47 protein-coding genes (1 of these 47 cut by a window edge) are annotated in these 57130 nt (G+C 73.5%); 29 read left to right on the top strand and 18 right to left on the bottom strand.

Translation table 11 applies throughout. The annotated features are described in order from the left end of the window. The 8 genes from ACZ4FH_RS35340 to ACZ4FH_RS35305 form a co-directional block, all read left to right on the top strand. A protein-coding gene (locus tag ACZ4FH_RS35340; protein ID WP_467310009.1) for a nicotinamide mononucleotide transporter family protein crosses the window boundary here: on the top strand, positions 1–236 show its 3' portion. The gene continues 409 nt to the left of window position 1, outside the view; only the last 236 of its 645 coding nucleotides appear in the window; its start codon lies off the left edge, out of view; the stop codon is at positions 234–236. Beyond that, positions 233–1531, top strand: a complete 1299-nt coding sequence (locus ACZ4FH_RS35335; protein WP_467310007.1) for a bifunctional 3,4-dihydroxy-2-butanone-4-phosphate synthase/GTP cyclohydrolase II — start codon at positions 233–235, stop codon at positions 1529–1531. Before ACZ4FH_RS35340 ends, ACZ4FH_RS35335 begins: the two co-directional genes overlap by 4 nt. A gap of 37 nt (positions 1532–1568) precedes the next feature. Continuing rightward, entirely contained in the window at positions 1569–2054 is a 486-nt protein-coding gene (ribH, locus tag ACZ4FH_RS35330) for a 6,7-dimethyl-8-ribityllumazine synthase (RefSeq protein WP_360857857.1), read from the top strand. 35 nt (positions 2055–2089) lie between these two features. Continuing rightward, the gene (locus tag ACZ4FH_RS35325) at positions 2090–2362 is read left to right on the top strand and encodes a phosphoribosyl-ATP diphosphatase (protein ID WP_018524273.1); all 273 of its coding nucleotides are present in this window, start codon (positions 2090–2092) and stop codon (positions 2360–2362) included. A gap of 59 nt (positions 2363–2421) precedes the next feature. Further along, positions 2422–3270, top strand: coding sequence for an ATP phosphoribosyltransferase (gene hisG, locus ACZ4FH_RS35320; RefSeq protein WP_383651003.1), 849 nt, complete (start codon positions 2422–2424; stop codon positions 3268–3270). 22 nt (positions 3271–3292) lie between these two features. Next, positions 3293–3745, top strand: coding sequence for a PH domain-containing protein (locus ACZ4FH_RS35315; protein WP_383651002.1), 453 nt, complete (start codon positions 3293–3295; stop codon positions 3743–3745). Between the two features lie 186 nt (positions 3746–3931). Continuing rightward, positions 3932–5296 (top strand): hemolysin family protein, encoded by a 1365-nt coding sequence (locus ACZ4FH_RS35310; RefSeq protein ID WP_383651001.1) that lies wholly within the window; start codon positions 3932–3934, stop codon positions 5294–5296. After that, positions 5293–6390 carry a hemolysin family protein gene (locus tag ACZ4FH_RS35305; protein WP_383651000.1) on the top strand — a complete coding sequence of 366 codons (1098 nt, stop codon included), beginning with the start codon at positions 5293–5295 and terminating at the stop codon, positions 6388–6390. Before ACZ4FH_RS35310 ends, ACZ4FH_RS35305 begins: the two co-directional genes overlap by 4 nt. A 55-nt stretch (positions 6391–6445) precedes the next feature. On the opposite strand, the gene ACZ4FH_RS35300 is transcribed toward ACZ4FH_RS35305, so the two are convergent. Continuing rightward, positions 6446–8359 carry an AAA family ATPase gene (locus tag ACZ4FH_RS35300; protein ID WP_467310000.1) on the bottom strand — a complete coding sequence of 638 codons (1914 nt, stop codon included), beginning with the start codon at positions 8357–8359 and terminating at the stop codon, positions 6446–6448. A gap of 359 nt (positions 8360–8718) precedes the next feature. Beyond that, entirely contained in the window at positions 8719–9348 is a 630-nt protein-coding gene (locus tag ACZ4FH_RS35295; protein WP_467309998.1) for a hypothetical protein, read from the bottom strand. 171 nt (positions 9349–9519) lie between these two features. Between ACZ4FH_RS35295 and ACZ4FH_RS35290 the strand changes: the two genes are divergently transcribed. Beyond that, positions 9520–10881: a peptidase C39 family protein gene (locus tag ACZ4FH_RS35290; RefSeq protein WP_467309997.1), complete on the top strand. Its 1362-nt coding sequence runs from the start codon at positions 9520–9522 to the stop codon at positions 10879–10881. 114 nt (positions 10882–10995) lie between these two features. Beyond that, complete coding sequence (locus ACZ4FH_RS35285; RefSeq protein ID WP_467309995.1) at positions 10996–11148, top strand: SCO1431 family membrane protein; 153 nt, start codon at positions 10996–10998, stop codon at positions 11146–11148. Between the two features lie 69 nt (positions 11149–11217). Here the strand turns inward: ACZ4FH_RS35285 and ACZ4FH_RS35280 are convergent, their stop codons facing one another. Further along, a complete protein-coding gene (locus ACZ4FH_RS35280) occupies positions 11218–12480 on the bottom strand; it encodes a glycoside hydrolase family 18 protein (RefSeq protein WP_467309993.1) in 1263 nt (420 codons plus the stop codon). A 381-nt stretch (positions 12481–12861) separates the two neighbouring features. Here ACZ4FH_RS35280 and ACZ4FH_RS35275 point away from each other — a divergent pair, with 381 nt between their 5' ends. After that, entirely contained in the window at positions 12862–14034 is a 1173-nt protein-coding gene (locus ACZ4FH_RS35275; protein ID WP_467309991.1) for an acyl-CoA dehydrogenase family protein, read from the top strand. A gap of 447 nt (positions 14035–14481) precedes the next feature. Here the strand turns inward: ACZ4FH_RS35275 and ACZ4FH_RS35270 are convergent, their stop codons facing one another. After that, positions 14482–14880 carry a hypothetical protein gene (locus ACZ4FH_RS35270; RefSeq protein WP_383650993.1) on the bottom strand — a complete coding sequence of 133 codons (399 nt, stop codon included), beginning with the start codon at positions 14878–14880 and terminating at the stop codon, positions 14482–14484. 202 nt (positions 14881–15082) lie between these two features. Here ACZ4FH_RS35270 and ACZ4FH_RS35265 point away from each other — a divergent pair, with 202 nt between their 5' ends. The 4 genes from ACZ4FH_RS35265 (at position 15083) to fxsA (ending at position 19173) form a co-directional block, all read left to right on the top strand. Beyond that, positions 15083–15523: an Lrp/AsnC family transcriptional regulator gene (locus ACZ4FH_RS35265; protein WP_383650992.1), complete on the top strand. Its 441-nt coding sequence runs from the start codon at positions 15083–15085 to the stop codon at positions 15521–15523. A gap of 77 nt (positions 15524–15600) precedes the next feature. Beyond that, positions 15601–17241 carry an amidohydrolase gene (locus ACZ4FH_RS35260; protein WP_467309988.1) on the top strand — a complete coding sequence of 547 codons (1641 nt, stop codon included), beginning with the start codon at positions 15601–15603 and terminating at the stop codon, positions 17239–17241. Positions 17242–17767: 526 nt separating this feature from the next. Next, entirely contained in the window at positions 17768–18535 is a 768-nt protein-coding gene (locus ACZ4FH_RS35255) for a polyprenol monophosphomannose synthase (protein ID WP_383650990.1), read from the top strand. A 62-nt stretch (positions 18536–18597) separates the two neighbouring features. After that, positions 18598–19173 carry an FxsA family membrane protein gene (fxsA, locus tag ACZ4FH_RS35250; protein WP_467309985.1) on the top strand — a complete coding sequence of 192 codons (576 nt, stop codon included), beginning with the start codon at positions 18598–18600 and terminating at the stop codon, positions 19171–19173. Positions 19174–19261: 88 nt separating this feature from the next. Here the strand turns inward: fxsA and ACZ4FH_RS35245 are convergent, their stop codons facing one another. The 4 genes from ACZ4FH_RS35245 to yczE all read right to left on the bottom strand — a co-directional run bounded on the left by ACZ4FH_RS35245 (position 19262) and on the right by yczE (position 22763). After that, positions 19262–19636 (bottom strand): RNA polymerase-binding protein RbpA, encoded by a 375-nt coding sequence (locus ACZ4FH_RS35245; RefSeq protein ID WP_003959706.1) that lies wholly within the window; start codon positions 19634–19636, stop codon positions 19262–19264. Between the two features lie 275 nt (positions 19637–19911). After that, positions 19912–21294, bottom strand: a complete 1383-nt coding sequence (locus tag ACZ4FH_RS35240) for an MFS transporter (RefSeq protein ID WP_467309983.1) — start codon at positions 21292–21294, stop codon at positions 19912–19914. 45 nt (positions 21295–21339) lie between these two features. After that, positions 21340–22104 carry a glycerophosphodiester phosphodiesterase family protein gene (locus ACZ4FH_RS35235; RefSeq protein ID WP_467309981.1) on the bottom strand — a complete coding sequence of 255 codons (765 nt, stop codon included), beginning with the start codon at positions 22102–22104 and terminating at the stop codon, positions 21340–21342. Next, the gene (gene yczE, locus ACZ4FH_RS35230; RefSeq protein WP_467309979.1) at positions 22101–22763 is read right to left on the bottom strand and encodes a membrane protein YczE; all 663 of its coding nucleotides are present in this window, start codon (positions 22761–22763) and stop codon (positions 22101–22103) included. The genes ACZ4FH_RS35235 and yczE overlap by 4 nt, the downstream gene beginning before the upstream one ends. Before the next feature lie 100 nt (positions 22764–22863). Between yczE and ACZ4FH_RS35225 the strand changes: the two genes are divergently transcribed. After that, positions 22864–24363, top strand: coding sequence for an SCO1417 family PLP biosynthesis transcription factor (locus ACZ4FH_RS35225; protein WP_383650985.1), 1500 nt, complete (start codon positions 22864–22866; stop codon positions 24361–24363). 62 nt (positions 24364–24425) lie between these two features. Here ACZ4FH_RS35225 and ACZ4FH_RS35220 read toward each other — a convergent pair whose 3' ends face one another. Together ACZ4FH_RS35220 and ACZ4FH_RS35215 are read right to left on the bottom strand one after the other, a co-directional pair. Continuing rightward, positions 24426–26018 carry a hypothetical protein gene (locus ACZ4FH_RS35220; RefSeq protein ID WP_467309976.1) on the bottom strand — a complete coding sequence of 531 codons (1593 nt, stop codon included), beginning with the start codon at positions 26016–26018 and terminating at the stop codon, positions 24426–24428. Positions 26019–26055: 37 nt separating this feature from the next. After that, positions 26056–26250, bottom strand: a complete 195-nt coding sequence (locus tag ACZ4FH_RS35215; RefSeq protein WP_018103962.1) for a hypothetical protein — start codon at positions 26248–26250, stop codon at positions 26056–26058. 298 nt (positions 26251–26548) lie between these two features. Between ACZ4FH_RS35215 and ACZ4FH_RS35210 the strand changes: the two genes are divergently transcribed. From ACZ4FH_RS35210 to ACZ4FH_RS35185, 6 genes are all read left to right on the top strand, one after another. After that, positions 26549–26941, top strand: coding sequence for an ankyrin repeat domain-containing protein (locus tag ACZ4FH_RS35210; protein ID WP_467309974.1), 393 nt, complete (start codon positions 26549–26551; stop codon positions 26939–26941). A gap of 220 nt (positions 26942–27161) precedes the next feature. Next, positions 27162–28583 (top strand): HEAT repeat domain-containing protein, encoded by a 1422-nt coding sequence (locus tag ACZ4FH_RS35205; RefSeq protein WP_467309972.1) that lies wholly within the window; start codon positions 27162–27164, stop codon positions 28581–28583. 150 nt (positions 28584–28733) lie between these two features. Beyond that, a complete protein-coding gene (locus tag ACZ4FH_RS35200) occupies positions 28734–32459 on the top strand; it encodes a hydantoinase B/oxoprolinase family protein (protein WP_467309971.1) in 3726 nt (1241 codons plus the stop codon). A gap of 72 nt (positions 32460–32531) precedes the next feature. Beyond that, positions 32532–34058, top strand: coding sequence for a hypothetical protein (locus tag ACZ4FH_RS35195; RefSeq protein ID WP_467309969.1), 1527 nt, complete (start codon positions 32532–32534; stop codon positions 34056–34058). 85 nt (positions 34059–34143) lie between these two features. Then, positions 34144–35073 (top strand): hypothetical protein, encoded by a 930-nt coding sequence (locus tag ACZ4FH_RS35190; RefSeq protein ID WP_467309967.1) that lies wholly within the window; start codon positions 34144–34146, stop codon positions 35071–35073. A 59-nt stretch (positions 35074–35132) separates the two neighbouring features. Next, the gene (locus ACZ4FH_RS35185) at positions 35133–39872 is read left to right on the top strand and encodes a hypothetical protein (RefSeq protein WP_467309965.1); all 4740 of its coding nucleotides are present in this window, start codon (positions 35133–35135) and stop codon (positions 39870–39872) included. A 33-nt stretch (positions 39873–39905) separates the two neighbouring features. Here the strand turns inward: ACZ4FH_RS35185 and ACZ4FH_RS35180 are convergent, their stop codons facing one another. Continuing rightward, complete coding sequence (locus tag ACZ4FH_RS35180) at positions 39906–40400, bottom strand: hypothetical protein (protein WP_467309964.1); 495 nt, start codon at positions 40398–40400, stop codon at positions 39906–39908. Positions 40401–40801: 401 nt separating this feature from the next. Between ACZ4FH_RS35180 and ACZ4FH_RS35175 the strand changes: the two genes are divergently transcribed. The 4 genes from ACZ4FH_RS35175 to ACZ4FH_RS35160 are packed head-to-tail and all read left to right on the top strand — an operon-like array spanning position 40802 to position 45085. Continuing rightward, entirely contained in the window at positions 40802–43627 is a 2826-nt protein-coding gene (locus ACZ4FH_RS35175) for a nitrate- and nitrite sensing domain-containing protein (protein ID WP_467309962.1), read from the top strand. After that, on the top strand, positions 43624–44067 hold the full coding sequence (locus ACZ4FH_RS35170) for a roadblock/LC7 domain-containing protein (RefSeq protein ID WP_383650975.1): 444 nt from the start codon (positions 43624–43626) through the stop codon (positions 44065–44067). The genes ACZ4FH_RS35175 and ACZ4FH_RS35170 overlap by 4 nt, the downstream gene beginning before the upstream one ends. A gap of 9 nt (positions 44068–44076) precedes the next feature. Further along, the gene (locus tag ACZ4FH_RS35165) at positions 44077–44499 is read left to right on the top strand and encodes a DUF742 domain-containing protein (RefSeq protein ID WP_383650974.1); all 423 of its coding nucleotides are present in this window, start codon (positions 44077–44079) and stop codon (positions 44497–44499) included. Then, complete coding sequence (locus ACZ4FH_RS35160; RefSeq protein ID WP_467309959.1) at positions 44480–45085, top strand: GTP-binding protein; 606 nt, start codon at positions 44480–44482, stop codon at positions 45083–45085. Before ACZ4FH_RS35165 ends, ACZ4FH_RS35160 begins: the two co-directional genes overlap by 20 nt. Before the next feature lie 19 nt (positions 45086–45104). Here ACZ4FH_RS35160 and ACZ4FH_RS35155 read toward each other — a convergent pair whose 3' ends face one another. The 4 genes from ACZ4FH_RS35155 to ACZ4FH_RS35140 all read right to left on the bottom strand — a co-directional run bounded on the left by ACZ4FH_RS35155 (position 45105) and on the right by ACZ4FH_RS35140 (position 48084). Then, positions 45105–46295 (bottom strand): lipid-transfer protein, encoded by a 1191-nt coding sequence (locus ACZ4FH_RS35155; RefSeq protein WP_467309957.1) that lies wholly within the window; start codon positions 46293–46295, stop codon positions 45105–45107. After that, positions 46292–46759, bottom strand: a complete 468-nt coding sequence (locus ACZ4FH_RS35150; RefSeq protein WP_467309955.1) for a Zn-ribbon domain-containing OB-fold protein — start codon at positions 46757–46759, stop codon at positions 46292–46294. The genes ACZ4FH_RS35155 and ACZ4FH_RS35150 overlap by 4 nt, the downstream gene beginning before the upstream one ends. Before the next feature lie 48 nt (positions 46760–46807). Beyond that, a complete protein-coding gene (locus ACZ4FH_RS35145; RefSeq protein WP_467309953.1) occupies positions 46808–47155 on the bottom strand; it encodes an Mpo1-like protein in 348 nt (115 codons plus the stop codon). A 122-nt stretch (positions 47156–47277) separates the two neighbouring features. Next, entirely contained in the window at positions 47278–48084 is an 807-nt protein-coding gene (locus ACZ4FH_RS35140) for a M15 family metallopeptidase (protein ID WP_467309951.1), read from the bottom strand. A gap of 105 nt (positions 48085–48189) precedes the next feature. Between ACZ4FH_RS35140 and ACZ4FH_RS35135 the strand changes: the two genes are divergently transcribed. Further along, the gene (locus ACZ4FH_RS35135) at positions 48190–48699 is read left to right on the top strand and encodes an NUDIX domain-containing protein (RefSeq protein ID WP_467309950.1); all 510 of its coding nucleotides are present in this window, start codon (positions 48190–48192) and stop codon (positions 48697–48699) included. A gap of 129 nt (positions 48700–48828) precedes the next feature. Here the strand turns inward: ACZ4FH_RS35135 and ACZ4FH_RS35130 are convergent, their stop codons facing one another. Beyond that, a complete protein-coding gene (locus ACZ4FH_RS35130) occupies positions 48829–51180 on the bottom strand; it encodes a glycoside hydrolase family 31 protein (RefSeq protein WP_467309948.1) in 2352 nt (783 codons plus the stop codon). A gap of 250 nt (positions 51181–51430) precedes the next feature. Between ACZ4FH_RS35130 and ACZ4FH_RS35125 the strand changes: the two genes are divergently transcribed. Together ACZ4FH_RS35125 and ACZ4FH_RS35120 are read left to right on the top strand one after the other, a co-directional pair. Beyond that, positions 51431–53407 (top strand): acetoacetate--CoA ligase, encoded by a 1977-nt coding sequence (locus tag ACZ4FH_RS35125; RefSeq protein ID WP_467309946.1) that lies wholly within the window; start codon positions 51431–51433, stop codon positions 53405–53407. 67 nt (positions 53408–53474) lie between these two features. Next, complete coding sequence (locus ACZ4FH_RS35120; protein WP_467310029.1) at positions 53475–54395, top strand: hypothetical protein; 921 nt, start codon at positions 53475–53477, stop codon at positions 54393–54395. 85 nt (positions 54396–54480) lie between these two features. On the opposite strand, the gene ptsP is transcribed toward ACZ4FH_RS35120, so the two are convergent. Further along, the gene (gene ptsP / locus ACZ4FH_RS35115) at positions 54481–56151 is read right to left on the bottom strand and encodes a phosphoenolpyruvate--protein phosphotransferase (protein ID WP_467309944.1); all 1671 of its coding nucleotides are present in this window, start codon (positions 56149–56151) and stop codon (positions 54481–54483) included. Positions 56152–56227: 76 nt separating this feature from the next. After that, the gene (locus tag ACZ4FH_RS35110) at positions 56228–56677 is read right to left on the bottom strand and encodes a PTS sugar transporter subunit IIA (protein WP_383650964.1); all 450 of its coding nucleotides are present in this window, start codon (positions 56675–56677) and stop codon (positions 56228–56230) included. Between the last annotated feature and the right edge of the window lie 453 nt (positions 56678–57130).

Raw genomic sequence — 57130 nt, 5'->3', positions numbered from 1 at the left:
CGGACGCGTACATATTCGCCGGAACGCTCGTGGCGATGCTCGCCCAGGCCCGCGGCATGGTCGAGTTCTGGTTCGCCTGGCTCCTGGTCGACCTGGTCGGCGTCCCGCTCAACTTCCACAGCGGGCTCGCCTTCTCCGGACTCATCTACGTGGTCTACGGGGCCCTCGTCCTGTGGGGCATGCGCGACTGGTGGCTGCGTTCGCGGACACCCGCTCTGGAAGGAGCCACGGCATGACTGCCCAGCCCACCTGGCTGCACCGGGAGCACGAGGCACCCGTCGAGGACCTGAGCCTCGACCCCGTCGAGCAGGCGATCCGCGACATCGCGGCCGGCCGGCCCGTCGTCGTCGTCGACGACGAGGACCGGGAGAACGAGGGCGACCTCGTCATCGCGGCCGAGAAGGCCACGCCCGAGATCGTCGCCTTCATGATGAGCGAGTGCCGCGGACTGATCTGCGCGCCCATGGAGAACGACGAGCTGGAGCGGCTCGCCCTGCCGCAGATGGTCGACCACAACACCGAGTCGATGAAGACCGCCTTCACCGTCTCCGTCGACGCCTCCGGCGCCCACGGCGTCACCACCGGCATCTCCGCCGCCGACCGCGCCACCACGCTCCGGCTGCTCGCCGGCGGCACGGCCGGTCCCGGCGACTTCGTCCGGCCCGGCCACGTCTTCCCGCTCCGCGCCCGCAGCGGCGGCGTCCTCGTGCGCAACGGCCACACCGAGGCGGCCGTCGACCTCGCCCGGCTCGCCGGACTGCGCCCCGCCGGGGCGATCGTGGAGATCGCGGGCGAGGACGGCGTCATGCTGCGGCTGCCCCAGCTCGTCCCCTTCGCCCGCAAGCACGGACTGACGATCATCTCCATCGAGGACCTGATCGCCTACCGCCGCAGCTCCGAGCCGACGGTGCGCCGCGAGGCCGAGGTGCGGCTGCCCACCGACTTCGGCTCCTTCACCGCCTACGGCTACCGCTCCACGGTGGACGGCGTCGAGCACGTCGCCCTGGTCCACGGCGACCTCGGGGACGGCGAGGACGTCCTGGTCCGGGTCCACTCCGAGTGCCTGACCGGCGACATCTTCGGCTCCCAGCGCTGCGACTGCGGCCCCCAGCTGCACGCCTCCATGCGCCGGATCACGGAGGAGGGCCGCGGCGTCGTCGTCTATCTGCGCGGGCACGAGGGCCGCGGCATCGGCCTGCTCTCCAAGCTGCGCGCGTACGAGCTCCAGGAGCGCGGCGTCGACACCCTGGACGCCAATCTGGAGCTCGGACTGCCCGCCGACGCGCGGGACTACGCGGCCGGCGCGCAGATCCTCAAGGACCTCGGCGTGCACAGCCTGCGGCTGATGACGAACAACCCCGAGAAGACCGCGGCGATCGTGCGCCACGGACTGACCGTCACCGGCCGCGAGCCGATGCCCGTCCAGGCCGGTGAGCACAACCTCCGCTATCTGCGCACCAAGCGCGACCGCATGGGGCACGACCTGCCCTGGCTCGACGCCGCCACGGCGTCGACCTGCGGCAACCAGTGATCCACCCGCACGCATCAGGAACGGAACCAGGAGAGACATGAGCGGCAAGGGCGCACCCGAACTGTCCGTACGCAACTGCGGTGACCTGCGCGTCGCGGTCGTCGCGGCCCAGTGGCACGAGAAGGTCATGGACGGACTCGTCGACGGCGCGCTGCGCGCCCTGCACGAGCTGGGCATCGACGAGCCGACCCTGCTCCGGGTCCCGGGCAGCTTCGAACTCCCGGTCGTCGCCAAGGTGCTGGCCGGCCGCGGCTACGACGCGATCGTCGCCCTCGGCGTGATCATCCGGGGCGGCACCCCCCACTTCGAGTACGTGTCCCACGGTGTCACCAACGGCCTCACCCAGGTCGCCGTCGACACCGGCGTCCCCGTCGGCTTCGGCGTCCTCACCTGTGACACCGAGGAGCAGGCCCTCGACCGGGCGGGCCTGGAAGGGTCCAATGAGGACAAGGGGCACGAAGCGGTCACGGCCGCCGTCGCCACCGCCGCCACCCTCCGCTCGGTCAGCGAACCCTGGCGCTGAACGGGGGTCCCGGACCCCGTATTCTTGAGGGCATCATGGCGAACAAAACCTTCGAAGAGCTCTTCGCCGAGCTCCAGCTCAAGGCCGCCAACGGCGACCCCTCCACCTCCCGTACCGCCGAACTGGTGGACAAGGGCGTGCATGCCATCGGCAAGAAGGTCGTCGAGGAGGCCGCCGAAGTCTGGATGGCCGCCGAGCACGAGAGCAAGGACGCAGCCGCCGAGGAGATCTCGCAGCTGCTCTACCACGTCCAGGTGATGATGGTGGCGCGCGGGATCAGCCTCGACGACGTCTACGCCCACCTCTGAGCACGACCTCCGCACCCGCCCGACGCCCCAGACCCCCTTCGCAAAGGAAACCCGACCTCATGCTGCGCATCGCCGTCCCCAACAAGGGTGCTATCTCCGGGCCTGCGATGGCGATGCTCCATGAGGCGGGCTACAAGCAGCGCAAGGAGTCCAAGGAACTCGTCCTGGTCGACCCGGAGAACCAGGTCGAGTTCTTCTACCTCCGCCCCCGCGACATCGCGATCTACGTCAGCTCCGGCCGCCTCGACATCGGCATCACCGGCCGCGACCTGCTGCTGGACAGCGGGGCCGACGCCGAGGAGATCCTTCAGCTCGGCTTCGCCCGCTCCACCTTCCGCTACGCCACCAAGCCCGGCACCGCCGCGGGCCCCGCGGACTTCGACGGCATGACGATCGCCACCTCCTACGAGGGCATCGTCGCCAAGCACCTGGCCGAGACGGGGGTCAACGCCTCCGTCGTCCACCTCGACGGCGCGGTCGAGACCGCCATCGAGCTGGGCGTCGCCCAGATCATCGCCGATGTCGTCGAGACCGGCACCAGCCTGCGCAACGCCGGACTGGAGGTCATCGGCGAGCCGATCATGACCTCGGAGGCGGTCGTCATCCGCCGCACCGGCGCCCCCGCGGACGACGCCAAGGTCCAGCAGTTCCTGCGCCGCCTCCAGGGCGTCCTGGTCGCCCGCAGCTACGTGATGATGGACTACGACTGCCGCGTCGAGCACCTGGAGCGCGCGGTCGCCCTCACCCCGGGCCTGGAGTCCCCGACCATCTCCCCGCTGCACCACGAGGGCTGGGTCGCGGTCCGCTCCATGGTCGCCTCGCGCGAGGCCCAGCGGATCATGGACGACCTCTACGACCTCGGCGCCCGCGCCATCCTCACCACGGCCATCCACGCCTGCCGCCTCTGACGGCCGGAGACAGAAGAGAACCATGCCGGCCCCCGCTCTCCCCGCCCTGCCCGTCACCTTCCGGCCCACCCGCACCCGGGTGGTGCTGCTCGGTGTCGGCGTGGTGATGTTCGCCGTGATCACCGCGGTCGCCTTCACCCTCGAACAGCTCAGCGGGGGAGAGCGGGTCAGCTTCGTCTTCACCGCCGCGCTCTTCCTCGGTGTGCTCGCCCTGCTCAGCCGCCCCAAGGTGGTCGCCGAGGACAGCGGGGTGACCGTGGTCAATCTCACCCGCACCCGCCGGCTGTCCTGGCCCGAGATCGTGCGCGTCAACCTGCGGGCCGGCGACCCCTGGGTCTATCTCGACCTCAGCGACGGCACCAGCATGCCGGTCCTCGGCATCCAGCCCGGAATCGCCAAGGAGCAGGCCATCCGCGACGCCCGTACGCTGCGCGCGCTCGCCGAGACCCGCGGCACCGGCACGGACAACGGCTGAGCCCCCTGCCCCACCGGGCCCGTTGTTGACTACTCTGGAGGACGGCGGCGCCCCGGTGCGCCCCGCCCCGCACAGCACGGCCCCCGAGGCCGGCGGGGCTTTCCTTCGACCCGAGGAGTGACTCCTTCCAGCAATGGACGGATCGTCCGGTAGTACCTGCGCCGCCCCATCGACGGAGGCGGCGGCATGACCACCCCCCTGCTGCTTCTCAGTGCGGCATTCCTTCTCATCCTGGCCAACGGGTTCTTCGTGGCGGCCGAGTTCGGTCTCGTCACGGTGGAACGGGCGGACGCCGAGAGCGCCGCCACCCGGGGCGACCGACGGGCCCGCACCGTCGTCGACGCCCTGCGGGAACTCTCCTTCCAGCTCTCCGGCACCCAGCTCGGCATCACCATCACCTCGCTGGTGGTCGGCATGCTCGCCGAACCGGCCCTCGCCCGGCTGCTGGACGGCCCCCTCGCCCTGACCGGTCTCCCGGACGGCGCCGTCTCCGGCGTCAGCGTCGTCATCGGCATGCTGCTGGCGGCCGCCGTCCAGATGGTCATCGGTGAACTCGTCCCGAAGAACTGGGCGGTCTCCCGGCCGCTCCAGGTCGCCCGCTTCGTCGCCGGCCCCCAGCAGGTGTTCACCCGGGTGCTCCGCCCGGTCATCGGCCTGCTGAACACCGTCGCCAACCGGCTGGTGCGCCTCCTCGGCGTCGAACCGGCCGAGGAGCTGGCCTCCGCCCGCACCCCCGGCGAGCTGGTCTCGTTGGCCCGCCACTCGGCCGAGGCCGGCACCCTCGAACAGGACACCGCCGACCTCTTCGTCCGGACCCTGTCGCTGGCCGGGCTCACCGCCCAGCACGTCATGACCCCCCGGGTGAAGGTCAGCGCCCTGCAGTCCTCGGCGACCGCGGCGGACGTCCTCAACCTCACCCGCGCCACCGGCCTCTCCCGCTTCCCCGTCTACCGGGAGCGCATCGACGAGGTCATCGGCATGATCCACCTCAAGGACGCGCTGGCCGTGCCCGCCGAGGACCGGCTGCGGACCACGGCCGGGCGCATCGCCGTACCGCCGCTGCTGGTCCCCGAGACGCTGCCCGTCGAACAGCTGCTCCAGCGGCTGCGCAAGGAGCAGCCGATCGCCGTCGTGGTCGACGAGTACGGCGGCACCGCCGGGGTCGTCACCCTTGAGGACATCATCGAGGAACTCGTCGGCGAGGTCCGCGACGAGCACGACGCCGAGGGCGCCGACCGCCCCGAGCTGGCCCCCGCGGCCCCCGAGGACGGGCGTCCCGCCTGGGACGCCGAGGGCAGCTGCCGGGTGCTCACCCTGCGCCGGATAGGACTCGACGTGCCCGACGGGCCGTACGAGACGGTGGCCGGACTCGTCGCTGATCTGCTCGGCCGGATCCCCGCCCCCGGCGACCGCGCCGAACTGCCCGGCTGGCGGATCTCCGTCCGCCAGGTCGGCCACTACCGGGCCGAGAAGGTGCGCTTCGTCCGTACGGCCGAGGTGCCGTCCGCGGACGACGCGTCGTCCCACGGGGTGCTGGAGGCGGCCCGATGAGCCTCGTCCAACTCCTCTTCGCCGGACTCCTGGTCCTGGCGAACGGCTTCTTCGTCGGCGCGGAGTTCGCCCTCGTCTCCGTGCGCCGCAGCCAGATCGAACCCCTGGCGGCGGAGGGCTCCGGCCGCGCCCGCCAGGTGCTGTCCGGGCTGGAGAACCTGCCGCAGATGATGGCCGCCGCCCAGTTCGGCATCACCGTCTGCTCGCTGACCCTGGGCGCGGTCGCCGAACCCACGGTGGCGCATCTGCTGGAGCCGGTCTTCCACGCGGTCCACCTGCCCGAGGGGCTGGTCCATCCGCTGGGCTATGTGCTGGCCCTCGCCCTGGTCGTCTTCCTCCACCTCGTCATCGGCGAGATGGTCCCGAAGAACCTGGCGATGGCCGCGCCCGAGCGCACCGCGCTCTGGTTCGGCCCCGGCCTGGTCGGCTTCGCCCGGCTCTGCCGCCCGGTCACCTCGGCGCTGGGCGCCTGCGCCCGGCTGGTGCTCCGGCTCTTCGGGGTCGAGCCCAAGGACGAGGTGGAGGCCGTCTTCACCAGTGAGCAGCTCAACCGCCTGGTGGAGGACTCCGGACAGGCCGGGCTGCTGGAGCCGGAGGCGCAGGAACGGCTGGAGGACGCCCTGGAGCTGGGCAGCCGCCCGGTCACCGATGTGCTCCTGCCCCGCCCGAGCCTGGTGACGGTCGACCCGTCGGTCACCCCGCGCGGCATGGAGGAGCTGACCGTACGGACCGGCTTCTCCCGATTCCCGGTCTGCGCCGGGGGCGGCGGCCCGTTCATGGGCTATCTGCACGTCAAGGACGTCCTCGACCTGGAGGACCGGGAGCGGGCCGTTCCGCAGCACGTGTGGCGTCCGATGGCGACCGTACGGGCCGAGCTGCCGCTCGACGACGCGCTGACCGTGATGCGCCGCGCGGCGACGCACCTGGCGCAGGTCGCGGACGCCTCGGGCCGGATCCTCGGCCTGGTCACGATGGAGGACGTGCTGGAGACCCTGGTCGGTGAGGTACGGGACCCGGCGCACCGGGTCGCGGAGCCCCGCCGCACCGAGGAGCGCCCGGCCGGCTCCGACGACCGCCCCGTCCTGGCGGTCTGACCGCCCGGTCAACCCGGCCCCGGCCCCCGCCCGTCCGGCGGGGGCCGGGGCCGTCTCACAGCTCGGGCGGCTCCGTCCGGCCCCGGCCCACCGGGCCCCGGCCCGAGAGCACCTCGCCGTAGGCCTGCATCAGGTCGGGCAGCCGCAGCGTCGCCAGATCGTCGCGGGTCGGGACCGTCGTACAGCCCGAGAGCCGCAGATCGCGGTAGGCGCAGCTCTTCTCGTACAGCGTGCGCAGGAAGCGGCCGTTGCCCAGCTCGTCGAGCCAGCCCTGGTCGACGACGTGGCCGCTGATCGAGCGCAGCTCCTCCAGCGACTCCTCGTCCCAGGCGTCCCCGTTCTCGGCGGCCAGCACCTCGCCGATGGCGGTGAGTTCCAGGGGGCGGTAGCTGGGGAAGTCCACCCGGGTGGTGAACCGGGAGGAGAGCCCGGGGTTGGTGGAGAGCAGCCGGTCCATGCCCTCCGGATACCCCGCCAGGATGACGACGAGATGGTCCCGGTTGTCCTCGGCGCGTTTGAGGAGCACCTGAAGGGCCTCGTCGCCGTACGCGTCGCCCTTGCTGTACCCCGTGTTGGCGAGGCTGTACGCCTCGTCCACGAAGAGCACCCCGCCGAGCGCGGAGTCGATCAGCTCATTGGCCTTGACCGCGGTCTGCCCCAGGAACTCGCCGACGAGGTCGGCCCGTTGGGCCTCCACCAGATGGTCGCCGCCCAGCAGTCCGAGCGCGTAGAAGACCCGGCCGAGGATGCGGGCCACCGTCGTCTTGCCGGTCCCGGACGGCCCGGAGAAGACGAAGTGCCGTTTCGGGGGCTGGACGGGCAGCCCCTGGCCGGCCCGCAGCCGTGCCATGTTCAGCTGCGCGGACAACGCCTTGACCTGCCGTTTCACCGGCTCCAGCCCGACCATCCGCTCCAGCTCCGCCAGGGCCTCGGCGAGCAGGACGGGATCGCTGGGACCGGCGGGGAAGGGCTGCGGGGCGGACTGCCCCGGTACGACGGTCTTCCGCCGCGCGCCGGCCGGTGCGGGCACCCGCCCGAGACCCGGCAGCTCCGGCTCCTCGCCGCCCGGCCGCAGCTCCCGGCCGTCGACCAGATCGGTGCCCAGCGGTCCGTCGGTGTCCGGCTGCGTGCCGGCGAAGGCGCTGTCCGCGCCGGGGCCCATCGGCACGGTGGCCAGGCCCGCCGCCTCGTCCGCCCCCTCCAGCCCGTCGTAGTCCGCAATGGCCGCCAGCCGGGCGGAGGTGTCCATGAACGCGGGGTCGATCCGGTGGACCGCCCGGTAGAGGGGGAGGGCGGCGGCGCTGCGGCCGGTGCCCTCGTGGGCGCGCGCCAGCCAGTAGCGCAGCTCCTTGCGCTGCGGCTGCTCGCTGCGGCAGCGCATCAGCGCGGTGGCGAGCAGCGGCTCCGCCTGTCCGTACATCTCCAGCCGCACCCGGGCCATGCCGCCGAAGAGCCCCGCCTCGATGCCGAGGAGCTGATCGTCGATCAGGGGCTCGGTGTGGCGGACGAGCTGCTCCCAGTCCTTGACCAGGTAGGAGCGACAGGCGTGCAGGAAGCGGACCTGGGGGTCGGTGTCGACCGGGGGAAGTCCGGCGAGCGCGCGGTCCAGCTCGGGGACGTGCCGGCCGTCCAGCCAGTGCGAGGCGTGGGCCAGTAAGAGGTCGCGCGGGCTCTCCAGCACCGGCTGCACCCACCAGCCCAGCCAGTACCAGGAGTTGAGGGTGCGGCGGTGCCGGGCGCGCTGGTCCCCGAAGCGGTCGCGGTGCCGGTACATCTGCAGCAGCGCGGTCGTCGTGTCGACCCGCAGCGCGTGGAGGCCCAGCCAGGCGTCCGCCATGCCGGGATCCATGCGCACCGCCGCCGCGAACTCCTCCTCGGCCTGCGGATAGGCGCCCATGGTGCAGGCGTCCACGCCGCGCAGCCACGCGAGGTCGGCCGGGGCCTGTGCGCCCTGCGTGCCGATGTCCATCAGGCCCCCCACAAGCCGTGCCCCCAGGATGTCCCGCCGCGCGACGGCCCGCGGGGGCGCGCCGAATCACTGTGCAATGGACGGGAATTGACCGCACCGAGAGGCATCGTACCTGCGCAGGGAGTGTGCGACTAAGGGCGCCGCAGGCCGAAGAGGGACCGTGACCCACGGTGAGCGGAGAGCGGTGACGGACGGCGGGAAGGGCCGGCCGGGCACAGGACGAAGCCCCCGATCACGGGGGAACAACCGGGGGCTTCGCGTCTGTGGGGGCTCCGAAAAGCCGCACATTGAGAACGTAAGACCTGTACCGCCCCCGGGTCAAGCGGAGTTGGGGTACTTCCCGAGCGATTTCCGACTGCTCAGTATGTCGGCCCGGGGTGATCACGGTGGGTGACGGAATGGTTCATTCCTGCGTCCATGCCGGTTCTCTCCAGCCACTCGTACCCCACAGGCAACTGCCGTATCAGGGCATCGGCCGAGGGGCGCGAGGGATCTGCCGCGAAGTGGTCCGTTTCGGCCGCCGTCCAGCCGTTCCAGAAGGTGTGCTGCGCCGGTCCGTCCCGCCGTCGGCCGCGCTCCCAGGCCGCGGCGGCCGGCAGATCCATCCACAGCAGCCGGGCGAGCAGCGGGCGCAGCGCCCGGCGGCCCGCGCCCACCCCTTCGACGAGCACCACCGGCGCGGCCGGCAGCGCGCGCGGCGGGCCGAAGACGCGCGCGGTCCAGTCGTACGGGGTGTAGCGGGCGGTCTCGCCCCGGGAGAGCGGCCCGGCCACCTGGTCATGGAACCGGCCGGTCCAGTCGAACAGATGCGCGTGGGAGGCGAGGTCGTCCAGATGCAGGACGGGGGCCCCGCCGAGCGCAGCGGCGAGCCGGGCGGCGAAGGTGGTCTTGCCGGATCCCGCGTGCCCGTCGACGGCGATCAGCCGGACCGGTCCGCAGGACGGCGGCAGGGCACGCAGCCGCGCGGCGTGGCGGGCGAGGTCGTTCATGGCCCCAGCCTACGAGGCGCGCCGAAGCAGCCGCAGGTCACGCCAGTGGTCCAGTCCAATATTGGTTCTTCGACGCGAGACGAATCGCTGGCAGAACCGGGGCCGCAACCGCGATAGTTGGCGCACTGTCGTGCACCGCAGCCCCCTCCGCCGACGACCGGGAGTCCCGCCATGCCCAGTCCGACCTCACGCAGAACCCTGCTCACCGCCGCGATCGCGGCGGCCGCCGGAGCCGGAACGGTCGCGTCCGCCGCCTCCGCCTCGGCGGCCCCGGCCCGGCCCGACGCGTCCCCTGCGGCGGCCTCCCTCGTGGACAACCGTTTCTGGAGCAGCTACACCGACTGGCGCTGCGGCTCCGGCGAGGGCACCCGTGCGGTCGCCGGCCGCCGGGCCGGACTGGTCATCGGCCATCCGCAGGGCCGCACCGAGTACACCGACCCGCACACCGGGACCACCGCCGCCTGGGACTACGCCACCTGGACCTCCCCGGTGCACCGTTCGACCGTCCCCGCCACCGAGGTGATCGCCTCCTGGAACGCGCACACCCCGGCCGGCACCTGGATCCAGGTCGAACTGCGCGGCACCTACTCGGACGGTACGGAGACCCCCTGGTACGTCATGGGCCGCTGGGCCGCCGGCGACGGCGACATCCGCCGCACCTCGGTCGACGACCAGAGCGACGGCAAGAGCTCCGTATGGACCGACACCTTCTCCGTGGACGACGCGGCGAGCGGTCTGCGTCTGCTCTCCTACCGCCTGCGCCTCACGCTCCACCGCACCCCCGGCACCGCGCTGACCCCCACGGTCTGGCGGCTGGGCGCGATGGCCTCGGACGTCCCCGACCGCTTCACCGTGCCCGCCTCGGTGTCCGGCCTCGCCCGGGAACTGCCGGTGCCCCGCTACTCGCAGAACGTGCACGTGGGCCAGTACCCCGAGTACGACAACGGCGGCGAGGCGTGGTGCAGCCCCACCTCCTCCCAGATGATCATCGAGTACTGGGGCCGCACCCCCTCCGCCGAGGACCTGGCCTGGGTCGACCCCGCGCTGCCGGACCCGCAGGTCTGCCACGCCGCGCGGTACACCTACGACTACCAGTACGAGGGCTGCGGCAACTGGCCCTTCAACGCCGCCTACGCCGCCACGTACCGCGACATGAGCGCCGTGGTGACCCGGCTGGGCTCCCTGACCGACGTGGAGACCCTGATCCGCGCGGGCATCCCCGTCATCACCTCGCAGTCCTTCCTCAAGGAGGAACTGACGGGCGCCGGATACGGCACCTCCGGCCATCTGATGACGGTCATCGGCTTCACCGCGAACGGCGACGTGATCGCCAACGACCCGGCCTCCCCGAGCGACGAGGCGGTGCGGCGGGTCTATCTGCGGCACGAGTGGGAGACCGTCTGGCTCCGCACCAAGCGACGCAACGCGAGCGGCACTGTGGTGTCGGGCACAGGCGGCGTCTGCTACGTCTACTTCCCGGCCCACCCCACGCCCGGCCAGCGCCGGGCCCTGGCGGCCGTCGGCATCCGCTGATCCCGCGCGGCGGCCCCGGGGGAGTGACGAGCGTCTCTACCCCGGGGCGCGTCGGGCCGGCACTGTGGATCCGTCCTCGGGGGACACCACCGCAGGCCGACCGAACGAGATGCCATGACCGCGACCGCCGCCGCCCTCACCACCCCCGCCCGTCGCCGTGCGCGCACCGGCGGGCCCGACGACCGCTCGAAGCTGCTGGAGAACGTGCTCGGCTGGATCCTGGTCGTCGCCGTCGCCGTGCTGGTCACCCGCCTCGGGCTGATGTGACCCGCCGGGCACGCCGGAGGCGGGAAGCCGGTCCGGCTCCCCGCCCCTCGTGCCCGTCGGACGACGCGGTCAGTCGATGGCCTTGATCAGCTCACCGTTCGTCGTGTCCCCGCTGAGTTCCCAGAAGAAGGTGCCTCCCAGGCCCTGCTGGTTCTTGTACGCCATCTTGGTGCCGATGGTGGCGGGGGTGTCGTAGCTCCACCAGTTGGTGCCGCAGTGGGCGTACGCGGTGCCGGCGACGGTGCCGGTGGTGGGGCAGCTGTTCTTGAGGACCTTGTAGTCCTCGATGCCCGCCTCGTAGGTGCCGGGGGCGGCGCCGGTGGCGGTGCCGCCGGGCGCGTCCTGGGTGACGCCGGTCCAGCCCCGGCCGTAGAAGCCGATGCCGAGCAGCATCTTCGAGGCCGGGACGCCCTGCGCCTTCAGCTTCTCGATCGCCGCCTCGCTGTTGAAGCCCTCCTTGGGGATGCCCTCGTAGGAGGTGAGCGGGGAGTGCGGGGCCGTCGGGCCCTTCGCGTCCCAGGCGCCGAAGAAGTCGTACGTCATCGGGTTGTACCAGTCGACGTACTGGGACGCGCCCCCGTAGTCGACGGCGTCGAGCTTGCCGCCGTCGGAGCCGTCCGCGCTGATCGCCGAGGTGACCAGGTTGTTCGCGCCGAACTTGCTCCGCAGCGCCGACAGCAGCTCGCCGTAGGCGTCGCGGCCGCTGGTGTCGCAGGTGAGACCGCAGGCGTTCGGGTACTCCCAGTCGATGTCGATGCCGTCGAAGACATCGGCCCAGCGCGGGTCCTCGACCAGGTTGTAGCAGGACTCGGCGAACGCCGCCGGGTTCTTCGCCGCCTCGCCGAAGCCGCCGGACCAGGTCCAGCCGCCGAAGGACCAGATCACCTTGAGATCCGGGTGCAGCTTCTTCAGCTTGCGCAACTGGTTGAAGTTGCCCCGCAGTTCCTGGTCCCAGGTGTCCGCGACGCCGTCGACCGACTGGTCGGCGGTGTACGCCTTCTCGTAGTCGGCGTAGGAGTCGCCGATGGTGCACTTGCCGCCCTGGACGTTGCCGAAGGCGTAGTTGATGTGGGTGAGTTTGTCGGCCGAGCCGGAGGTCTCGATGTTCTTGACGTGGTAATTGCGCTGGTAGACACCCCAGTTGGTGAAGTATCCGACCACTTTGCCACCGGCCGCTGTGGGGGCGGCCGGTGCTGCTGCCGGTGCGGCGGCGGGTGCCGCGCCGGCCTGTCCGGTGCCCGCGACGCCCAGCAGGGCGGCGCCGAGGGCGGCGGTACAGGCGGTGGCGGCGAGTGCCCGGAGACGGGCTCCCGTGCGGTGCGATCCGGTCATGGGTTGCTCCTCGTGGGGGAGGGGACGTGCCGGTGGACGACCGGCCGCGCACGCTCGATTTGGCATGAACGCGCAAAGCCGGTCCGCTCGGAACCGTAGATGGACTAGACCAGTTGGGTCAATGGTGCGGACCAAGTCCGATGATCGACTCGGTCGTCTCCGGGCAGGCCCCGGCGTTTTCGATCACCCGGTGACGGATGCCGTCCGATCGGGCATACTCGACCCGCCACAGCCGCCTGCCGCCTCGTCCCGCAATCCGGGAGGGCACCATCGGCTGGGCCCAGTGTTTTCCGGGCATCGTCCGGAGATCCCCCCGGCGGCGCCCGCGCACACCCCGCGCGCGCGACCGCCGCAACGCCCGACAGGGAGGAGAGCGCCGTCATGTCCGACCGTGCCCCGCAACCGGTGGAACGCCGTCTGCCCACCGAGGAGTCCAGGCAACTCCTCACGCTCGTCCGCGACATCGCCCAGCGCGAGATCGCGCCGAAGGCGGCGGAGGAGGAGGACGCGGGCCGTTTCCCGCGCGAGATCTTCACCCTGCTCTCCGAATCCGGCCTCCTCGGACTGCCCTACGACTCCGCCCACGGCGGCGGTGACCAGCCGTACGAGGTCTACCTCCAGGTCCTCGAAGAGCTGAGCGCCGCCCGGCTCACCGTCGGACTCGGCGTCAGCGTCCACTCCCTCGCCTGCCACGCGCTCGCCGGATACGGCACCAAGGAGCAGCAGGCCGCGCACCTCCAGCCGATGCTCGCGGGCGGCCTGCTGGGCGCCTACTGCCTCTCCGAGCCGGCCTCGGGCTCCGACGCGGCCTCGCTGCGCACCAAGGCCGTGCGCGACGGCGAGGACTGGGTCCTCGACGGGACCAAGGCATGGATCACGCACGGCGGCATCGCCGACTTCTACACCGTCCTGGCCCGCACCGGCGTCGACGGCCCCCGCGGGATCACCGCCTTCCTCGTCCCGGGCGACGCCGAGGGCCTGGGCGCGGCCGTCCCCGAGAAGAAGATGGGCATGAAGGGCTCGCCCACCGCCCAGCTCCACTTCGACGGGGTCCGGGTCCCCGACGCGCGCCGGATCGGCGAGGAGGGCCAGGGCTTCGCGATCGCCCTGTCGGCGCTCGACTCCGGCCGGCTGGGCATCGCCGCCTGCGCCATCGGGGTCGCCCAGGCCGCGATGAACGAGGCCGTCGCCTACGCCACCGGGCGCAAGCAGTTCGGCCGGCCCATCGCGGACTTCCAGGGGCTGCGGTTCATGCTGGCCGACATGGCCACCCAGATCGAGGCGGGCCGCGCGCTCTACCTGGAGGCCGCCCGGCTGCGCGACGCCGGGAGCGCCTTCTCGCGCCAGGCGGCGATGGCCAAACTGTTCTGCACGGACGCGGCGATGCGGGTCACCACCGACGCCGTCCAGGTGCTCGGCGGATACGGCTACACCCTGGACTTCCCGGTCGAGCGGCTGATGCGCGAGGCGAAGGTGCTGCAGATCGTCGAGGGCACCAACCAGATCCAGCGGATGGTCATCGCCCGCCATCTCGCGGGTCCGGAGACACGCTGACCGCAGGCGTCCGGTCCGCCCAGACCGGTGTCGTCATGATCCGGTTCCACTCCTGGTCGTGACGGCCCGGCAGGGTCCTGCCCGTCTTCTCCCAGTGCCGCAGCAGCGAGCGGTAGATGGGCGGGTCGGCCGCGTACGGAGAGGCGCGCCGCTCCGGGCGCCGCGCCTCGGGGGAGGCGGAGGCGGTACGGGTCTGAGGAACCGATTCTTCGTAAGCGGAACCGACGAGCCGACGGCGGCCCGGACCGGCCGTGGAGTGCAGCGGGGTCATACCGGGCCAACGCCGCGGGACGGCGCCGGGTCACTGTCCGGCCGAATCGGGCGCCTGTTCGCCGTGGAGCGGCAAGCGCCGAAGTCCTCCGTGCCGGTGCGACCGCGGTGGCGCGGGGCCCCGGATCAGGTCCGCGCGCCGGCGGCCCGGCCGGCCGCCGGGAGGCCGGGCGGGTCTCAGGCGGCCTCGCGCCGCAGCTGCCGGGGCACCCGGATCGGCCGCGAACCCGCGCCCCCGGCGTGCGAGAACGGCTGCATCCTCCAGTCGAGCCCCTGCGGGAGCGTCAGCAGCTGCGCCGTCTCCGGCTGGGCGCCCGCCGACTCGTCGGCCGGCCGCGCGTCCGACGCGGCCCGGCCCGTACCCGCGCACACGGTCAGCACGAACGGGTTCCACGCGGTCGGGCACAGGGCGTGCTCGGGGAGCACGTCCTCGTCCGCCAGGAGCGCGATGGGCTGCGCGCAGTCCGGGCAGACCACCCGGTAGATCTCGAACGTGTCGTACGCGTCGGGAGCCGTGTCCTCGAACGGATCAACAGGCTCCGGTTCGGTACGTCCGGTGAGCTTCAGGCTCTGCATGGGATGTTCCCCCCTCGGGTGGGCCGACATGGCGCCGCGGCCGCGACCACAGCAAGCACTTCCCGTCGGGAATCTGCCGTAACCGCGAGACGCCCGGCTACTGGTCCGTAAACCTGTGGCGTTCGTCACACGGCTGCCGCAGGTGCCCTTCCCGGCCGCTCATGGCTGTGCCTGGAGGGCCCTGGGCCATAGATTGATCCATATGGAGGAGCTGGACCGTCACATCGTGGAGTTGCTCGTCAAGGACGGGCGGATGAGCTACACCGACCTGGGCAAGGCCACCGGCCTGTCCACCTCGGCCGTTCATCAGCGCGTCCGCAGGCTGGAGCAGCGCGGGGTGATCCGCGGCTACGCCGCGGTCGTCGACCCCGAGGCCGTCGGCCTGCCCCTGACCGCGTTCATCTCGGTGAAGCCCTTCGACCCGAGCGCCCCCGACGACATCGCGGAACGGCTCGCGGGCGTCCCGGAGCTGGAGGCCTGCCACAGCGTCGCCGGTGACGAGAACTACATCCTCAAGGTGCGCGTGGCCAGTCCCCTGGAGCTGGAGAACCTGCTCACCCGGATCCGCTCGCTGGCCGGCGTCTCCACCCGCACCACCGTCGTCCTCTCGACCCCCTACGAGGCGCGGCCGCCGCGGATCTGAGCCCGGCGGGGGACCTGCGGCGGCTCACGAGGGGGTCGCGCACGGCGCGCGCCCCCGCAGGCGGGAGACTGGTGCCCATGACCGAGAGCACCGCCCCCCAGAGCGAACACCGCACCGTGCTGCTGCGCGGTGGAGACGTCCACAGCCCCGCCGACCCCTTCGCCACCGCCATGGTGGTCGAACGCGGCCATGTCGCCTGGGTGGGCTCCGAAGGGGCCGCCGACGCCTTCGCGAGCGGCGTGGACGAGGTGATCGACCTCGAAGGGGCCCTGGTGACCCCGGCGTTCACCGACGCGCACGTCCACACCACCTCGACGGGGCTGGCCCTGACGGGTCTCGACCTCTCCGGCGCCGGCAGCCTGGCCGAGGCGCTGGAGCGCGTCGCGGCCCATGTGGCGGCGCACCCCGCCGACCGGGTCGTCCTCGGCCACGGCTGGGACGCCACGCGCTGGCCGGAGGGGCGCGCCCCCTCCCGCGCCGAGCTGGACGCCGCCGCGCCGGGCCGGCCCGTCTACCTGCCCCGGATCGACGTGCACTCGGCCGTCGTGACCACCGCGCTGCTCGACCTCGTCCCCGGCGTCACCGCGATGACGGGCTACCGGCCCGACGGGCCGCTGACCGGCGCCGCCCACCACGCCGTGCGCGCCGCCGCGCACGCCGCCGTCTCGCCCGCGCAGCGCGCCGCCGCCCAGCGTGCCGCGCTGGACCGCGCGGCGTCCCTGGGCATCGGCTCGGTCCACGAGTGCGGCGGCCCCGACATCTCCGACGAGGAGGACTTCACCGCCCTGCTGCGGCTCGCCGCCGAACGCCCCGGCCCCCGGGTCTTCGGCTACTGGGCCGAGCGGGTCGGCGACGAGAAGGACGCGCGGCGGGTACGGGAGCTGGGCGCCGTGGGCGCGGCCGGCGACCTCTTCGTCGACGGCTCCCTCGGCTCGCACACCGCCTGCCTCCACGCGCCCTACGCGGACGCGCCCGGCACCGGCTCCGCCCATCTGGACGCCGAGCAGATCGCCGCCCACACCGCGGCCTGCACCGAGGCCGGGCTCCAGGCCGGCTTCCACGCCATCGGCGACGCGGCGCTCTCCGCGGTGGTCGAGGGGGTCCGGGCGGCGGCCGGGAAGGTCGGCCTCGCCAGGGTCCGGGCCGCCCGGCACCGCGTCGAGCACGCCGAGATGCTCACCCCCGAGACCGTGGCCGCCTTCGCCGAACTGGGGCTCACCGCCTCCGTCCAGCCGGCCTTCGACGCCGCCTGGGGCGGTACGGACGGGATGTACGCCGCGCGGCTGGGCGCCGAGCGGGCCGCGACCCTCAACCCGTACGCCGCGCTCCTGAGGGCCGGTGTGCCCCTCGCGTTCGGCTCGGACAGTCCGGTGACCCCGCTGGACCCCTGGGGGACCGTACGGGCCGCCGCCTTCCACCGCACGCTCGACCACCGGATCTCCGTACGTGCCGGTTTCACCGCCCACACGCGCGGCGGCTGGCGGGCCCTGGGCCGCGACGACGCCGGGACCCTGGTGCCGGGCGCACCGGCCGACTACGCGGTCTGGAGGACGGACGCGCTGGTGGTGCAGGCGCCGGACGACCGGGTGGCCCGCTGGTCGACCGATCCGAGGTCGGGCACTCCGGGCCTTCCGGACCTGACTCCGGGTGCCGAACTCCCGGTCTGCCTGCGCACGGTTGTCTTCGGACAAACGGTCTACGTACGACCGAACGAGTGACGTCGGGACATTTCGTACCGCCGGCCGAGGGTGCCCCGGCTCTCCCGCGACCTGGGGATCTTCGGGACTGACCAGGGAGTTTCGGTCAATGGTGCAGGTCAGACACCTATTGACAGGATGTGCCCATCGGCCGGTAGGTTCGGCCGAGTCCACCACAGGACGTCCGACCGGTTGGGCCTCCACGCAGTCGTCGAACGCCGCTGGGTCACGGGGTGGTGTGCCGCACCGGCGCACCATCACTGACAGCCAGGTTCAGCGCCCGCGCCTCGGGGGCGAGGGAAGGTTTCAGCCGGACGGAGGTGCGACCCGGGTGGGGCCCGGACGTTCAGTAGACAACGGCTCTAGGTCGACCCGCAGCCAGCGGGTCCCAGGTCGGCCCGAAGGGCGCCGGGCCCCGATCCGCAGTTCTGTCCGTACTTCGGCACTTCTGTCCGCCACCGCTTTCCGCCCCGCCCGACCGGGTCGCCGGGTGACCGCGCCGCGCTCGATATGGTGTGCATCTGCGTACGGACTTAAGGGGCAGTAAGTGAACGACGGCGGTCAGAGGCGATACGGCCCGCTCGGCAGAACCCTGGTGATCATTCCGACCTACAACGAGGCCGAGAACATCAAGCCGATCGTCAGCCGGGTGCGCGCCGCCGTGCCGGAGGCCGACATCCTGGTCGCCGACGACAACAGCCCCGACGGCACCGGCAAGCTCGCCGACGAGATCGCGGCGGCCGACGACCAGGTGCACGTCCTGCACCGCAAGGGCAAGGAAGGCCTGGGCGCGGCCTATCTGGCGGGCTTCCGCTGGGGCATGGAGCACGAGTACGGCGTCCTCGTCGAGATGGACGCCGACGGCTCCCACCAGCCCGAGGAACTGCCCCGGCTGCTGACCGCCCTCAAGGGCGCCGACCTGGTGCTCGGCTCCCGCTGGGTCCCCGGCGGGCGCGTGGTCAACTGGCCGAAGTCCCGCGAGATGATCTCCCGCGGCGGCAGCACCTACTCCCGGCTGCTGCTCGGACTGCGCACCCGGGACGTCACCGGCGGCTACCGGGCCTTCCGCGCGGAGACCCTCAAGGGCATCGGTCTGGACGAGGTCGCCTCGCAGGGCTACTGCTTCCAGGTCGACCTGGCCCGGCGCTCGATCGAGGCCGGCTACCACGTCGTCGAGGTCCCGATCACCTTCGTGGACCGTGAGGTCGGCGACTCCAAGATGAGCCGGGACATCCTCGTCGAGGCGCTCTGGCGCGTGACGGCCTGGGGCGTCACCACCCGCGCCAACAAGGTGCTCGGCCGCCGGCCCTCCTGACCGCCGGGGCCGGCCGCCCTCCCCTTACCGCGTCCGGACACGTGTCCAGGCACACTGGGGGCATGACGACCGGTACCCCGCCCCCGACCGCCCGCAGACGCTCGCGCGTCCGCACCATCGTGCCCCTCGCCGTCGCCGCCTGGGCGGTGCTGGAGATCTGGCTGCTCATCGTGGTGGCCGACGCGGCGGGCGGATTCACCGTGCTGCTGCTCCTGGCCGCCGGGGTGGTGCTGGGCGCGGCGGTGATGAAGCGGGCGGGCCGCCGGGCCTTCCGCAACCTCACCGAGACGCTTCAGCAGATGCCGGGGCAGCCGGGGGTCGACGGCTCCACGGCCGCTCCCACGGGCACCCGGGGCAACGGGTTCCTGATGCTCGGCGGACTGCTGATCATGATTCCGGGGATGATCTCGGACGTGGCCGGGCTGCTGCTCCTGGTACCGCCGGTCCGCTCGGCCCTCAGCCGGTTCGCCGAGCGCTCCCTGGAGCGCCGGATGAACGCGGCCCCCGCCGGCAGCTTCCCCGGCGCCTTCCAGCAGGCCCGGATGCACCGCCCGGACGGCAAGGTCGTCCAGGGCGAGGTCATCCGCGACGAGCCCGCAGGCCCCGAGGACGAGCCCCGGCCGCCGCTCACCCCCTAGGCCCGGTCCCGGGCACGACAAGAGCCGAGGGCCGCGACACGGTGGGTGTCGCGGCCCTCGGCTCTGTTGTCGCGGTGATCCGCCCCGGTCAGGCGGACTTCCTGCTGTCCCGCGGATGCACGGCGATGTTCATGGCGCCGGAGCGCAGGACGGCCAGCCTCTCGGCCAGCACCTCCTCCAGCTCCTCGCGGGTGCGCCGCTCCATGAGCATGTCCCAGTGCGTACGCGCAGGCTTGCCCTTCTTCTCCTCGGGGCCATCCCCGTCCACCAGGAGTGCCTGGGCGCCGCACGCCTTGCACTCCCACTCCGGCGGAATTTCCGCCTCTACCGAGAACGGCATCTCGAATCGATGTCCGTTCTGGCATGCGTACTCCACCGCCTGGCGCGGGGCCAGATCGATGCCGCGGTCCGTCTCGTAGCTGGTAACCACGAGTCGCGTGCCGCGGAGAGCTCGCTCACTCATGAATCGTGCCTCCCGGGCTTGTCGCCCACAGGACAGGTGTCGCTGTCGTCGTCATCCGGTCAACGTCCGGTCGGCGGCAAAGATTCCCGTTGCCGGTCATGCGTCGCCCGTCGTGCCGCTAGCTTTTTCAGGTCTGCGAGTGTTCTCGTACCCGCCCATGCCCGGTTTGTCACCTCTGGCGGAAGTTGTCACCCAGTGTTTCGGGTTCTACCGCTCGCAGTAACGCTCCTCCGGGCAGGCCAAAGGCGTACACTACCGGCCTTTCACTTCAACGTCTAAATCCGTTCGGGTACGGGATTCCCCGCCGCCGCCACGGCCCGCCGTACGGGCACCCTGGCGAGCAGGACCGAACCGACGAGGAAGAAGACCACCAGCGAGATGATCGCGTCCCGGTAACTGCCGGTCAGCTGGTAGGCGAGCCCGAAGACCAGCGGTCCGAGCCAGCTCAGCCCGCGGTCGCTCATCTCGTACGCCGAGAAGTACTCCGCCTCCTTGCCGCGCGGCACCAGATGCGAGAACAGCGAGCGGGAGAGCGCCTGGCTGCCGCCGAGGACCAGGCCGATCGCCGCGGCGAGCACATAGAAGAAGACCGGAGACCGGGCGGGCAGGAAGTATCCGGCGACCAGGATCAGGGTCCAGACGGCCAGCGAGCCGAGAACGGTGTGCTTGGCGCCGTACACCCGGGCCAGCCGGCCCATGCCCAGTGCCCCGGCGACCGCCAGGACCTGGACCAGCAGGACCGCCGTGATCAGCGTCGTCTGGCCGAGGCCCAGCTCCTCGGAACCGAACACGGAGGCCTGTGAGATCACCGTCTGCACCCCGTCGTTGTAGACCAGGTACGCCAGCAGGAACGCCAGGGTGAGCGGATGGCTCCGCATGTCGCGCAGCGTGGCCCTCAGCTGCTTCCAGCCGGAACGGACCTCGCCGGTGCCCGCCGGGCGGCCGCCCGCGGGTCCCGTTTGCCGGTCGCGCAGCCGGCGCAGCGGCACGATCGTGAAGGCGCCCCACCAGACACCGGCCGAGGCCAGACAGATCCGGACCGCCTCCGACTCCGACAGGCCGAACGAGTCGTGGCCGGTGTAGAGGACCAGGTTCAGGACCAGGACCAGCGCCCCCGAGGTGTAGCCGAAGGCCCAGCCCCGGGAGGAGACCGCGTCCCGTTCGTCGGGCTCGGCGATCTGCGGCAGATAGGCGTTGTACAGCACCATCGACACCGAGATCGACGCGTTGGCCACGATCAGCAGCAGCAGGCCCAGCAGATAGCGGTTCCCGTCCAGGAAGAACATCGCGGCGGTCGCCGTGGCGCCCGTGTAGGCCGCCGCCGCGAGCAGCGGCTTCTTGCGTCCGCTGCGGTCGGCGGCCGCGCCCGCGAGCGGCATCAGGATCACCGCGACGACGAGCGAGGCGGAGACCCCGTACGCGAAGACCGAGCCGGCCCGCACCGGGATGCCCAGCGGGTGGACGTATCCGTCGGCGTCGGCGGCGGCCTTGGCGACCGAGGTCAGATAGGGGCCGAGGAACACCGTCAGGACGCTCGTCGAATAGCCGGAGCAGGCGAAGTCGTAGAAGTACCAGCCGCGCTGCTCCCGCTTCCGGTCCTCGGCCGCCACCGTCCCGGTGTCCGCCGTTCCGGCGGTGTCCGCGGTCTCGGCGCTCATCGCCCACCCCTCGTCGCTGCCCGTGGAGACGTCACCGGGCCGGCGTCAGGCCCAGGCCCCCCGCTCGCTCAGCACCGTGCGCAGCGTCTCGATGTGATCGGTCATGATGCCATCCACGCCGAGGTCCAGGAGCGCCGCCATCCGATCCGGTTCGTTCACCGTCCACACGTGCACCTGGAGCCCGCGCGCGTGGGCCGCGCGCACGAAGCGCCGGTCCACCACCCGGACGCCGCCCTGGCTCTCCGGGACCTGCGCGCAGACCGCGCCCGCCCGGACGGCGGCCGGGATCCCGTAGGAGCGCAGCCGCAGCCCGAGGACGCCCCGGACGCCGTAGGAGGTGGCCAGCCGGGGGCCCGCCAGTCGGTGCGCCCTGGCCACCCGCGCCTCGGAGAACGAGCCGACGCACACCCGGTCCCAGCAGTCCGTCCGGCGGATCAGCTCCACCAGGGGTTCGAGGGCGGACTCCGCCTTGAGGTCGACGTTCCACCGGGCGTCGGGGAACTCCTCCAGCAGTTCCTCGAAGAGCGGCAGCGGCTCGCGCCCGGCGATCCGGGCCCGCCGTATCTCGCTCCACGGCAGCTCCGCCAGCCGCCCCCGGGCGTCGGTGACCCGGTCCAGGGTGGTGTTGTGGAAGGCGATCAGCCGGCCGTCCGCCGAGGTGTGCACATCCGTCTCGAAGTAGCGGTACCCGGCGCCGGCCGCGCGGCGGAACGCGGCCGCCGTGTTCTCGATGCCGTCGGCGGCCCCGCCGCGGTGGGCGAACGGCAGCGGGCCCGGGTGGTCCAGATAGGGGTGGCGTACGTCAGTCACCGCGGCAGTATGGCCTGTCCCGGTGTCCGGCCGGCGACCGCGGTGCCACCGCCGTCGGAGATCGCGAAGAACCGCAGGAAGAACTGGGCGAGCGGCCCGATGGCCAGGGCGTAGAGGACGGTGCCCGCGCCCAGCGAGCCGCCGAGCAGGAATCCGGTGGCCACGACCGCGATCTCGATCGCCGTGCGGACCAGCCGGATCGAGCGGCCGGTGCGCCGGTGCAGCCCGGTCATCAGGCCGTCGCGGGGGCCGGGCCCCAGCCGGGCGGCGATGTAGAGGCCCGTCGCCACGCCGTTGAGCACGATCCCGGCGGCCATCACCCCGGTCCGCGTCAGGGCCCCGTGCGCCTCGGGGACCAGCGCGAGGGTGCCGTCCATGGCGAGACCGACGACGAAGACGTTCGAGACGGTGCCGAGGCCCGGCCGCTGCCGGAGCGGTATCCAGAGCAGCAGTACGACGGCCCCGACGGCGATCGAGACGGCCCCGATGCTGATCCCGGTCCGCTCGGCGATGCCCTGGTGCAGCACCCCCCAGGGCTCCAGCCCTAGCCCGGCGACGACCAGCAGCGCCGAACTCACCCCGTACAGGGCCAGCCCGGCGTACAGCTGGCTCAGCCGCCGGACGAGGTGGCGCCCGTGCGGTGCCGCGGAACTGGACATGGTGCCCCCTGGTGTGGTGGTCGTGGACTGCCGCATGTCACTCTGTGGCAGGGGATTGGCTGCCGAATACGGCCAATCCGAGGAAGGTGGACTGATTCTCATGGCGCAGTGGACCTCGGCCGTCGGCGCGGCGCAGCTCGCCCGCCAGCTGCACGCCCAGCAGCCCCGGCCCGCGGGTCCCGGCACCCGCAGGCCGCCCGCCTACCGGGCGCTCGCCGACGGGGTCCGGCTGCTCGTCCTGGAGGGCCGCGTCCCGGTCGCCGCCCGGCTGCCCGCCGAACGCGAGCTGGCCCTCGCGCTCTCCGTCAGCCGGACCACGGTCGCCGCCGCCTACGAGGCGCTGCGCTCCGAGGGCTTCCTGGAGTCGCGGCGCGGCGCCGGCAGCTGGACGGCGGTCCCCGCGGGCAATCCGCTGCCCGCCCGCGGACTGGAACCGCTGCCCCCCGAGGCGCTGGGCTCGATGATCGACCTGGGCTGCGCCTCGCTGCCCGCCCCGGAACCCTGGCTGACCCGGGCCGTCCAGGGCGCCCTGGAGGAGCTGCCCCCGTACGCCCACACCCACGGCGACTACCCCGCCGGGCTCCCCGCGCTGCGGCGGATGATCGCCGACCGGTACACCGAGCGCGGCATCCCGACGATGCCCGAGCAGATCATGGTCACCACCGGGGCGATGGGCGCGATCGACGCGATCTGCCATCTGTTCGCGGGGCGCGGTGAGCGGATCGCGGTGGAGTCCCCGAGCTACGCCAACATCCTCCAGCTGATGCGGGAGGCCGGGGCCCGGCTGGTGCCGGTGGCGATGGAGGAGGGGCTCGGCGGCTGGGACATGAACCGCTGGCGCCAGGTGCTGCGCGACGCCGCCCCGAGGCTGGCGTACGTCGTGGCCGACTTCCACAACCCCACCGGGGCGCTGGCCGACGAGGACCGCCGCCGCGCGCTGGTGGACGCCGCCCGCTCGGCCGGTACGGTCCTGGTCGTCGACGAGACGATGAACGAGCTGTACCTGGACGAGGACGTGGACATGCCCCGCCGGGTCTGCGCCTTCGACCCGGCGGGCAGCACCGTCCTCACGGTGGGCTCGGCCAGCAAGGCGTTCTGGGCGGGCATGCGGATCGGCTGGGTGCGCGCGGCGCCGGACGTGATCCGCAGCCTGGTCGCGGCCCGCGCCTACGCCGACATGGGCACCCCGGTCCTGGAGCAGCTGGCCGTCAACTGGTTGATGCGCACCGGCGGCTGGGAGCAGGCCGTGGGCATGCGCCGGGAGCAGGCGCGAGAGAACCGCGACGCGCTCGTGGCGGCGGTGCGCCGGGAGCTCCCCGACTGGGAGTTCACCGTGCCGCGCGGCGGACTGACGCTCTGGGTCCGCACCGGCGGCCTCTCCGGCTCGCGCCTCGCGGTGGCGGGGGAGAGCGTCGGGGTGCGGGTGCCGTCCGGGCCGCGGTTCGGGGTCGACGGGGCCTTCGAGGGGTATGTCCGGCTGCCGTTCACCGTCGGCGGTCCGGTGGCCGACGAGGCCGCGCAGCGGCTGGCGGCCGCCGCCCGGCTGGTGGGTTCCGGCGCGGGGGCGGGCGCCGAGACGCCCCGTACGTTCGTGGCCTGAGTGCCGGACGCGCGAAGAGGCCCGTGGGCCTTCGGGGCCACGGGCCTCTTCGCGGGGACGGATCAGTCGCTGAGGGCCAGGCCCTCCACGCCGACCGAGGCGGTGACGGCGTCACCGGTGGCCGGGTCGGGCAGGCTCGCCTCGACGGCCGTGCGCCGCTCGGGCAGCAGATCGAGGACGGCCCGGCGCTGCGCCTCGCTCGTCGCGTCGTCGTACGGGTCGGGCGTGGCCGGCACCTGGATGCGCAGCACCGGGCCGGTGCCCAGGCGCGCGTAGCCGCGGCCCGGCGGGACGTCCGGGGGCGGGGTGGTGTGCGGTCCGAGACCGAGGACGGACTCGATCTGGTCCGGGGTGCAGTGGCCGAGCACCACCCGGGCCCTGGTGTGCGAGCGGACGGTGGCGTTCAGCCCGTCGAGGCCGTCGAACTGCTCGGTCATCACCACGGTGACGCCCGCGGCCCGGCCGTGCCGCAGCGGGACCTGGAGCAGCTCCTGCGGGTCGGGGCCGCCGTCGGCCGAGGCGAGGTGGCCGAGCACGCTCGGCCGGTCCAGCAGGATCCAGAGCGGGCGGCGGATGTCCTCGGGGGCGGGCCGGCCGGCCTGGCGGGCCCGGTCGGCCTCGATCAGCCGCCGTTCGGTCTCACTGGCCGCCCACTCCAGCGTGGACAGCGCCCCGGCCAGCCCGGACTCGACGGCCAGGACCCCTTCGCGCCCGGTGAAGCACGCGTACTCGCCGGTGCCGCTGCCCTCGACGATCAGGATGTCGCCGTGCTGGAGCGCCTGGAGGGCGACGGAGCGCAGCAGGGTGCTGGTCCCGCTGCCGGGCTGGCCCACGGCGAGCAGATGCGGCTCGGTGGAGCGCAGACCGGTGCGCCAGACCACCCCGGGGGCGTCCCGGGTGTCCTCGCCGTCGGCGACCGGCACGGTGCGCGGCGCGGCGTCGTCGTCCGTGAAGCCGAGGACGGTCTCGCCGGGGGCGGTGACGAAACGCTGGGCGGTGACCGAGGTCGGCAGGGCGTCGAGCACGCTCATCACGAGGCGGTTGCCCTCCTCGTCCCAGTCGAAGCGGTACTCCCGGCCCCGTCCGGACTTGGCGTGCAGCAACTGCTCGATCCGGGCCCGGGAGGCGGGCTCGCTGTCGGGGAAGTAGGCGGGGTAGGCCACCCGCAGCGCGCTGATCCGGCCGTCGCCGTCGAACGCGTACGCGCTGAAGACCTGCTCCCAGTCGCCGCCGTGGGCGAACAGCGGACCGGGGTCCTCGGGCGTGGAGAAGTACGGGACGAGCGCCTCGTACAGGGCGCGCAGGCGCGCCGTTTCGGCCTCGTCGGGGCCGGTCCTCACGGGGGTGCGCTCCCGGCCCGTCCACGCGGCGGCGCCCATCACCGCGGCCAGGGCGATGAACGGGCCGTACGGGAGCAGTGCGATCACGAGGACGCAGGCCGCGACGAGGAACAGCGTGGGGCCACGCCGGTCCTTGGGCGTCGCGGCCCACTTCTGCCGTCCTGCACCGGCCAGCAGCCGCAGACCACGAGTGATCATGATCAGCGGATGGAGCACGTCGGTGGCGCTGTCGGCGGCCGTGCGCGCGAACTCGCGACCGCGAGTGATCGAAGCGCTGCCGCTGCTCAGAATGCGGGGGAGTGGTCGCCGGGCCACGTCTGTCTCCTGAGGGGGTGGGAACGGGGGCGGAGGGTCAGAACTTGATCCCGCCCAGGAGTCCGGCCAGGCTCGCGCCGCCCGCGGTGATGCTCGGTGCGATGGCGGTTCCGGCCAGGTAGAAGCCGAACAGGGCGGTGACGAGGGCGTGCGAGGCCTTCAGCCCGTCCTTCCTGAAGAACAGGAAGACGATGATGCCGAGGATGACGACGCCTGACATGGAAAGGATCATGAGTGGTTCTCCTGGTCGGGGGGACAGTCACCATGAGTCCTTCCAAGCTCACCGGAAGTATCTATAGGATAAAAGTCGCAATCGGGTGAAAAGTCGGTTTTTTCACTGGAGTGGCGCACAGGGGGACGGTGCCGGCCGGGGTGCGCGGGCGGTGCGCCCGCCGCCGTCACCCGACGTGATCTTTTGCCATGGGCGGGCCGGGGTAGATGAGCTTCCGGGCAGTACCCTGTCGATTCACTCGTCCGGCCCCGCACGGGGTGCGGCACGGCACACCACGGTCCACGGAAGGCGGTCCACGATGAGCGAAGCACCCGATCCCGAGGTGGTCGAACTGGCGGCCAAGGTCTTCGACCTGGCCCGCCGGGGCGACGCCGACGCGCTCGCCGCCTATGTCGACGCCGGCGTGCCGGCCAACCTCAGCAACGACCGGGGCGACTCCCTGCTCATGCTCGCCGCCTACCACGGCCACGCCCCCGCCGTCGCCGCCCTGGCCGGCCGCGGCGCCGACCCCGACCGCGCCAACGACCGCGGGCAGACCCCGCTCGCCGGAGCCGTCTTCAAGGGCGAGGACGAGGTGATCAAGGCCCTGCTCGACGCGGGTGCCGATCCGGCGGCCGGAACGCCCTCCGCCGTGGACACCGCCCGCATGTTCGGCAAGGCCGACCTGCTGGAACTCTTCGGCACGCGCTGAAAGGGGTTCGCCGTAAATGTGGTCGCGGTGGCGAAATGGCTGGGTCATCATGACGTCGCGGGCCCGATCAGGGTCACTCGACGAGAGGCAGAGGAAGATGCTCTACACCAAGCGGAAGACGGCGGTCGGCCGATCATGTTGCTGCGCTGCCTAGTGCCCACCCGGCACGTGGAACTGCACAGTCCCGGTTGCGTCGACAGCTTGATGTGAGGCCTTTCCCATGTTCGATCCGTTCATAGCGCCGAGCGGCACCCTGCTCGGCCTGCTGCAGAGGGGCCGCGGCGACGGCACCCTGCACGCACTCGCCGCACCCCGCCCCGAGGCCCTGGCGGCCCTCAACCACTGCGTCCTGAGCGACCCGCGCCACGACTGGCAGGTCGAGAACCGCTCCCTGTACTACGCCCGCCTCTATCTCGACCTCGACGGCGGGATCGAGGAGATCGACCGGCACCTCTTCGACGCCGACGACCACCTCGACACCGAGGACTCACGGACCGGCCTCGCGCTCTCCGTCCTGGGCCACCTCGCCTCGTACGGCCGCGAGGACGCCCTCGCCCTGCTGCGGCGCTACGCCGCGACCGGCTCCAACTGGGCCTGGGCCCTCGACGAGCTCGCGCTCCGTGACGACGACGCCGGACTGCGCTCGCTCGCCGCACCCGTGCTCGGCCGGTTCCCCGACACCGACGAGGGCCGCGCCGAACTGGCCGCCACCGTCCGCGACGCCTACGAGCCACGTCCCTGGCGGCTGTGGGCCGACGACCCGCGCCCCTTCGTGGGCGCCCGGGTCCGGGCCGCCTCCGAACAGGGCTCCTTCGACCGCTGGCAGCGCCAGATGCGCCCCGGCGGCCCCCGGCCCGGCTGGAGCGTCCGCTCCGTCCTCGACTGGGCCCAGGACGGACTCGACCGGGGAGCCGTGCTCCACGTGCCCGCCGCCCGCTGCCTCTCCGCCGTCGCGGGCCCCGAGGACCGGGCCGCGATCGTCGAGGCCGCCCGCAGCGGATCCGACGGCGCCCGCTGCGCCGCGCTCCACTACCTCGCCGCCGAGGTCCGCGACCCCGCCGTGCTCGATCTGATCGAGACGGCGGCCTCCGGCGCCTCCCACACCGTCGCCGAAGCGGCCGTCGCCGCCTTCGAGCGGATGTGCGGCGAGGCCGCGGTGGAACGGGCCCGCCGCTGGGCCCGCCGCCCCGACGCGCTCGGCGCCTCGGCCGCCGGGGTCCTGGCCGGCCGGGGCACCGCCGCCGACGCCCCGCTCGTCCTCGGCGCCCTGCGCGACGCGGTACGCGGCGAGGGCCCCGACGCGCCCCGGCTGTGGGCGCTCGTCGACGGCGCCGGACGGCTCGGCATCGTCTGCGCCGCACCCGTCCTGCGCCACGTCTACCGGGAGACCTCCTCCTCCCAGCTGCGCGGCCGGGCCGCGTGCGCCCTCGCCGCCACCGACCCCTCCTTCGCCACCGGCTTCGCCGTCGAATGCCTCTGGGACTGCGAGGAGACGACCCGCGAGGTCGCCGCCCGGCACGCGGAGACCGGCGACATCAGGGTGGCCGAAAGGCTGCGCCGACTGGCCGCCGACCCCGCCGAGGAGGCCGAGGTCCAGTCGGCGGTCCGCAGCAGGATCGGACCGGACGCCCCGGCCGTCTGACCGGCCCCGGCACCGGCCGGGCGACCGCACGAGGAGCAGCGCGTCGGGGGCGCGCGGCCCCCTCCGCACCACCCCGAGGCCCGCGACACCCGGGCCGCCGCCCCGCCGCTCCTGCGCCCGGATCGAACCGACGGGCGCCACTATGGAGGAATGACCGGACGCTGGGAGTTCTGGATCGACCGCGGCGGCACGTTCACCGATGTGGTGGGCAAGGACCCCGACGGCCGTCTGGTCACCCGCAAGCTCCTCTCCCACGACCCCGACCGCTACCGCGACGCCGCCGTGGCCGGAATCCGTCTGATGCTCGGCATCGGGCCCGACGAGCCCGTCCCCGCCGACCGGGTCGTCGCCGTCAGGATGGGCACCACCGTCGCCACCAACGCCCTGCTGGAGCGGCGCGGCGAACCCACCGTGCTCGTCATCACCGAGGGCTTCCGCGACGCCCTGCGCATCGCCTACCAGAACCGCCCCCGCCTCTTCGACCGGCGCATCCTCCTCCCGGAGGCCCTGTACGAGCGGGTGATCGAGGTCCCCGAACGGATCGGCGCGCGCGGGGAGACCGTCCGCCCGCTCGACCTTGGCCCGGTCGCCGAGCGGCTGCGGGCCGCCCGCGCCGACGGCATGGCCGCGGCGGCCGTCGTCCTGATGCACGGCTACCGTCACCCGGCCCACGAGAAGGCCGTCGCCGCCGAGGCCCGCGCGGCCGGATTCCCGCAGGTCAGCTGCTCCCACGAGGTCAGCCCGCTGATCAAGCTGGTCCCGCGCGGCGACACCACCGTCGTCGACGCCTACCTCTCGCCGATCCTGCGCCGCTACGTCGACGGGATCGCCGCCGAACTCGACGGCATCCGTCTGATGTTCATGCAGTCCAACGGAGGTCTGCGCGAGGCCGCCCACTTCCGCGGCAAGGACGCGGTGCTCTCGGGACCGGCCGGAGGCGTCGTCGGCATGGCCCGGACCTCCGGCCGGGCCGGCCACGACCGGGTCATCGGCTTCGACATGGGCGGCACCTCCACCGACGTCTCCCACTACGACGGCGCCTTCGAACGCGAACTGGACACCGAGGTCGCGGGCGTCCGGATGCGCGCCCCCATGATGAGCATCCACACCGTCGCCGCGGGCGGCGGCTCCGTGCTCCACTTCGACGGCAGCCGCTTCCGGGTCGGACCCGACTCGGCGGGCGCCGACCCCGGCCCGGCCTGCTACCGCAGGGGCGGACCGCTGACCGTCACCGACGCCCAGGTGATGCTCGGCCGGATCGGGCCCGCCCACTTCCCCGCCGTCTTCGGCCCGGACGGCGACCGCCCGCTGGACGACGGCCTCGTGCGCGAGCGCTTCGAGGACCTGGCCGAGGAGGTCGCCCGCACCACCGGGACCCGACGGTCGGCGGCGGCGACCGCCGCGGGCTTCCTGGAGATCGCCGTCCTCAACACCGCCAACGCGGTCAAACGGATCTCCGTGCAGCGCGGCCACGACATCACCCGCTACGCCCTCACCGGCTTCGGCGGCGCCGGCGGCCAGCTCGTCTGCGCCGTCGCCGACGCCCTCGGCATCGACACCGTCCTCGTCCCCCCGCTGGCCGGGGTGCTCTCCGCGTACGGCATCGGCCTGGCCGACGCCACCGCCATGCGCGAGCAGTCCGTGGAGGCCCTGCTGGACGACGCCGCCCCGGACCGGCTGGCCGCGCTGGACGAGGAGCTGGCCGCCCGCACCCGCGCCGACCTGCGGGCCGACGGCGTACCCGACCGGGACATCACCACCCGGGCCCGCGTCCTGCTGCGCTACGAGGGCACCGACGCGAGCCTGCCCGTCGATCTGGACACCGCGACCGCCATGACCGGGGCGTTCACCGCCGAGCACCGGGCCCGCTACGGCTTCACCATGGACCGCGCGCTCGTCGCCGAGGCCCTCTCCGTCGAGGCGACCGGCGCGACGGGGGAGGGGTCCGCCCCGCGCGCACCGAGCCCCGCAGCCGGCGACGAGCCCCGCCCGCCCGGGACCGCGCGGATGTACGCCGAGGACCGCTGGCAGGACGCCGCGCTGTACCGCCGGACGGACCTGCGGCCCTCGGACACGGTGACGGGCCCCGCCGTCGTCGCCGAACCCGACGCCACCACCGTCGTGGACCCCGGCTGGCAGGCCGTCCCCGCCGCGAGCGGGCATCTCGTCCTCACCCGCGCCGTGCCCCGCCCCGGGCGCCGGGCCGTCGGCACCCGGGTCGACCCGGTGATGCTGGAGGTCTTCAACAACCTCTTCATGTCCATCGCCGAGCAGATGGGCGTACGCCTGAGGAACACCTCCCGCTCCGTCAACATCAAGGAGCGGCTCGACTTCTCCTGCGCCCTGTTCGACGCCGAGGGCCGCCTGATCGCCAACGCCCCGCACATCCCCGTGCACCTCGGCTCCATGGGCGAATCCATCAAGGAGGTGCTGCGGCGCAACGGCGACGGCCTGCGCCCCGGCGACGTCTACGCCATCAACGACCCGTACCACGGCGGCACCCACCTGCCCGACGTCACCGTCGTCACCCCCGTCTTCGACGAGACGGACGGCGCGCCCGTGCTGCGGTTCCTGGTCGCCTCGCGCGGCCACCACGCCGAGATCGGCGGCATCACCCCGGGCTCCATGCCGGCCTTCAGCCGCACCGTCGACGAGGAGGGGGTCCTCTTCGACAACTGGCTCCTGGTCCGCGACGGCGCCTTCCGCGAGGACGAGACCCGGCACCTGCTCACCACCGCCCCGCACCCCTCCCGCGACCCCGGCACCAACCTCGCCGACCTCCGCGCCCAGATCGCCGCCAACGAGAAGGGCATCGCCGAACTGCGCCGGATGACCGACCAGTTCGGCTCCGAGGCGGTCCGCGCCTACATGGGACACGTGCAGGACAACGCCGAGGAGTCCGTACGCCGCATCCTCGCCGGGCTCCACGACGGCCACTGCCGCTACGAGACCGACAACGGCGCCGTCATCGAGGTGACCCTGACCGTCGACCGCGAGGCCCGCAGCGCGGTCGTCGACTTCACCGGCACCTCACCGCAGCAGCCCGGCAACTTCAACGCCCCGAAGTCCGTCGTCACGGCCGCCGTGCTCTACGTGTTCCGGACCCTGGTGGACGACGACATCCCGCTCAACAGTGGCTGCCTCACCCCGCTGGACATCCGGATCCCCGAGGGCTCCATGCTCTCCCCGCTGCCCCCGGCGGCCACCGTCGCCGGGAACGTGGAGACCTCCCAGGCCGTCACCGGAGCCCTCTACGCCGCCCTCGGCATCCAGGCCGAGGGCTCGGGGACCATGAACAACCTCACGTTCGGCAACGATCGCGTGCAGTACTACGAGACCGTGGCCAGCGGCTCCGGCGCCGGAGCCGGGTTCGACGGCACCGACGCCGTGCAGACCCATATGACCAACTCGCGCCTCACCGACCCGGAGATCCTGGAGTGGCGCTACCCGGTCCGGCTGGACTCCTTCGCGGTGCGCGAGGACGGCGGAGGGCGCGGCCGGCACCGGGGCGGCCGCGGCGTGGAGCGCCGGATGCGCTTCCTCGAACCGGTCACCGCCACACTGCTCTCCCAGCACCGCCGCGTCCCGCCCTACGGCATGGCGGGCGGGGAGCCGGGGGCCCTGGGCAGCCAGCACGTCGAACGGGCCGACGGCACCCGCACCCCGCTGGACGGCTGCGACACCGTCGAACTGGCGGCCGGTGACGTCCTGGTCGTCCGCACCCCCGGCGGCGGCGGATACGGGACGCCGCCCGGGGACACGGAGCCCGGGGCGGCGGAGCCCGGCACCCGCGGGACGCGCGACGACGCCGAGGGACCCGGCGGCCCGGCCGGCGGACGGCACGGCCCCGCCGCCGGACCGGGCGACGGCGCCTGACCGACTCCGGGGCAACCGGCCGCATCTGCGCCGTTTCGACCGTTGTCAGTCCGAGGACCTAATCTGTGCAGCGTGACTTCGCCTGCCTACACGGACACCGCTGCGCCCCAGCTCAGCGCGGGACCGCGGCCCGCCCCGGGCCCGGCCGCCGACGAGGGGCTCTCGCGGCGGCTGCGCGCGCTCGCCTGCACGGCGCCGCTGCACGACCTGGACGTGCGCAAGGCGAACCTCGCCGGGGAGTACACGGTCTACGCCATGGCCGAGGTCGCCCTCGCCGCGATCGACCACGTCACGCTCAACATGGACTTCGACACCGGGGCCGACCACGACCAGATAGTGGCCAGACTGCTTCCCCGCGTCGCCGCCCAGGCCCCGGCCCGCCCGGCCGCCGAGCACGAGCGGGTCGCCCGCTGGGTCCTGGAGAACCTGATCAACGTCGGCAGCGTCGACCGGGGCTTCCGCGCGGTCTACGGCACCTTCGGCCCCGACGGCGTCTACGTCCGCCGCGACTACGACTTCAAACTGATCGAGGAGGTCCCCGGCCACGGCGGCAGCGTCTATCTGCGGGCCACCGACGAAGCGGTCAACGTCCTGGTCGGCGCCCTCGACACGGACGTCACCAGCGCCCAGATCGCCGCCGAGGTGAAGCTGGAGGTGCTGATCAGCCGGGGCCGCCTGGCCGACGCCCAGCTCGCCGCCGAGCAGGCCCGCTACCGGACCGTGCAGTACGCGGAAACCCTCCGCAAGACCCTCGACGCCACCCGCCGCAACGTCCGCGCGGTCGACTGGCTCAACGCCGTCCCCGACATGATCGCCGAGGCCCTCGACCACGTGGCCGACCGCTACCGCCACGAGAACGCGATCCTCACCAACATCCGCAAGGCCCGCGACGAGGCCGAGGAGCCCGAGCACAAGCGGCGCGCCGCCGAGCTGGTCGACATCGTCAAGGACTGCATCCGCCGCCACACCCAGCTCCAGTCCCGCCTGCTGGAGGCCGGCCCGCTCTTCCGCGCCGAACAGGACCGCCAGGCCTTCGCCGCCCCCGCCGCCCGCACCGGGCTCGACCTCTACGGACAGCTCCTCGCCCCGCTGCTGCCCCTCCCCGTCGAACAGTCCATCCGCGCCACCGACGCCTTCTTCGCCCACGGCACCGGACTGCGCACCCCGGCCTCCGTCCGCCTCGGCGACCTGGTCGAGCTGCTGCTCACCCCGCCGCTCGAACGCGAACACCTGGGCGCCGAGATGCCCGAGCCGGATCTCATCGCCACCCCGGACGACAGCCGCTTCAGCGAGGAGCAGCTCGCCTCCGCCATGGACCTGCTCGACCTGGAGCACGACGCGCCGCGCCGGCTGTCCGGACTGCTGGCGGAGGCCCGGCGCCGCGACCCCGATCTGCCCTACCTCGTCGCCCTGCTCGCGGTGCACGCCGCGAGCCCCCCGGTCGGCACCGCCTACCGGCAGGGAGAGCGCCGCCTGCTGTTCTCCGTCGACGACGGCACCCCGCTGGAGGACGCCGAGTTCGGCGGCGCCGACCTCATCGTCGGCACGGCCCTGCTGGACGCCGCCGGTATGGCCGCGGACCGGTCCGAGGCGACATGACCACCACCCCGCCCGCCCCCGGCCCGCTCTCCGCCGTGCCCCGCCACCCCGTACCGAAGACGTCCCGCAGCAAGGAGCACGCGTCGTGAGCGACCACCGCGCAGAGCACACCGACGCCTGGAGCGAACCGTCCGCGCACCCGGCCGACCGGACCCCGCCCGGATACGGCACCGAGCGCCCCGCCCCGCCCGCCGCCGTCACCCCGGCCGACGCGGCCGACGCCGCCCGGCTCGTCGCCTTCGGACTCCAGCCCAAACTGCTGCCCGCCCGCGACGCCGAGTACGCCGAACTGCTGCGCCGCTACCGGGACGAGACCGCCTTCGCCCGCCTCGCCGACGCCGTGGCCACCGGGCTCGGACTCGTCGTGCTGGAGGTGTCCACCCGCGCCGGCATGGCCGTGACCGCGGGCGAGGACTCCGTCTTCGCCGTGCGCATGGGCGACTACGCCCGCCGCGCCTCCTCGGACTCCGCCGACCGCTTCCTGCACGGCCTGGCGCATCTGGCCGTCGCCGCGATGGCCTTCCCGCGCCCCGAGGACCTCGCCGACGACGCCTACATCGGCCGGATCACGGTCAACGGCGTCGATGCCTTCGTCCGCCAGGCCTGCCACCGGCTGGAGGAGCGGGCGGACCGGGACGGCGACAACAGCGACCCGGCCAGCGACGCCCCCGGACTGGAGGCCGGCTGGCGGATCTACGCCCGGCGCAGCGCGACCGGCGCCACCAAGGACGCCCGGCGGCTGGCCGGCTCCACCACCGGCATCGTCGGCAAGGCCGTCGCCTTCCTCACCGACTCCGGCTTCCTCCAGCGCACCGGGGACGACGCCGGAGGCGCCTTCCGCACCACCGCCCGCTACCAGCTCCAGGTCCGCGACATGGCCGGCAGCGCCGCCATGGCCGAACTGCTGGAGCTCGGCGTGGTCCCCGTCACCGACGGCTCGGCGACCCTGCTGCCGCCGCCCGACCCCGACGGCATGGAGCTGGCGGCCGGCGCCGGCCTGCCGTTCCACGGCTGACCCGCAGCCCCGCCACCGACGCATTCCTTCCGCCGCCTGAACGACGAGAGTCCGCCGCCATGTACGAGCTGTCCCGGGTCCGCCTCTACTCCATCGGACCGGCCGGCGCCCGCTACGCCGACACCGTGCTCGACCTGCGCGGGGTCGGTGAGCCCGTGCCCCGTCCCGCGCCGGCCCAGGCGGAGTTCTTCGAGGAGGAGCCGGCCGGCCCGCCGCGCCGCCCCGCCCCGGCCGGCGTGCTCTTCCTGGAGAACGGCGGCGGCAAGTCCGTCCTGCTGAAGCTGATCTTCTCGGTGATGCTGCCCGGCCACCGCAACACCCTCGGCGGCGCCAGCTCCGGCGTCCTGCGCAAGTTCCTGCTGGCCGACGACTGCGGCCATGTCGCGCTGGAGTGGCAGCACACCCTGACCGGCGAGTGCGTGGTCGTCGGCAAGGTCAGCGAATGGCGCGGACGCCAGGTCTCCAACGACCCCAGGAAGTTCGCCGAGGCCTGGTACTCCTTCCGGCCCGGCCCGGGACTCAGCCTGGACTCGCTGCCCGTGGCCGAGGCCGGTGCAGTCGGCCGCCCCGCCGAAGGAGCCTCCGGCGCCCGCGGCCGGCGCCGCACCATGAAGGGCTTCCGCGACGCGCTCACCGAGGCCGGGAAGTTCTACCAGCACCTCGACGTGCACTGGGAGGAGATCCACGACCGCTGGAACGAGCACCTGGGCGATCTCGGCCTGGACCCCGAACTCTTCCGCTACCAGCGCGAGATGAACGCCGACGAGGGCGAGGCCGCCGGGCTCTTCGCGGTGAAGAAGGACTCCGACTTCACCGATCTGCTGCTGCGCGCCGTCACCGACACCCGCGACACCGACGGCCTGGCCGACCTCGTCGGCGGCTTCGGCAACAAGCTGGGCCGCCGCGCCGAGCTGACCGCCGAACGGGACTTCACCGCCGGCTCCGTCGATCTGCTCGGCCGCATCGTCGAGGCCGCCCGGACCCGGGCCACCGCCCGGGACATCCACGCGGGCGCCGAACGCCGCACCCGCACCCTGGCCCGCCGGCTCTCCGCCCGCGCCGGCGAGGAACGCGGCCGCACCGCCGCACTCGCCGAGCAGGTCACCGCCGCCGCCCACACGGTCACCGGCGCCGAGGAGACCCGGGGCCAAAGCGCCCTGATCGCCGCCGAACTCGCCTACCGGCACGCCTCCCTGGCTCTGACCGCCGCCGAGAAGAGCGCCGCCGCCCAGCGCCGTGAGCTGGGCGACGCCCGCACCCTGCACTCCGCCTGGCAGGCCGCCGAGGCCGTCCTGCGCCACCGCGCCGCGTCCGACCGCTCCGCCCGCGTCGCCGCCGCCATCCGCGAGGCCGAACGGGACGCCGCCCCGGCCCTCGCCGCCCGTGCCACCGCCGCCGCCGACCTCGTCCGGGCACTGCACACCGCCGCCGAGGCGGGCGAACAGGTGGCCAACGAGGAGGAGGAGCGTTCCGACGCCCTCCAGAGCGCGGGCGAGGCCGCCCACCGGGACGCCACCACCGCGGCCACCGAGGCCCAGCGCGCCCGCAGCGAGGCCGGCCATCTGCGCCAGCGCCTGGCCGAGGTGGAGCAGGAGACCGCCGAGGCCGTCCGCGCGGGCTGGCTCGACGACACCGCCCCCGACGCCGACCCGGCCCGCGCCGCGCTCGCCGCCAACGACGCCGAACAGGCCGCGGTGGCCGCCTGGGACACCGCCCGTGAGGCGGCTTCGGCCGCCGCGGACCGCTCCCGGCAGACGGCCGCCGCCGAGAGCCGGGCCGAGCTGGCCGAGGCCCGCGCCGCCGACGCCGCCCGCGCGGCCGAGCAGGCCTACGAGGCCGAACTGCGGGCGGCCGAGTCCATCGCCGCCGACCAGCGCCTCGCCGACCTCCTGGGCCTGCCCGCCGGGGCCGGAGTGCCCCGGCCCCGGCGCGGCGCCCAGGACGGACCCGACCGAGCGGAGGAGACGGACACCGGGACCGGCCCCGCCGACGCCGGAGCGCCGCTCACCGCCGACGCCTTCGACCGCAACGCCGACGAGCTGCGCGACCTCCTCGACCAGGGCGTGGCCGCCGCCGAGCGCCGCCTGTTCGAACTGCGCACCGCCGCCGCCGACGACGCCCGCATCCTCGGCGCCCTCGGCGACGGAGGACTGCTGCCCCCCGGCCCCGACGTCCTCGCCACCGTCGAGTACCTCGGCGAGCACGGCATTCCGGCCCTGCCCGGCTGGCGCTACCTCGCCCAGGCCGTGGACCCCGCCGACCACGCGGCCGTGCTCGCGGCCCGGCCCGAACTCGTCGACGGCGTCGTCATCACCGACCCCGACGCGCACGCCCGCGCCCGCGAGGTGCTGGGCGCCGCGGCCCTGCTGCCGCGCTCCGCCGTGGCCGTGGGCACCGCCGCCGCCCTGCTCGCCCCCGTCCCGGAGACCGGCACCGGGACCCTCCGGGACACCGAGGGCGTCTTCCTCGTCCCGCCGAACCCGGCCATGCACGACGAGCACGCGGCCGACGAGGAACGGCAGGCGCTGCGCACCCGGGCCGCCGCCCGCGACGAGGACATCCGCACACTGGCCGCCCGCCTGGCCGCCGACCGCGCGCTCGCCGCCCGGATCGCCTCCTGGCGGGCCGACTGCCCGCCCGGCATGCTCGCCGAACTGGCCGGGGCCGCCGGAGCCGCCCGTACCGCCGCGGGGACGGCGACGGCCGTGCTGGCCGAGGCCCGCACCGCACGGGCCGAGGCCGACGAGGCGGCGGCGGACACCGCCCGGGTCCGCGAGGAGCGCCAGGAGGCCGCCCAGCGCGCCCGCCGCGCGGCCGACGCCCTGGCGGGTCTCGCCCACCGGCTGCGCGAGCGGGCCGGCTGGCAGGCGAAGCTGCGCGAACTGGCCGACGAGGCGGCGGAGTCCGAGGCGCGGGCCACCGCCTTCCTGGAGCGGGCCCGCGCGGCCGACGAGGACCGCAGGGCCGCCCAGCGCGCGGCCGACGACGCCCGCCGCACCGCCCGCGCCCTGCGCGCCGAGCGGGCCGAGATCGCCGGCGCCCCCGAGCACCTCCCCGAGCAGGGGACGGACACCCCGCGCCAGGCGCTGCCCGCCCTGCGCGAGGCGTACCGCGCGGCGTCCCAGCTGTACGAGAAGGTCGGCGTCGGCGCCGACCTCCGCGCCGAGCAGGCCCGCGCGGAGAGCGACGAGAGCGCCGCCCTGGCCGAGCTGGACCGGCTGACCAACAAGGTCCGCACCCGGGCCGCCCAGCTCCTGGAGGGAACGGACGGCGCCGACGGCCCGTCCCGGCAGGCCGCCGCCGCCCGCGCCGAGTCCCTGGTGCAGCTCCTGGAGAGCCGCGCCTCCGCGGCCAGCGAGCAGCTGGGCCGGCTGCGCGGCGAGGCCGAGCGGCTCGCCCCGGCCGACGGCGAGAGCCTGCACACCGAGCTGCCCGAGGACCGCGTCCCGGCCGACGCCGAACAGGCCCAGGCACTGCTGAGGACCGCCACGGGCGAGCTGGCCGCCGCCACCGCGGCCCTGGAGACCGCGCGCGCCGCCCACGCCGAGCTGCTCCGCGCCCACCGCACCGCTGAGGACTCCGCGGGCGGCTTCGACGAGACCGCCGCCCTGCTGCGCGATCTGCTGCGCGACCACGCCCCCGAGGAGGACGGCGAGACCCCCGAGCCGTACCCGGGCACGCTGGAGGAGGCCCGCCGGTCCGCCGCCGAGGCCCGCCGCTCCCTGCGCGGCTGCGCCGCCGACCTGTCCACCGCCGAGGCGGCCGTCCGCGAGACGAGCGACGTCCTCGTCCGGCACGCCAACTCCACCCGGTACGAACAGGTCCGCACCCCGGCCCGCCAGCAGATCCGCGAACTGCCCGCCGCCGCCCTGCCCGAGCACGCGGAGAAGTGGGCGGCCGCCTTCGCGCCCCGGCTCCGCGTCCTCACCGACGAACTGGCCCAGCTGGAACGCAACCGCGACTCCATCGTCGACCGGCTGCGCGGTCTGGTGGAGTCGGCGCTCACCACGCTGCGCTCCGCCCAGCGGCTCTCCCGGCTGCCCGAGGGCCTGGGGGAGTGGTCGGGCCAGGAATTCCTCCGGATCCGCTTCGAGGAGCCCGACCAGGCCACCCTCACCGAACGGCTCGGCGAGGTCATCGACGAGGCCACCAAGGCGGCCCTGCGGAAGAACTCCGATCTGCGCAGGGACGGCATGTCCCTGCTGCTGCGCGGGGTGCAGGCGGCCCTGGAGCCCCGGGGGATCGCCGTGGAGATCCTCAAGCCGGACGCGGTGCTGCGCGCCGAGCGGGTGCCCGTCGGTCAGATGGGCGACGTCTTCTCCGGCGGCCAGCTGCTCACCGCGGCGATCGCCCTGTACTGCACGATGGCGGCGCTGCGCAGCAATGACCGGGGCCGTGACCGGCACGAGCACCGCCATGCCGGGACGCTGTTCCTGGACAACCCCATCGGCCGCGCCAATGCGACCTATCTGCTCGAACTCCAGCGGGCGGTGTCCGACGCGCTCGGAGTTCAGCTGCTGTACACCACGGGTCTGTTCGACACCACGGCGCTCGCCGAATTCCCGCTGGTGATCAGGCTGCGCAATGACGCCGACCTGAGGGCCGGGCTGAAGTACATCAGCGTCGAGGAGCATCTGCGTCCCGGGCTGCCCGATCAGGACCCGGACGGCGAGACCGTGCACGGCGAGATCACGGCCACCCGGATGTTCAAGCGATCGGCGGCGAGTGCCGACGTACCGGCGGCACGCAGCGGGAACGACCCGCGCACGGTGCCCTCCGAGGCCGAACGGCCTCGGTGAACGAGGCGGGGCGACCCGGGAGCGGGGCGCCGGTCAGGCCCGTGAGAGACGGCGACCGGTGTCCCGCCCGCGTATCGCCGTGCCGTCCCGCCCGGCGGCGCGCTCCGCGCGCCTGGCCCTGCGCCGCTCCCGGCGCAGCCGCCGGGCCGAACTGCTGGGCACCGACACCACGCCGTTGCGCTGGTTCCACACCTGGCGGGTGACCCAGACGTCCAGCACCGACCAGGTGGCCACCACCGTGCTGGCCACACTGCTGAGCACCATCGGGAAGGCCAGCCAGGACCCGGCGAGCGACGCCAGGAAGGCGACCATGGCCTGCACGAGGGTCAGCGCCAGGATGAGCACCGCCCGCACGGCGGCCCTGCGCACCGGATCCGGCATCCGCCGCCGCCGGGCCGGCTCCTCGACCCAGAGCTGCGGCCGGGGCGGCTGCGGAGGGCCGGCCGTCCGCGCGGCCGGAACGCCCGTCTCCGTCGACGTCCGGGCCGGTGGCAGCTCCACCGCACCGTGACGCGCCTGCGTGTCCAAGGTCTTCAACTCCCCACCACTGTCCGACTTCAGGGTTGCTGCCCCGCATGCACCCTTTCTACGCCGCCGGGCCGCCCCGGCCGTGTCCGGGGGCACCGTGCACCTCTTCCGCCTCGTACGGAATGACGAGTGGCGGACCGTGAAGATTCCCCCGAAGCGGTATGGAACGCATACTTCCAGCCAACCGGGAGGGTGGGGAAATTGTTGCTCCGACTGGCCTCTTCTGCCGTATTCGCGAATTTCATCTCCCGGAATGCGCGGACAACTCAAGGTCAACTGCCAGTAAGGCGGCCGAAAATCGTCCGGACATGCCTTCGAGTTGTCTGTGAGTCGGTAGTAGGCTCGCGCCGTTTGTTGACGGAACACCGTCCCCGCCCACCGGGGTCGAGCTGGGGGAGACCATGCGCTTTCGCGGAAAGTCCATCCGCAGGAAGATCGTGGCCCTGCTCCTGGTGCCGCTCGTCTCGCTCACCGGGCTCTGGGGCTTCGCCACCTATCTCACCGGCCGCGAGGCCGGACAGCTGCTGAGCGCGAGCGCCGTCGTCGACAAGGTCGGACACCCCCTGGAGGACACCGTCCGGGCCGTCCAGAGCGAACGCCGCCAGACCCTGGTCTTCCTCGCCGACCCCCGCGCCTCCGACGCCCTGCCCGTCCTGCGCCGCCAGCGCGCGGCCACCGACCGGGTCGTGGCCCGTGTCACCTCGGGCGCGCACCAGAAGGACATCCGCGACGCGCTGAGCTCCGACGCGGCCGCACAGCTCGGCTCCATCCTCGGCGCCGTCGAGGAACTGGGCGCGCTCCGCGACTCCGTGGACCGGCGCAGCATCGGCCGCGACAGGGCGATGGACTACTACAACCGCCTGATCGACCCCTGCTACCGCTTCCTGACCGGCCTGCACACCATGGAGAACGTCTCCATGGACAAGCAGGTGCGCGCGCTGACCGGGGTCTCCCAGGCCCGCGAGATGCTCGCCCGTGAGGACGCCCTCGTCGCCTCCGGTCTCCTGGCCGGACGGTTCACCGCCGCCGAGCTGCGCCGGATCTCCGACCTCGTGGCCAACCGGAAGCTGCTCTACGAGGTCAGCCTCCAGGTGCTCCCCGCCTCCGAACGCGACCGGGTCCAGCAGTACTGGTCGGGTCCCGACAGCGAGCCGCTGCGCACCGCCGAGGAGAAGCTCCTCGCCCAGGGCCCCACCGACAACTCCCGCGCCGTGGACGCAGCGCGCTGGCAGGAGGTGGCGCCCCCGGTCCTGGACCGGCTGGCCAACGACTCGACCGAGATGAACAACCGCTTCCAGGACCGCGGCCGCCCCGCCGGCTACGGCGTCCTGATCAAGGCGGGCATCGCCGGTGTCCTCGGCTTCCTCGCCCTGCTGGTCTCGGTCTTCGTGTCCGTACGGATCGGCCGTGAGATCGTCCGCGACCTCGCCCGGCTCCGCAAGGACGCCCACGAGGTCTCCGGCGTCCGGCTGCCGAGCGTGATGCGCCGCCTCGCCGCGGGCGAACAGATCGACGTCGAGACCGAATCGCCGCACCTCAGCTACGAGAAGGACGAGATCGGCCAGGTCGGCCAGGCCCTCAACACGCTCCAGCGCGCCGCCGTCGAGGCGGCCGTCAAACAGGCCGACATGCGCCGCGGCGTCTCCGAGGTCTTCGTCAACCTCGCCCGCCGCAACCAGGTCCTGCTGCACCGCCAGCTGACGCTCCTGGACACGATGGAGCGCCGTACCGAGGACACCGACGAACTCGCCGACCTCTTCCGCCTCGACCACCTCACCACCCGCATGCGCCGCCACGCCGAGGGCCTGGTGATCCTCTCCGGAGCCGCCCCGTCCCGGCAGTGGCGCAAGCCGATCCAGCTCATGGACGTCGTCCGCGCGGCCGTCGCCGAGGTGGAGGACTACGAGCGGATCGAGGTCCGGCGGCTCCCGCGGCTCGGCGTCGGCGGCCCCGCCGTCGCCGACCTCACCCACCTCATCGCCGAACTCCTGGAGAACGCCACGGTGTTCTCGCCCCCGCACACCGCGGTCCAGGTCCACGGCGAACAGGTCGCCAACGGCTTCACCCTGGAGATCCACGACCGGGGCCTCGGCATGCCGCCCGAAGCGCTCCTGGACGCCAACCTCCGGCTGGCCGAGACCCCCGAGTTCGAACTCTCCGACACCGACCGGCTCGGCCTCTTCGTGGTCAGCCGCCTCGCCCAGCGCCAGAACGTCCGGGTCTCCCTCCAGACCTCGCCCTACGGCGGCACCACCGCGGTCGTCTTCATCCCCGCGGCGCTGCTCACCGACGCCCCGGAGTCGCACGGCACCGGGTTCCGCCTGGACCGCAGGTCCGAGAAGGCGATCGCCAGCAGCAGGCCCGGCGGCGAACCGGCGAAGGACCGGGACGAGGACCCCTCCGGCGCCCGCCGGCCGCGGCCCGCCGGCGCGCAGGACCGGCCCGGAAGCCTCTCGCCCGTGCCCAGCGGTCTGCTCGACGGCCCCGTGGAACTCGAAGGCCCGGTCCGGCCCCTGGACTTCGACCGCGACCCGCTGCTCGAAGCGGTCGCGGGCCGGGGCCCCGCCCGGACGGAGGACGGCGTCCACGACCTGGAGGACACCGAGAGCGAGCGCGGCGGCATCTTCCGCGCCCGCGAACTGCGCCGCGACGGCGACCGGGACCAGCACCAGCAGGCCGCCGACCGCACCTCGGGCCCGGACGCGGTGCGCCCCCTGCGGCCGGGCGGCGCCCGCCCGCTGCCCCGCCGCACGCCCCCGACACTGGTCAGCGACCGGGGCCGCCGGGTCGACGAGGACGGCCGCGCCCATCCCACCGGCGGCGACCGGGAGGCCGCGCGCCCCGCGACCGGACCCGTACCGGCCGAGATCGCGCGCCGCCCCGCCGAACCCCCGGCGACGCCGCCGGTCCCGGCGCCCCGGTCCGCCGCACCCGCCGCGGCCCCCGTGCCGCCCCCGCCCGCCGCGCCCGACACCGTGGGCGGTCTGCCCCGGCGGGTCCGGCAGGCCAGCCTCGCCCCGCAGCTCCGCGACGAGCCGGCCGGCCGCACGGCCGTACCGGACCGGGTGGAGAGCATCGAGGACATCGAGCGCGACGCGGACGAGGTACGCGACCGCATGGCCTCGCTCCAGCGCGGCTGGCAGCGCGGACGCCGGCAGAACGCCGAGGACACGACCCGCCCCGGCGACCCAGCACGAGGAACCACACCAGGAGGGGACGGTCCATGACCGCACCGCACGCCTCAGCACTCAACACCGCACGTCAGGGGTCGGGTGAGCTCAACTGGCTGCTCGATGAACTGGTCGGGCGCGTCACCAGCGTCCGCAAGGCGCTCGTGCTCTCCAGCGACGGTCTGCCCACCGGCGCCTCCCAGGAGCTGACCCGCGAGGACGGCGAGCACCTGGCCGCCGTCGCCTCGGGGTTCCACAGCCTGGCCAAGGGCGTCGGACGGCACTTCGACGCGGGCCGGGTCCGCCAGACCGTCGTGGAACTCGACGAGGCGTTCCTCTTCGTGACCGCGGCGGGCGACGGCAGCTGTCTGGCCGTGCTGGCCGACTCCGACTCGGACGTGGGCCTCGTGGCGTACGAGATGACGCTCATGGTCAAGCGCGTGGGCGCCCATCTGGCCAACGCGCCCCGTACGTCCGGTCCGTCCTCCGGAGGGTGAGTGGACGCAATGAGCGCCGGCCGATCCGGCACCCCGGACATCCCGGGCGATCCGCAGTCCTCGCGCTGGTACGACGCCGACGCGGGGCCGGTGGTCCGCCCGTACGCGATGACGAGGGGACGCACCAGCAGTGCGTCGCGTCACCGCCTCGACCTGATCGCGATCGTCGTGCCCGAACCCGCGGCCGACGATCCCGGACGGGACCAGATGCTCTCGCCCGAGCATGTGGAGATCGTCGAACTCTGCAGTGCGATGCCCCAGTCGATCGCCGAGCTGGCGGCCGGACTCGACCTCCCCGTCGGGGTGGTCCGGGTCCTGGTCGGTGACCTCGTCGAGGACGAGCTGGTGCACGTGACCCGTCCCGTTCCGCCGGCCGAACTGCCGGACGTGAACATTCTTCGCGAGGTGATCAATGGCCTTCGGGCGCTCTAGCCGCAACAGGCGGCCCGTGGAGCCGGTTACCCTCAAGATCCTGGTGGCGGGCGGCTTCGGAGTGGGCAAGACGACCCTGGTCGGGGCGGTCAGCGAGATCAGACCGCTGCGCACCGAGGAGCGGCTGACCGAGGCGGGGCGTCCGGTGGACGACCTGGACGGCGTCGAGGCGAAGACCACGACGACCGTGGCGATGGACTTCGGCCGGATCACCCTCCGCGAGGACCTGGTCCTCTACCTCTTCGGGACCCCCGGACAGGACCGGTTCTGGTTCCTCTGGGACGAGCTGGCGCAGGGGGCGCTGGGCGCGGTCGTCCTCGCGGACACCCGGCGGCTGGCGGACTGCTTCGCCGCGGTCGACTACTTCGAACGGCGCGCGATCCCCTTCGCCGTCGCCGTCAACTGCTTCGAGGGCGCCGAGCGGTTCGCCGCCGGGACGGTGCGGGCCGCGCTCGATCTGGACCCGCAGGTGCCGGTGCTGATGTGCGACGCCCGGGACCGCCCGTCGGTGCGTGACGTCCTGGTCGCGGTGGTCGAGCACGCGGTGGCCCAGGTGGAGGCGGTACGCGAACCCGCCGCCACCTGAGCCGTGCGGCGCGCCGGGCTCAGCGCACCGCCACGATCGCCGAGCCGTGGCCGAACAGCCCCTGGTTCACGGCCAGACCGGTCCGGGCGCCCGGGATCTGCCGCTCGCCCGCCGTGCCGCGCAGCTGCCGGGTCAGCTCGCAGACCTGGGCGACGGCCTGGGCCGGCACGGCCTCGCCGAAGGAGGCCAGGCCGCCGCTCGGGTTGACCGGCACCCTCCCGCCGAGCGCGGTGGCCCCCGAGCGCAGCAGCGCCGCGCCGCCGCCCGGGGCGCAGAGCCCGATGTCCTCGTACCACTCCAGCTCCAGCGCGGTGGACAGGTCGTACACCTCGGCCAGCGAGAGTTCGCCGGGGCCCAGGCCCGCCTCCTCGTAGGCGGCCCGTGCGATCGAGGCGCGGAATCCGGTCGGGGCGGGCTCGACGGCGAGGGCGGAGTCCGTCGCGATGTCGGGGAGGTCGAGCACGGTCCTGGGGTAGACGGGGGTCACCGTCGCCACGGCGCGGATGCGGACCGGGTCGGCGGCCCCGTGGCGCCGGGCGAACTCCATGCTGGACAGCACCAGGGCGGCCGCGCCGTCGGAGGTGGCGCAGATGTCGAGCAGCCGCAGCGGATCGGCCACCACGGGGGAGGCCGCGACCTCCTCGGCGCTGACCGGGGTCCGGTAGCGGGCGTCCGGGTTCAGCGCCCCGGCCGCCGCGTTCTTCACCTTGACCCGGGCGAAGTCCTCCGGGGTGTCCCCGTACAGCGCCATCCGGCGGCGGGCGTACAGGCCGAAGTACGCGGGGTTCGTCGCGCCGAGCACCCGGAAGCGCAGCCAGTCCGGATCGTCGGGCCGCTCGCCGCCCGCCGGGGCGAAGAAGCCCTTGGGCGCCGCGTCCGCGCCCACCACCAGCACCACATCGGCCTGGCCGGCCAGGATCTGGGACCGCGCGGTGGCGACGGCCTGGGCGCCCGAGGCGCAGGCCGCGTACACACTCGTGACCCTGGCCCCCTGCCAGCCCAGGGCCTGGGCGAAGGTGGCCCCCGCCACGTATCCGGGATAGCCGCCGCGCACGGTGTCCGCGCCGACGACGGAGCGTACGTCCCGCCACTCGACGCCCGCGTCCGCGAGCGCGGCGCGGGCCGCGGCCGTTCCGTACTCGACGAAACCGCGGCCCCATTTGCCCCAGGGGTGCATCCCCGCCCCGAGGACGGCCACGTCCCCGCTCATGCCGCGCCCTCCCCGGGAGCGGCCGGTACGGGGCGCCAGTGCCAGGTGGCGCGTTCGTCGCCGGTTCCGGCGGCCAGGACGCCCGGCACCACCTCGACCGTCATGCCGACCGCGAGGTCCGAGGGGCGGACGCCCGGGGCGGCCTGCCCCAGCACGACCATCCGCTCGGCCGCCAGCTCCACCGCGACCAGGGTGTACGGCTCCCAGGGCGCGTCCGGGTCCGAGGGGTAGGGGGCGGGCGGCCGGTAGCGGCCGTCGGTGTACGACCAGACGGTGCCGCGCCGCGACAGCGGCACGTCGACCGGCTCGTCGCCCGTACAGCCGGGATTGCGGCAGAAGCCGCGGTGGGGCGGGAAGAAGACCGAGGAGCAGCGCGGGCACCGGGTGCCCAGCAGCCGGAACTCCTCCTCCGTACCGTCCGTGGTGAACCACCCGGCCACCACAGGTATGCGCTCGCGCGGCAAAGCCCCTCCCGGCACTGGATCTGACGGAACGTCAGAAGTGTGCCACGGTCAGCTGTTGTCGGCGAGCCACTTGGCAGCGGTATCGGCCAGCTCCTGGTCCCGGCCGGCCAGCATCATGGCGATCATCTGGGCGTCGCCGCGCAGCGACCAGGCGGGGTGGCCGAAGGTGGCCGGGTTGTTCTTCTCGATGAGGAAGTGCGCGGGCCAGGCCGTTCCGTACCCGATCAGGGGCAGGGCGAGCGCGTACCGCTTCCGGCCGCGCGCCAGCCCGTAGGCGGTGAGGGCGAGACCGGTCAGGGTGCCGGTCAGATGGACCCAGCGGGTCGCCGCGCGGGAGTGCATCGCGACGTAGTAGGGCCAGAACTCTTCGTACGAATCGAACGTCTGCTGTGACATAGGGGCACCGTAATGGCTGGACCGGCAACCGGATACGGCGGATCCGCGTCCGAGTAGACGAGCGGGCGGCCGGAACCCACGGGGGTGGTCCCGGCCGGCCGCTCGTCCGGATCCGGCACCCGTCAGTGACCGGCGACCGACCTGCGGGCCACCGGGAAGTCGAAGTAGGTGTCCGGGAAGGTCTCCGGCTTGAAGGTGTAGTGCCACCACTCCTCGGCGAGGTTCACGAAGCCCAGGTCCGTGAGGGTCCGCTTGAGGAACTGGCGGTTGGCCCGCTGGACGCCCTGGATCCGCGGATCGTCGGTGTGCGAGAGGGTGTCGAAGCAGTCGAATCCGGTCCCCATGTCGACCGAGTTGTCCGGAAAGCGTTCGGCCCGGGGCGCATAGCAGGGGACGAGCGGTTCGCCGGGGCGGTACGGCCGGGTCGGCGCCGCGGGCAGCCGGACCAGGGTCAGATCCACCGTGCTGCCCCGGCTGTGCCCGGACTTCTCGGCGATGTAACCGTCGGCGAACAGCCGGGTCTTGTCGACCCGCGGATAGAACTCGCCCTTGGTCGTCTCGTCGTCGAGGTCCTTCGCCCAGCGCACGAAGTGGTCGACGGCCCGCTGCGGCCGGTAGCAGTCGTAGACCTTGAGCGAGTAGCCCTGCGGCCGCAGCCGCTGCTGCGCGCGGTGCAGGGCCTCGGCGGCCGGGCGGGTCAGGATGCACAGCGGCTGCCGGTACCCGTCCACCGGCACGCCCATGAAGTCGTGCTCCGTGGGGTAGCGCATCTCCTGGATGATCGTGGGATCCACGGAGGAGAGCGCCACGAACGCGTCGGGGGCCTTCGGTTCGGGTCGCGCCTGCGCCGCCGGGGTGGCGACGGTGGCGGCGAGCAGGGCGGCGGCAGCGGTGGCCAGGACACGGAAGGCGGAAGCGGTACCTGTCATGAGCACATCGAACACCAGGTGGGCGCCGTCCGGAGGCACATCGGATACAGTCCGCGCGTCCCCGCGACGACGCGGCGGCCGCACACGAGGAAGACGGAGAGACCCGTGATCCACTCCCACTGCGGCGACTGCGGAACGCCCTACACCGGCCTCCCGTCGCCCGGCACCTGGCCCCGCACCTGCGCCGCCTGCGGCACCACCGCCTACCGCAACCCCCTGCCGGTCGCCGTCGCCCTGCTCCCCGTCACCGGCCCGGACGGCACCGGACTCGTCGTCATCACCCGCACCGTCGCCCCCCACATCGGCGGCACCGCCCTGCCCGGCGGCTTCGTCGACCACGACGAGGACTGGAAGCACGCCGTCGTCCGCGAACTCCGCGAGGAGACCGGCATCGAGGCCACCGCGGCCGAGGTCCGCCTCGCCGACGCGCTCAGCGACACCGCGGGGTACCTCCTGCTCTTCGGACTGCTCCCCGCCCGGCCGCTCGCCACCCTCCCGCCGTCCGCCCCCACCGACGAGACCTCCGGTTACGCGATCCTCCGCGCCCCCGCCCCGCTCGCCTTCCCCCTCCACACCGAGGCCGCCGACGCCTGGTTCGCGGGCCGCTACCGCTGACGGGCCGGGCCGGGCCGCGTACCGGTCCGCCGTCGAGGGGCCCGCACCCCGGTCCGGACCGTCGGGCCCCGTCCAGACCGGGCCGCCCGGAGCATCCCGCTCCCGGACCGGCAGGCCGTCCTGGGCGCCTCACACCCCCCGCACCCGGACCGGCAGATCCACCGCCGTCCCCTCGCCGTCCCGCTCCACCACCACCCGGCCCTCCGACCACCGCGAGGCGTACCGCTCGACCACCACCGGCTCCCAGCCGTCGCCCGCATCGCGCACCACCGAACCACCGCCCGTACGGCCCCGGACCGGAGCCCACACCTCCAGCTCCAGCCCCCCGTCCGCACACCGCACCGGAAGCACCGCACCCGCCCGCGCCAGCACCGGCACCCGCGTCAGCGGAGCCTCGACCTCCACCCGCCCCGGCCCCTCGTACACCGCGCCGCTCACCGTGTCGTACCACCGCCCCGGCGGCAGCCGCACCGACCGCCGCGACACCCCGGGCTCCAGCACCGGCGCCACCAGCAGCGCCTCGCCCAGCAGGAACGCGTCCCCGCACTCCCGCAACAGCCGGTCGCCCGGCGTCGACCACCACAGCGGACGCACGTACGGGGAGCCCGTCAGCCACGCCAGCCGGGCCAGCGTCGTCCAGTACGGACGCAGCCGCTCCCGCTCCCTCAGCACCGCCCGCGCCCCCTCCAGCACCACCGGGCCGAACTCCCACGGCTCCCGGCGCCCCGCGTCGATCGCCGCGTGCGTACGGAACAGCGGAAGATACGCCCCCAGCTGGAACCACCGCAGATACAGCTCCGGCGACGGCGACCCGTCGAAACCGCCCACGTCCGGCCCCGAATAGGGGACTCCGCACAGCCCGAGACCCAGCACCAGCGCCAGCGAGGCCCGCAGCCCCGGCCAGCCCGTCGCCACATCACCCGACCAGGTGCCCCCGTACCGCTGCATCCCCGCCCACCCCGAACGCGAGAACAGGAACGGCCGCTCGGCGGGACGCAGCCGGGCCAGTCCCTCGTACCCGGCGCGCGCCATGGCCAGGCCGTACACGTTGTGCGCCTCGCGGTGGTCGCCGCCCCGCCCCTCCAGGACGTGCCGCGCCGACCGCGGCAGCGTCGTCCCGCCGAACGCGGAGAACGACACCGGCTCGTTCATGTCGTGCCAGACACCGGAGAACCCCTGCGCCAGCCGCTCCTCGTACCACCCGCCCCACCACGCCCGCACCTGCGGATCCGTGAAGTCCGGATACACGCACTCACCCGGCCACACCTCCCCGCGCACCGCCCGCCCCCGCGCGTCCCGCACGAACGCCCCCGCCGCACCGACCGCCGCACCCGAATCGAACACCGGATCACCCGGCGTCGCCGCCACCGCCGGGTCCACGATCGACACCAGCCGCACCCCGTCCTCGCGCAACTCCTTCGCCAGCCCCGGAAGATCGGGGAACCGCCCCCGGTCCACCGTGAACACCCGGTACCCGTCGAAGTGGTCGATGTCCAGATGCAGTCCCGACAACGGCAGCCCCCGCTCCCGGTACCCGGCCGCCACCCGGCGCACCTCCCGCTCGCTCCCGAAACCCCACCGGGCGTGCTGCGGCCCCAGCGCCCACGACGGCGGCACCGCCGGCGCGCCCGTCAGCGCCGTCCACCCCTGGAGCACCCGGGCCGGCGTCCCCGCCACCACCCAGCAGCGCAGCGGCCCGCCCTCCATGCGCACCTCGGACGCGCCCGGTCGGTCGTGCCCCGAACCCGCCCCCTCCTCGCCCTCGCGCAAGGTCACCCGGCCCGCCCACGGATTGTCGTGGAACGCCAGATGCGTCCCCGCGTCCGAGACCACCATCTGCACCGGCATCGTCAGATACAGCGGATCGTCCCCCGGCCCGAACCGTCCGCCCGGATCGGTGTTCCACAGCGTGTACACCCCGTCCCCCAGCCGGGGCCCCGAAGCCCGCCCGCCCAGCCCGAAGAACCGCGCGTCCGCCGGAAGCTCCGACCGCTGCACCCACCGCGCCGCACCCCCCGCCACCGGCTCCCACCACCGCGGCGGCAGCTCCCGCCGCAGCACCACCCCGCCCGGCGTCCGCAGTTCCACCGCGCCGTGCCGCGACACGGCCACCGTCAGCCGCTCCGACACCACCTGCCAGCCGCCGTCCTTGTCCGGTTCCAGCACCGCGCGCGGATCGGCCTCCGGGACCGCGTCCGGCAGTGCGTACGACGGCAGCGGCTCCGCCCCGTCCCAGCCCCAGAACACCGCCCCGCCCACCGCCACCCGGATCCGCAGCTCCGAACGGGCGAACCGCACCGTGCCGCCCCCCGGCCCCGGCTCCGCGTCCACGACGGTCCCCGGCACCCGCGCCCGTTCCGGTCCCCGCGCGGGCAGCGCCCGCGCGTCCGTCCGGGCCCGCCGCCACGCCGAGCGCACCGTGCGCAGCCCCTGCCTCGAACCGACCAATTTCACCGAGCGCACCAGGTCACGACCGTCCATGCGGCTCACCCTGCCACCCGGCGATCCGGGAACGGGTTCTGTTCAACTTCCGTTCACCCGCGATCCGGCATGTCACCACCCGCCGGCACGTGGCCGGGCCACATACCGGGACACGCGACCGTGGTCCGGCAGCCCTGGTGCGAAGGACGATCACATGGCATCGTCCGTGAGGCCGCCTCACGCGCACACCCCGGCCCGTGCGCGCGACACACGCACACACCGCGTACCCGTACCGTCAGGGAGCAGCCCCATGACCTCAGCAGCCGACGAAGCCCCTCTGTGGCAGCCCGGCCCGGACCGCATCGCGGCCGCGGCCGTCACCCGCTTCCAGAGCTGGGCGGCCGCGCACCACGGAGCCCCGGCCGACGGCGGCTACGCGAGCCTGCACCGCTGGTCCGTCGAGGAACTCGACACCTTCTGGCAGGCCGTCGCCGAATGGTTCGACGTACGTTTCTCCACCCCGTACCAGACCGTCATCGGGGATCGGACCATGCCCGGCGCCCAGTGGTTCCCCGGCGCCACCCTCAACTACGCCGAACACGCGCTGCGCACCTCCGAGGACCCCTCGCGGGCCGACGCCCCCGCCCTGCTCCACGTCGACGAGACCCACACCCAGGTCCCCGTCGCCTGGTCGGAGCTGCGCCACCAGGTCGGCTCCCTCGCCGCCGAACTCCGCGCCCTCGGCGTCACCCCCGGCGACCGGATCAGCGGCTACCTCCCCAACATCCCGCAGGCGGTCGTCGCCTTCCTCGCCACCGCCGCCGTCGGCGCCGTCTGGACCTCCTGCGCCCCCGACTTCGGCGCCCGCAGCGTCCTCGACCGCTTCCAGCAGGTCGAGCCCGTCGTCCTGTTCACCGTCGACGGCTACCGCTACGGCGGCAAGGAGCACCACCGCGCGGACACCGTCGCGGAACTCCGCCGCGAACTGCCCACGCTGCGCGCCGTCGTCCACATCCCACTGCTCGGCACCGAGGCCCCCGAGGGCACCCTGGAGTGGTCGGCCCTCACCTCCGCCGCCACCGAGCCGGTCTTCGAACAGGTCTCCTTCGACCACCCGCTCTGGGTCCTCTACTCCTCCGGCACGACCGGCCTGCCCAAGGCCATCGTCCAGTCCCAGGGCGGCATCCTCCTCGAACACTTCAAACAGATCGGGCTCCACTGCGACCTCGGCCCCGAGGACCGCTTCTTCTGGTACACCTCCACCGGCTGGATGATGTGGAACTTCCTCGTCTCCGGCCTCCTCACCGGCACCACCCTGGTGCTGTACGACGGAAGCCCCGGATTCCCGGACGTCGGCGCCCAGTGGCGCGTCGCCGAACAGACCGGAGCCACCCTCTTCGGCACCTCCGCCGCGTACGTCATGGCCTGCCGCAAGGCGGGCATCCACCCCGGCCGGGACCTCGACCTCTCGCGCGTGCAGTGCGTCGCCACGACCGGCTCGCCGCTGCCGCCCGACGGCTTCCGCTGGCTCCACGACGAGGTCGCCGACGACCTGTGGATCGCCTCCGTGAGCGGCGGCACCGACGTCTGCAGCTGCTTCGCCGGAGCGGTCCCCACCCTCCCCGTCCACATCGGCGAACTCCAGGCCCCCTGCCTCGGCACGAACCTCCAGTCCTGGGACCCGGCCGGCAACCCGCTGACCGGCGAGGTCGGCGAACTCGTCGTCACCCAGCCCATGCCCTCCATGCCGGTCCGCTTCTGGAACGACCCCGACGGCAGCCGCTACCACGACAGTTACTTCGACATGTACCCCGGCGTCTGGCGGCACGGCGACTGGATCACGATCACGGACCGGGGCTCCGTCGTCATCCACGGCCGCTCCGACTCCACCCTGAACCGCCAGGGCGTGCGCATGGGTTCCGCCGACATCTACGAGGCCGTCGAGCGCCTGCCCGAGATCCGCGAATCCCTCGTCATCGGCCTGGAGGAGCCCGACGGCGGCTACTGGATGCCCCTGTTCGTCCACCTCGCCGAGGGCGCCACGCTCGACGACGCCCTGCGCGACAGCATCAAGCGGACCATCCGCGAGAACCTCTCCCCGCGCCACGTCCCGGACGAGGTCATCGAGGTCCCCGGCATCCCGCACACCCTCACCGGCAAGCGCATCGAGGTTCCGGTCAAACGCCTGCTCCAGGGAACCGCCCTGGCCAAGGCCGTCAACCCCGGCTCGATCGACAATCTGGAGCTCCTCCACTTCTACGAGAAGCTGGCCCGCGACCGCCGCTGAGACCACCACTGTCAGTGCCCGTGGTTACGCTGAGTGAGCAATGTTGGACAGCGTACTGGGGGACATCATGGCGCAGACCAGGAACAAGCGGCCCGTCAACCGCGGCCGGACCGGCACCACCACCCTGCGACGCACGCTGCGCCGCGAAGCACCACGCACCATCGGCCTGCTGGCCGACGCGCAGGACTTCGCGGCGATGCGGCGCTACCGCAGCTTCACCTTCGACGACCACGCCGTCTATCTGGAGCAGGTGGAGAGCCTGCTCAAAACCTTCGCCGCCCAGGGCACGCACACCACCGTCGCCCTCTTCGACCCCGAGGAGTACGCGCAGTACTGCACCGAATCGGGCATCGCACCCGACACCCCGACCGGCCGCAGCAGGTTCACCGCGGAGATCGCCGCCTGCGGAGCCACCGTCGCCTACACCGGACAGCCGCTCGACGCCCTCATCCCCCTCCTCGTCTCCCGGGCAGCCCGCCGCGCCACCTGGGAGTACGCCACCGTGCTGCTCGCCGGACTGGGGGACTGCGCCGACTGCGGCCAGGACATCGGCCGCGCGGCCTTCGACCGCGCCTCCCATCTGCTGCTCCGGCTGCTGGCGGCGGCCGGCCCCGGCACCCACCATCTGGTGTGCAGCACGCCCACCGACAACGAACAGCTGCTGGCCGCCCTGCACACCGCACGCGACACCACCGGCCCCGCCCACCTCGACACGGCCGAGGGGGCCGAGTTCGTGACGGTCCTGGCCGTCGGCGTCGGGCTCGACCGGCACGGGGGAGTGGTCCTGAGGACCAGCGCCCCCGACGCCCCCGACCGGGTCCACGGCTGGCGACTGTCCGGCGGTGCCCTCCACCCGCTCACCGCGGGCGAGGTCTTCAGCGCCTACTGCACCGACGCCGAGACCGGCGAACCCGTCTCCCCGGAGCCGGGCGTGGAGTACCGCGCGGGATTCGACATCGGAGCCGACGAACCGGAGGCACACCGCTGAGACGACGGAAGGGGCTCCCTGCCACCATCGGCGGGAAGCCCCTTCCCCTCGCACCGGCCGCGACCGCGGACCGGAGCGGACGGCCCTACTCGCCCGAGAGCACCGCCTGCGCGGCGACGCGTGCCTCCTCTGCGGAGTCCGCGGCCCGCGCGGCCGAAGCGGCCCGCTCGCACTGGGCGAGCGTGTGCTTGGCCAGCGTCGCGCGCACATACGGGATGGACGCGGCGCCCATCGACAGCGACGTCACACCCAGCCCGGTCAGCACACAGGCGAGCAGCGGATCGGAGGCGGCCTCACCACAGACACCACAGCTCTTGCCCTCGGCCCTGGCGGCCTCGGCGGAGAACGCGACCAGGTCCAGCAGCGCCGGCTGCCACGGGTCCTGGAGCCGGGAGACCGCGCCCACCTGACGGTCGGCGGCGAAGGTGTACTGCGCCAGGTCGTTGGTCCCCAGCGAGAGGAACTCGACCTCCTTCAGCACCGAACGGGCCCGCAGCGCGGCCGACGGGATCTCGACCATGGCCCCGAACTTGGCCTGGAGCCCGGCCGCACGGCACGCGTCGGCGAAGGCCTTCGCGTCGGCGCGGTCGGCGACCATCGGCGCCATGACCTCCAGGTGCACCGGCAGCCCCTCGGCGGCCTTGGACAGCGCCGTCAGCTGGGTGCTGAGCACATCCGGGTGGTCCAGGAGGCTGCGCAGACCGCGCACGCCCAGCGCCGGGTTCGGCTCGTCGGCCGGGGTCAGGAACTCCAGCGGCTTGTCCGCGCCGGCGTCCAGCACCCGCACCACGACCCGGCCCTCGGGGAAGGCCTCCAGCACCGCGCGGTACGCAGCGACCTGCTTCTCCTCGGACGGAGCCTGCTTGCTGTCGTCCAGGAACAGGAACTCGGTACGGAAGAGGCCCACGCCCTCCGCGCCCGCCTCGACCGCCGCCGGCACGTCACCGGGCCCCCCGACGTTGGCCAGCAGCGGGACCTTGTGACCGTCGGACGTCGCGCCCGGCCCCGTGGAAGCGGACAGCGCCGCCTTGCGGGCCGCGGCGGAGGCCTCCATCTCGGCGCGCTTCTCGGCGCTCGGCTCGATGAAGATCTCGCCGGTGCTGCCGTCCACGGCGACGACGGTGCCCTCGGCCAGTTCGCCGGCACCGGGGAGCGCCACGACCGCGGGCACACCGAGGGCACGGGCCAGGATGGCGCTGTGGCTGGTGGGCCCGCCCTCCTCGGTGACGAAGCCCAGCACGAGCGCGGGGTCCAGCAGCGCGGTGTCGGCCGGAGCCAGGTCACGCGCGATCAGCACATAGGGCTCGTCGCTGTCCGGCACACCGGGCATCGGCACCCCCAGCAGCCGGGCGACGATACGGTTCCGCACGTCGTCCAGGTCCGCGACCCGCCCGGCCAGGTACTCCCCGGCCCCGGCGAGCAGCGCCCGGTACGAGGCGAACGCGTCGTACACACCGCGCTCGGCGGTGCTCCCGACGGCGATGCGCCGGTCCACGTCCGCCATCAGCTCGGGGTCCTGGGCCATCATGGCCTGGGCCTCCAGCACGTGCTGGGCCTCGCCCCCGGCGAGGTTGCCGCGCGCGATCAGGTCGGCGGCCACGGCCTCCACGGCCTGCCGGGCCCGCCCTTGTTCGCGCTCGGCCTCCTCGGCGGGGATCTGCTTGGCCGGCGGTTCGAGCACAGCCGTGCCCATGTGCCGTACCTCGCCGATCGCCACACCGTGGCTGACGCCTACGCCTCGCAGCGTTGTCTGCATTTCACCCGTCTCCGGTTGTGCGGCGGCCCCTGCCCCCGCGATGGATATCCAGTCGGCTGTCACTGCGCCGAACGTGTCACTGCCAGGCGAACAGGGAGTCGCCGACCTTGACCTCGCCGTCCTCGACGACTCCGGAGAGGGAGTCGGCGGTGGCCTCCAGGGCCACGACGGGGCAGATCGGGGACTTGCCGGCCGCCTCGACGGCCGCCGGGTCCCAGCGGACGACGGACTGACCGCGGGTGACGGTGTCCCCCTTGTTCACGAGCAGCTCGAAGCCCTCGCCGTTGAGCTGGACGGTGTCGATGCCGAGGTGCGTCAGGACTCCGTGTCCCTCGCCGTCCACGACCACGAACGCGTGCGGGTGGAGGGAGACGACGATGCCGTCGACGGGCGAGACGGCCTCCGAGCGCTCGCGCACGGGGTCGATCGCGGTACCGGGACCGACCATCGCGCCGGAGAAGACCGGGTCGGGTACGGCGGTGAGCCCGATGGCACGTCCGGCGAGAGGGGACGTCACAGTGGTCATGGGGGGCCTCCCAGAGTGGAGCTTCGTTGGCGCCGCCGCGACGGGTGGAGGACGGCCTTACTGCTCAGCAGCGTAAGTCATAAGAAGTCCCGGTTCCGCCCGACTCGTGGCGGTTCGAGGACCTAGGGGTGCACCGGAAACGATTTGCCTCGACTCCCGGCGCCCTGTACTGTCGTACTCCTGCCTGGCCCCAACGCGACTTTGAGTCGGGGGTCGGCGGCACCGATTGAGTCCAAACCCTAACCCGAAATCGGGCAGACGCATGTCTGCGGGGGGTTGGTCGGAGGGCTCGGAAGAGCCTGATACAGTCGGTCCGGCCGAAAGGGAAAACGCGAAAGCGAATTCCTGAAAGGCAAAAGCTTGACCCGCTTCGACCGGGAATCGGACACGAAAGAGTCTGATAGAGTCGGAAACGCAAGACCGAAGGGAAGCGCCCGGAGGAAAGCCCCAGAA

It is taken from the genome of Streptomyces sp. NPDC024555, assembly GCF_055559335.1.
Note: the sequence above shows the minus strand (reverse complement) of the source record. Positions and strands in the feature narration are given on the sequence as shown.

Excerpts from the sequence above, each read along its gene's own strand:
- ACZ4FH_RS35145 (WP_467309953.1), bottom strand. The coding sequence starts at position 47,155 with ATGTCACAGCAGACGTTCGATTCGTACGAAGAGTTCTGGCCCTACTAC.
- ACZ4FH_RS35290 (WP_467309997.1), top strand. The coding sequence starts at position 9,520 with ATGCCCAGTCCGACCTCACGCAGAACCCTGCTCACCGCCGCGATCGCG.
- ACZ4FH_RS35165 (WP_383650974.1), top strand. The coding sequence starts at position 44,077 with ATGAGCGCCGGCCGATCCGGCACCCCGGACATCCCGGGCGATCCGCAG.
- ACZ4FH_RS35200 (WP_467309971.1), top strand. The coding sequence starts at position 28,734 with ATGACCGGACGCTGGGAGTTCTGGATCGACCGCGGCGGCACGTTCACC.
- yczE (WP_467309979.1), bottom strand. The coding sequence starts at position 22,763 with ATGTCCAGTTCCGCGGCACCGCACGGGCGCCACCTCGTCCGGCGGCTG.
- fxsA (WP_467309985.1), top strand. The coding sequence starts at position 18,598 with ATGACGACCGGTACCCCGCCCCCGACCGCCCGCAGACGCTCGCGCGTC.
- ACZ4FH_RS35305 (WP_383651000.1), top strand. The coding sequence starts at position 5,293 with ATGAGCCTCGTCCAACTCCTCTTCGCCGGACTCCTGGTCCTGGCGAAC.
- ACZ4FH_RS35285 (WP_467309995.1), top strand. The coding sequence starts at position 10,996 with ATGACCGCGACCGCCGCCGCCCTCACCACCCCCGCCCGTCGCCGTGCG.
- ACZ4FH_RS35120 (WP_467310029.1), top strand. The coding sequence starts at position 53,475 with ATGGCGCAGACCAGGAACAAGCGGCCCGTCAACCGCGGCCGGACCGGC.
- ACZ4FH_RS35215 (WP_018103962.1), bottom strand. The coding sequence starts at position 26,250 with ATGATCCTTTCCATGTCAGGCGTCGTCATCCTCGGCATCATCGTCTTC.
- ACZ4FH_RS35310 (WP_383651001.1), top strand. The coding sequence starts at position 3,932 with ATGACCACCCCCCTGCTGCTTCTCAGTGCGGCATTCCTTCTCATCCTG.
- ACZ4FH_RS35175 (WP_467309962.1), top strand. The coding sequence starts at position 40,802 with ATGCGCTTTCGCGGAAAGTCCATCCGCAGGAAGATCGTGGCCCTGCTC.
- ACZ4FH_RS35335 (WP_467310007.1), top strand. The coding sequence starts at position 233 with ATGACTGCCCAGCCCACCTGGCTGCACCGGGAGCACGAGGCACCCGTC.
- hisG (WP_383651003.1), top strand. The coding sequence starts at position 2,422 with ATGCTGCGCATCGCCGTCCCCAACAAGGGTGCTATCTCCGGGCCTGCG.
- ACZ4FH_RS35110 (WP_383650964.1), bottom strand. The coding sequence starts at position 56,677 with ATGACCACTGTGACGTCCCCTCTCGCCGGACGTGCCATCGGGCTCACC.
- ACZ4FH_RS35185 (WP_467309965.1), top strand. The coding sequence starts at position 35,133 with ATGTACGAGCTGTCCCGGGTCCGCCTCTACTCCATCGGACCGGCCGGC.
- ACZ4FH_RS35325 (WP_018524273.1), top strand. The coding sequence starts at position 2,090 with ATGGCGAACAAAACCTTCGAAGAGCTCTTCGCCGAGCTCCAGCTCAAG.
- ACZ4FH_RS35130 (WP_467309948.1), bottom strand. The coding sequence starts at position 51,180 with ATGGACGGTCGTGACCTGGTGCGCTCGGTGAAATTGGTCGGTTCGAGG.
- ACZ4FH_RS35210 (WP_467309974.1), top strand. The coding sequence starts at position 26,549 with ATGAGCGAAGCACCCGATCCCGAGGTGGTCGAACTGGCGGCCAAGGTC.
- ACZ4FH_RS35125 (WP_467309946.1), top strand. The coding sequence starts at position 51,431 with ATGACCTCAGCAGCCGACGAAGCCCCTCTGTGGCAGCCCGGCCCGGAC.
- ACZ4FH_RS35260 (WP_467309988.1), top strand. The coding sequence starts at position 15,601 with ATGACCGAGAGCACCGCCCCCCAGAGCGAACACCGCACCGTGCTGCTG.
- ACZ4FH_RS35245 (WP_003959706.1), bottom strand. The coding sequence starts at position 19,636 with ATGAGTGAGCGAGCTCTCCGCGGCACGCGACTCGTGGTTACCAGCTAC.
- ACZ4FH_RS35170 (WP_383650975.1), top strand. The coding sequence starts at position 43,624 with ATGACCGCACCGCACGCCTCAGCACTCAACACCGCACGTCAGGGGTCG.
- ACZ4FH_RS35265 (WP_383650992.1), top strand. The coding sequence starts at position 15,083 with ATGGAGGAGCTGGACCGTCACATCGTGGAGTTGCTCGTCAAGGACGGG.
- ACZ4FH_RS35240 (WP_467309983.1), bottom strand. The coding sequence starts at position 21,294 with ATGAGCGCCGAGACCGCGGACACCGCCGGAACGGCGGACACCGGGACG.
- ribH (WP_360857857.1), top strand. The coding sequence starts at position 1,569 with ATGAGCGGCAAGGGCGCACCCGAACTGTCCGTACGCAACTGCGGTGAC.
- ACZ4FH_RS35225 (WP_383650985.1), top strand. The coding sequence starts at position 22,864 with ATGGCGCAGTGGACCTCGGCCGTCGGCGCGGCGCAGCTCGCCCGCCAG.
- ACZ4FH_RS35275 (WP_467309991.1), top strand. The coding sequence starts at position 12,862 with ATGTCCGACCGTGCCCCGCAACCGGTGGAACGCCGTCTGCCCACCGAG.
- ACZ4FH_RS35315 (WP_383651002.1), top strand. The coding sequence starts at position 3,293 with ATGCCGGCCCCCGCTCTCCCCGCCCTGCCCGTCACCTTCCGGCCCACC.
- ACZ4FH_RS35270 (WP_383650993.1), bottom strand. The coding sequence starts at position 14,880 with ATGCAGAGCCTGAAGCTCACCGGACGTACCGAACCGGAGCCTGTTGAT.
- ACZ4FH_RS35160 (WP_467309959.1), top strand. The coding sequence starts at position 44,480 with ATGGCCTTCGGGCGCTCTAGCCGCAACAGGCGGCCCGTGGAGCCGGTT.
- ACZ4FH_RS35205 (WP_467309972.1), top strand. The coding sequence starts at position 27,162 with ATGTTCGATCCGTTCATAGCGCCGAGCGGCACCCTGCTCGGCCTGCTG.
- ACZ4FH_RS35280 (WP_467309993.1), bottom strand. The coding sequence starts at position 12,480 with ATGACCGGATCGCACCGCACGGGAGCCCGTCTCCGGGCACTCGCCGCC.
- ACZ4FH_RS35295 (WP_467309998.1), bottom strand. The coding sequence starts at position 9,348 with ATGAACGACCTCGCCCGCCACGCCGCGCGGCTGCGTGCCCTGCCGCCG.
- ACZ4FH_RS35140 (WP_467309951.1), bottom strand. The coding sequence starts at position 48,084 with ATGACAGGTACCGCTTCCGCCTTCCGTGTCCTGGCCACCGCTGCCGCC.
- ACZ4FH_RS35300 (WP_467310000.1), bottom strand. The coding sequence starts at position 8,359 with ATGGACATCGGCACGCAGGGCGCACAGGCCCCGGCCGACCTCGCGTGG.
- ACZ4FH_RS35155 (WP_467309957.1), bottom strand. The coding sequence starts at position 46,295 with ATGAGCGGGGACGTGGCCGTCCTCGGGGCGGGGATGCACCCCTGGGGC.
- ptsP (WP_467309944.1), bottom strand. The coding sequence starts at position 56,151 with ATGCAGACAACGCTGCGAGGCGTAGGCGTCAGCCACGGTGTGGCGATC.